This window comes from Peristeroidobacter agariperforans, assembly GCF_004138335.1.
Classification (GTDB): Bacteria; Pseudomonadota; Gammaproteobacteria; order Steroidobacterales; family Steroidobacteraceae; genus Steroidobacter; species Steroidobacter agariperforans.
This window is the reverse complement of sequence record NZ_RYFW01000003.1, coordinates 747,511-805,181: the sequence shown is the minus strand read 5'-3', so window position 1 is coordinate 805,181 and position 57,671 is coordinate 747,511. Positions and strand designations below refer to the sequence as shown.

Genomic DNA, 57,671 nt, shown 5'->3' with positions numbered 1-57,671 from the left:
GCAATGAATAATTTTGAAATACCACGCCCCGATCCGGCGCTGGCCCGCTGACGGGCCGGCCCTGGAACAGCACCTCGCCTGCATCCGGCTGGATCAGGCCGGCGATGGTCGAGATCAACGTGGTTTTGCCGCTGCCTGAAAAGCCGACGATGGCGACGAACTCGCCCTCTGCGATGCTCAAGTTAACGTCACTGAGCACCTCGGCCTGTTGCTCCCCCGAGCCGTAGTTCTTTGCTACGCCTTTGAGTTGCAGAAATGACATGGCGACCTCCTTAGCGACGCACACCGAAGTCGAGCAGGCTCTGCAGCGTGTGCATGACGCGATCGAGCAGGAAGCCGATGATCCCGATGGTGAGCACCGCGACCATCAACCGCGCCAGCGAATCGGAGCTGCCGTTCTGAAACTCATCCCACACGAATTTTCCTAGACCAGGATTCTGCGCCAGCATCTCGGCCGCGATCAGCACCATCCAGCCCACTCCCAGCGACAGCCGCATGCCGGTGAAGATCAACGGCAATGACGACGGCAGCACGAGTTTGAACAGCTTGGTGGTCCACTTCAGCTGCAGCACGCGCGCGACGTTGAGCAGATCGCGATCGATCGAGTTCACGCCGACGCCGGTATTGATCAATGTCGGCCACAGCGAGCACAGGGTTACCGTGATCGACGAGATCAGGAACGACTTTTCGAACATCGGGTCCGCGGTCACATAGACTGCACTGACGATGATCGTCACCAATGGCAGCCAGGCGAGCGGCGAGACGGGCTTGAAGATCTGGATCAACAGGTTCAACGACGCGTTGATCGTCGTGCTCAGCCCGCAAAGGATGCCGAGCGGCACCGCCACCAGCGTCGCTAGCAGAAATCCGGTGAACACCGTCTTCAGGCTGGTCAGGATCTGATCGATGTACGTCGGCTTGCCCGTGTACTTCACCGGTTTTATCTCGGCATTTGGATCTTTCGCCAGCCTGGCGGCGTTGCGCTTCTCCTGCCGCTCGTAGAACGCCGCAGCCTTCTCACGTTCCGCTTGGTGATCCAGCCACAGGCTGTGCGCCTGCTTCGCGACCGCGATCGGACCTGGGATCTGGCCGAGGCTGGTTTGGATGCGACTGGCCGCCTGGCTCCAGGCGAACAGGAATATGGCAATCGCGAGCATCGGAATGCCCACTTGCCGCCACAGGCGTTCGAGCCACAGCGATTGCTTTGCTCTCACCTTCGCAGCTGGCGGAGGCGGAACTGTCTTCGCCTCGCTCGCAGAAGATGGTGGCTCCCGCGGGATGACCATGGGCGACGCAGACATCAGGTGGCTCCCTGCTTGGTCACAATGTTGCCGCTCGCAACCGCCTGGCCCTGCTTCAGCCCGATGGTGAGCTTCTGCAGATAATCATTGGGCTTGCGACCGTCGTACTCGACGCCATCGATGAATTCCCTGGTCGGCGGACGGTAGCCATCGCTATTCCAGGGAAAGTCATCCTGCTTCGCCTTCTTTTCTTCGATCAGCAGGCGCGCCGCCCGCAGATAGGGCTCGGTGAGGTACACCTTCTTCGCCATTTCGTGATACCACTGATCCGTCTGGCTCAGCGGGATCTGCCCCCAGCGGCGCATTTGCGTCAGAAACCACACCGCATCGCTGTAGTACGGATACGTTGCGTAGTAACGGAAGAACACATTGAAGTCAGGCACGCTGCGCTTGTCGCCGCGTCCAAACTCGAATGTGCCTGTCATGCTGTTGGCGATCACGCGGTAATCGGCGCCAACGTACTCCGGACGCGACAGGATCTGCGCCGCTTCCTTGCGATTCGCACCGTCGTTTGCATCGAGCCACTGACCGGCGCGGATCAGCGCCTTGAGCATCGCGAGATGGGTATTCGGATGTTTCTCCGCCCAGGCACGCGTGACACCGAACACTTTCTCCGGATTGTTCTTCCAGATTTCCAGGTCGGTAACGATCGGAACGCCGACGCCTTTGAAGATGGCTTGCTGATTCCACGGCTCACCGACGCAATAGCCATGGACCGTGCCCGCCTCCAGGGCCGCCGGCATTTGCGGCGGCGGCGTCACGGAAAGAAATACATCGGCCTTGATCTGGCCCGACACATCGGTCGGCGAATAGAACCCCGGGTGCAGTCCGCCGGCCGCAAGCCAGTAGCGCAGCTCGTAGTTGTGCGTGGACACAGGAAATACCATCGCCATCTTGAATGGCTTGCCCGACGCCCTGAATGCATCGACGGCAGGCTTGAGTGCGTCCGCCTTGATGGGATGAACCGGCTTGCCCTGCGCGTCAGTGGGCAAACGCGGCTTCATCAGATTCCAGACCTCGTTCGATACGGTGGTCGCGTTGCCATTCAGATCCATGCTGAACGAGGTGACGATGTCGGCTTTCGTACCGAACCCGACCGCCGCACCGAGCGGCTGTCCGGCGAGCATGTGCGCGCCATCGAGCTCGCCGGTGATGACTCGGTCCAGAATGACCTTCCAGTTCGCCTGCGGTTCGAGCGTTACATACAGCCCTTCATCCTCGAAGAAGCCTTTCTCATACGCGATGGCGAGCGGCGCCATATCGGTGAGCTTGATGAAGCCGATCTTCAGCTGCTCCTTCTCCAGCTCGAGCTCCGCTGCTGTCGCGTGCGCCGCACTCAACGCAGCGGCGGCGATCGCGCAAGCTCGAAGTATCTTTTTCAGCATGGGCTCCGTCACTCCGAAAGATTCAGGCCAAAAAAAAACGCCGCCGACTTCAGTGCACGCGCGTGGCGTGCAGTGGAGTCGGCGGCGTTGCCTGGCAAGCCCGCTGTTGGGCCGGCCGATGCGGGGCGACGAATCGTCCCGTTGTTTCTCAGGATTGCAACGACCGTGCCAGCGCCACACTCGAGCGCATGTTCCCGAAAAGTCAGCGACTTGCGAATCCGGAGCAAACAAACTTCCGACGCCGCTGGGCCGCGACGGAGCAAACATTCACAACAGTTGCACGATGGGCGTGCAGCCGATCAGGGATTGGCGTTGAGTTTCAGATAGGCAGGCAGATCGTCCGAATCGAAGCGCACGCCGTCGAAGAGCGCGTCGAGCTTGGTATCTGCAGAGGGAATATTTGTTGTTTCGCCCAGGGCCAGGCGATACAGATCCGGCCGATACGTCGCCCGCACTTGCGCGACATGCTCGGGGTCGAAAGCAACCTGTCCCCAGCGCACCATCTGCGAGTAGAACCACAGTGCATGACTCACCCAGGGGAACGTCGCGGCCTGCGACGCAGACAAGTAGAACTGCGACAAGTGCTCCGCCTCACTGCCCCGTTGCAGGTACAGGCGATTCGACAGGCCACGCAACAGAATCTCCGCCGGTGCACCGACGAAGCGCGGCTCAGCCAGCAAACGCGCCAGCTCCAGGTGGTTCTCGGGGCGCTCACACCAGAGCGCGGACTTATATAAGGAGCGCACCAGCGCCCGCAGACGATCCGGATGTCGCTGGGTCCATTCGAGCCGGCACCCCAACACCTTCTCCGGACTCAACGGCCAGATAGCAGTTGTCGGCAAAGCGATACAACCGACACCCACAGAGACGGCAAGACTGTTCCAGGGCTCGCCGACGCAGAAGCCATCGATCTGCCCTTCGCGCATGGCGTCGACGAGCAAGGGCGGCGGTATCACCACCAGCCTGACATCGCGATCCGGATCGATGCCCGAAGCGGCCAGCCAGTAGCGCAGCTCATAATTATGTGCGGAGAACGGATAGACCATCGCGAACGTGAACGACTGCTTGTTCGCCCGCTCCCGCGCACGCACGACATTTCGGAGTGCTTCACCGAGCGCACGCGGACCGGCCGACAGCGCCGCGCCTTCCGCAACCATCAAGTCCCACACGCGCAAAGATACGGTAATCGCATTGCCGCCGAGACCCAGCGACAGGGGCGCGGCCATCGGCACTTTGAGATGTCCGACGCCGAGTGTCGACGCGATGGCCATTGGCCCGAGCATGTGGGCAGCATCGAAGTGACCGACGACGACGCGGTCGCGAATGTTCGCCCAGGACGTTTCGCGCACCAGCCGCAGGTCCAGGCCTTCTTCCGCGGCGAAACCCTTCTCGACCGCGACCGCCAGCGGCGCGCAATCCATCAAGGGAATGAAACCGACGACCGTGGTCACGTCATTCATTTCAACAAACTCGACGCAGTCACGACGCTTTGCGCCACCTCGCTGAGCCGGCGGTTCTCGTTCATCGCCGCCTTTCGCAGCAGCGCATAAGCCGCCTCCTCGCTCATACCTCGCTGTTTCATCAGGATGCCTTTGGCCCGATCCACGATCTTGCGTTCATCCAGCGCCTGGCGCGCACTGTCGAGCTCTTCGCGCAGCTTGTTGAAGGCGTGGAAACGACTGATCGCCATGTCGAGCACGGCCTTCACGCGCTCCTTCTTCAAACCGTCGACCACATAGGAGCCGACGCCGGCATCGACGGCCGCGGCGATCATGTCCGTGTCGGAGCGATCGACGAACATGGCGATGGGCCGGCGCACGACGCGCGAGACCTGGAACATCTGCTCCAGCACGTCGCGGTTGGGATTCTCCAGGTCGATGACGATGACTTCCGGATCGATGTCGACGATCCGGCGCATGAGGTTGTGCATCTCACGCAGCACCGTCACGTTGTGATAGCCCCCCTCGCGCAAGCCTTCTTCAAGAATGCTGGCACGCATGACGTTCTGATCGACGATCAGAACGCGCAGAGAGGGCTCGGTTTTGGACCTGGCTTCGGGCATCGAATCATAAGGAGTGCAATGCCTGTGCCACTCCGACAACCCTTGCACTATGAGGAGGCGCGGCGCAATTCGCACCACTTTAAGTGCGCTCTGCGCAGCGCACGCACCACATCTGCGCAAACCGGTGCTCGCGACGGCGGCAAACGCAGCCCAAGTGCAGCCGGAACATCGTGGCATAGCGCTTGCAACATCGAGCACATCTTGGCTGCTCCAACGACGGGGCAGCACCAGTGACTGCCGGTAACCACCTCCGCTGATTGCGGCCTGTCGCAGTTCGCTGTCCCAACCACCCGTCTTCGAACGAGCTGTGCCTGTCCGCAGGCCTCACTCATGGGTGCAAGATGTCTGTGAAGAAGCTGGTCGTCATTGGCAATGGCATGGTCGGGCAACGTCTGCTCGAGCGGCTCGCGGCCGAAACCCCGTCGCACGAAATCACCGTGCTCTGCGAGGAGCCGCGTGCTGCCTACGATCGTGTGCAACTCACGAGCTTCTTCAGCGGCAAGAGTGCCGCCGATCTGTCGCTGGTCAGCGAAGACTTCTTCGAGCGCAATGACATCGCGCTGCATTTGAACGACAAGGCCCTCGGCATCGATCGCGAAGCGCGATGCGTGCGCACTGCGCAAGGTCGAACCTTGCCCTACGATCAGTTGGTGCTGGCTACGGGCTCCTATCCTTTCGTACCGCCCATTCCTGGCCGAGAACGGCCGAACTGCTTCGTCTATCGCACGATCGAAGATCTCGAAGCGATCCGCTCGGCGGCGGCACAAAGCAAAGTCGGCGTGGTCATCGGCGGCGGTCTGCTCGGACTCGAAGCGGCCAAGGCGCTGCGCGATCTTGGCCTGAAGACCCACGTCGTAGAATTCGCGCCACGCTTGATGGCCGTTCAGGTCGACGATGTCGGCGGTCGCGTGTTGCGGCAGAAGATCTCCGAGATGGATGTCGGCATTCACACTGGCAAGAGCACGACGGAAATCGTCGACGGCGAGCAGTGCAAGCACCGCTTGAACTTCGCCGACGGCAGCTCGCTCGAAGCGGATGTCGTGGTGTTCTCCGCCGGTATTCGGCCGCGCGATGAGCTTGCTCGCGCTTGCGGCCTGAACGTCGGCGCTCGCGGCGGTATCGTCATCGATCACGATTGCCGCACGTCCGATCCGGACATCTTCGCGATCGGCGAGTGCGCACTCTGGAACGGACAGCTGTTTGGCCTGGTCGCTCCTGGTTACCAGATGGCCAACGTCTGCGCGTCCCGCTTGCAGGAAACGGCAGAGCCGGCGTTCACCGGCGCGGATATGAGCACGAAGCTCAAGCTCATGGGCGTAGACGTGGCCTCGCTGGGCGATCCGCACTGCTCGAGCCCGGGCTCGCGCGCGTACGCTTTCGTCGATGAGCGCAAGCAGGTCTATAAGAAGCTGGTAGTGAACGAAGACGGCACGCGCTTGCTCGGCGGCATCCTCATCGGTGACGCCGACGACTACGGTGTTCTGCTCAATATGATGCTCGAGGGCACCGCCTTGCCGTCGAGTCCCGAAGAATTGATCGTGCCGAACTTCGGCGGCTCCGAACAGCCGAAGAAGGCCGGCGTTGCCGGACTGCCCGCGACCGCGCAGATCTGCTCCTGTAACAACGTCAGCAAAGGCGCGATCTGCTCCGCCATCGAGGCCGGCGCCACAACCATTGGCGCGTTGAAGTCGTGCACCAAGGCCGCAACTTCCTGCGGCGGTTGCGCAGCGCTGGTCACGCAGGTTCTGAAAGCGGAACTGGCGAGCCGCGGCGTCGCGGTCAACAACAATCTATGCGAGCACTTCCGCTACTCGCGCCAGCAACTGTTTCACCTGGTGCGCGTCGGCCAGCTGAAATCGTTCGAGGAAGTGCTGAAGAAGCACGGCCGCGGCACGGGCTGCGACATCTGCAAGCCCACCGTCGCGTCCATCCTCGCGTCGTGCTGGAACGAGTTCGTACTGAAGCGCGACAAGGCCACGCTCCAGGACACGAACGACTACTATCTCGCGAACATGCAGAAGGACGGCACCTACTCCGTCGTCCCGCGGATCGCCGGCGGGGAGATCACACCGGAGAAGCTCATCGTCATCGGCGAGGTGGCTAAGAGGTATGGCCTGTACACCAAGATCACCGGCGGTCAGCGCATCGATCTGTTCGGTGCGCAGGTCCACGAGTTGCCGCTGATCTGGCGCGAGCTCATCGATGCCGGCTTCGAGTCCGGACACGCTTACGGCAAGTCGGTGCGTACCGTGAAATCGTGCGTGGGTTCCACCTGGTGTCGCTATGGCGTGCAGGACAGCGTCGGCTATGCCATCGACATCGAGAACCGGTACAAGGGCCTGCGCTCCCCTCACAAGCTCAAGTTCGCAGTTTCCGGCTGCACCCGCGAATGCGCCGAGGCGCAAAGCAAAGACGTCGGCATCATCGCCACCGAAAAGGGTTGGAATCTCTATGTGTGCGGCAACGGCGGCATGAAGCCCCGTCACGCCGACCTGCTCGCCGGCGATCTCGATCGCGAGACGCTGATCCGCTACATCGATCGCTTCCTGATGTTCTACATCCGCACCGCCGACCGCCTGCAGCGTACGTCGGTGTGGCTGGACAACCTCGAAGGCGGCCTCGACTACCTCAAGCAGGTCGTCATCGAAGACAAGCTCGGCATCGCGGCCGAGCTGGAAGCCGACATGGCGCGCATCGTCAACACTTATGAATGTGAATGGAAGAAGGCCGTGGAGGATCCGCAGACTTTGAAGCGCTTCCGTCATTTCGTGAACAGCGACCGCACCGACGACAACGTCGTGTTCGTGCAGGAGCGCGGACAGATCCGCCCGGCGACCAACGAAGAACGCGCGCAGCGCCAGCGGGAGGCTGTATGAAGCACACTCACACCTGGAGCAGCGCCTGCTCGTTCGACGACCTGCTGCCCGACAGCGGCGTGGCCGCGTTGATCGACGGGCGGCAGATTGCGATCTTTCGAGTCGGCGACGCCATCTATGCGCTGGACAACTACGATCCGCACAGCGAGGCCAACGTGCTCTCGCGCGGCCTGGTCGGCGATCTGAACGGTGAGCCCGTCGTCGCCTCCCCGGTTTACAAACATCACTTCAATCTGGCAACCGGCCGCTGCGTCGAAGACGCCGACTACTCGGTGCGCGCGTGGCCGACGCGAGTCACCGACGGCAAGATCTGGATCAAGAGCCAGCCGCTGCGTAAGACCAGTCGTCGCAAGCTGGTCGTCATCGGCAATGGCATGGCGGGCATGAAGGTGGTCGAAGAGCTGCTCGGCATCTCCGGCCAGCCTTACGACGTAACCGTGTTCGGCGCCGAACCGGTTCCCAACTACAACCGCATCCTGCTCTCGCCCATGCTGGCAGGCGAGAAACGCTTCGACGACATCGTGCTGAACCCGATCGAGTGGTACCGGGACAATGGCGTCACCTTGCACCTGGGCGATCCGGCCGTCGCGATCGACCGGATTCGCCGTCGCGTGCGTTCACAGAACGGCACCGAAGCCGAGTACGATCGGCTGTTGATCGCGACCGGCTCCAATCCCATCATCCTGCCCGTCCCTGGCAAGGACCTGCCCGGTGTCGTGACGTTCCGCGATCTGCAGGACGTGAACACGATGCTCGAAGCCGCGCGCACGCATAAGAAGGCCGTTGTCATTGGCGGCGGATTGTTGGGCCTGGAAGCAGCCAACGCGCTGCTCAAGCAAGGCATGCAGGTCACCGTCGTGCACCTGCTGGAAACATTAATGGAACGGCAGCTCGATCCCGTTGCCGCTCAGCTCTTGAAACAATCCCTCGAGAAGCGCGGCCTGCGGTTCCACATGCCGGCGAAGACCACGGCCATCCTGGGCACCGATCGGGTCCGGGGCGTTCAGTTCGCGGATGAAACCATCATCGAGACGGATCTGGTCGTCATGGCCGCCGGCATTCGACCGAACACGGATCTGGCTCGTGCCGCCGGCTTGCGATGCGACCGTGGCGTGTTGGTCAACGATACGATGCAAACGTTCGACCCGTGCGTGTACGCCGTCGGCGAGTGCGTCCAGCACAGGAACAACACGTATGGTCTGGTCGCGCCGCTCTATGAGCAGGCGAGCGTCTGTGCGACCCATCTCTCCGAGCATGGCGTCGGTCGCTACCGAGGATCGATGCTGTCTACGCACCTCAAAGTCACCGGCATCGATCTGTTCTCCGCCGGCGATTTCCTCGGCGGTCCGGGCAGCGAGGCGCTCGTCCTGCGCGATGCAAAGCGCGGCATCTACAAGCGCATCGTGCTCGAGGACAACAAGGTGCGCGGTGCGGTGTTGTACGGCGACACTCGCGATGGCGCCTGGTATTGCGAGCTGATGAATGAAGGCCGCGATGTCGGTGCGTTGCGCGACAAGTTGATATTCGGCGAAGCGGTAGCCAGACGACAGTGAGCATCAGGACGACGTGCCCCTATTGCGGTGTCGGTTGTGGCGTGATTGCGCAAGCCGACACCGGGCGCGGCACGATCAAGATCAGCGGCGATGCGGCTCATCCCTCCAACTACGGAAGACTTTGTTCCAAAGGATCGGCGCTAGGTCAGACGCTTGGAACCGAGGGCCGGCTGCTCCATCCGGAAATCAACGGCCAGCGCGTGAGCATGGACGCCGCGCTCGGCCACGTTGCCGCCGGGTTCAAGCGCATCGTCGCGGAGCACGGGCCTGACGCCGTCGCGCTGTACGTCTCGGGTCAGTTGCTGACCGAGGACTACTACGTCGCCAACAAGCTGATGAAAGGTTTCATCGGCTCGGCGAACATCGATACCAACTCCCGACTGTGTATGTCCTCGGCCGTCGCCGGCCACAAGCGAGCCTTCGGCGAGGACGTCGTGCCTGTGTGCTACGAGGATCTGGAGCAGGCGGATCTGATCGTGCTCGTCGGCTCGAACACTGCCTGGTGTCATCCGGTGCTGTTTCAGCGCATCACGCAAGCGAAACAGCAGCGGCCGGACATGAAAATCGTGGTCGTCGATCCGCGGCGGACCATGACTTGCGAAATCGCAGATATGCACCTCCCGGTGCGCAGTGGCAGCGATGTCTGGCTGTTCAACGGACTGCTCGCCTATCTGCACGAGCAGGGCCATATCGCGAACGAATTCCTCGCCAGCCATACGGAAGGGTTCGATGAAGCGCTGCGCGTTGCCCGGGAATCGGCCGGCGACTTGAAACAGGTTGCCACTGCCTGCGGCATCGATACGGAACGATTGCTGCAGTTCTATCGCATGTTTGCCGACCACCCGCGGGTGATCACGGCGTTTTCGATGGGCGTGAACCAGTCTTCCGCGGGCACGGACAAGGTCAACAGCATCATCAATTGCCATTTGCTGACGGGCCGTATCGGCCAGCCCGGCGCCGGCCCGTTCTCCATCACCGGCCAGCCGAACGCCATGGGCGGCCGTGAAGTTGGCGGCCTTGCGAACATGCTCGCCGCCCACATGGACCTGGAAGACGCGAGTCACCGCGAACTGGTGCAGGGCTTCTGGCGCAGCCCACGCATCGCCGAGCGCGGCGGACTCAAAGCAGTCGAGCTCTTCGACGCTATTCACGCCGGCAAGGTAAAGGCCGTGTGGATCATGGCGACCAATCCGGTCGTGAGCCTGCCTGATGCCGACAAGGTCAAAGAGGCGCTGCGCCGCTGCGAGCTCGTTGTGGTGTCCGATTGTTTCTCCGGCACCGACACCAATGCGCTCGCGCACGTGTTACTGCCGGCGGCCGGCTGGGGTGAAAAGGACGGCACCGTCACCAACTCGGAGCGGCGCATCTCACGGCAGCGAGCATTCCAGCCGCTGAGCGGCGAAGCGCGGCCGGACTGGTGGTTGATGTGCGAAGTCGCGCGACGCATGGGCTTCAACGACGGCTTCAACTACGACAATGCGCACGAGATCTTCCTCGAGCACGCCGCTCTGTCCACGTATGGAAACGACGGCGAGCGCGCCTTCGACATCGGTGGCCTGGCGAAGATCACTTCAGCCGAGTATGACGACCTGGCGCCCATTCAATGGCCAGTCCCTGAGCGCAATCATCCCGGCACCGCGCGCCTGCTGGAGTCGGGACGCTTCTATCGTCGCAATCATCGCGCTCGCTTTGTGCCGACTGCGCCCCGAGCGCCCGCGCATAAGGCCGACGCAGAGTTCCCTTGGGTTTTGAACACCGGTCGCATCCGCGATCAGTGGCACACGATGAGCCGCACCGGTCGCGCGCCACAACTGAGCTCGCATTTGCCCGAGCCGTATATCGACATGCATGCGCAGGATGCATTGCTGTCAGCAGTGAGCGATGGGCAGCTCGCACGGGTTGAAACCCAGTGGGGCGCGCTAGTGGCGCGAGTGAAGACCAGCGGTGAAATGCCGCGTGGCTCGATCTTCGTGCCCATTCATTGGAACGGGGCCTATGCTTCGGACGCGCGCGTGGGCGCATTGGTCAACCCGGTCGTCGATCCGGTCTCCGGCGAGCCGGAGTTCAAACACACGCCGGCGCGTGTCATGCCGTTTCCCGTCAACTGGCATGGATTCATCCTGACGCGCACGCCACTCGCAACGTTGGATGCGACGTGGTGGACAGCGATTCAAGGCGCGCAGTTCATGCGATATGAGATTGCCGGGCGCGGCCGTCCGCCCAGCGTCGACTGGGCGCACCAAGCACTGCAAGTGAATCATTCCGACGCGGACTGGGTGGAATTCTCCGATCCCGCCTGCGGCGTATATCGGGGCGCGCTGTTGGTCGACGAGCGCATCGAGGGTTGTGTGTTCATTTCCCCGCGCACCGACCTGCCCTCGCGCACCTGGCTGTCCAACCTGTTCGCGAAGAAGCGCATCGGCAATGCGGATCGGGCGTCGCTGCTCAACGGCGGACCGACGGCAGCGTCGGAAGATCCGGGCCCGATGGTGTGCTCGTGCTTTGGCGTGGGGCGCAACACGCTGTGCAAGGCTATCGCCCAGGATCAGTTGAAGACGCCGCAGGACGTGGGTCGGAAATTGAAAGCAGGCACGAACTGTGGCTCGTGCCTGCCGGAGATCAGAATGCTGTTGGCGAAATGAGAACTACTGGAACAGCCCTTTGGAGGATTTGCCGCCCTGGCGCAGCACCCCGACGACGATGCCTTCGATGATCAGCGACTGCTCTTTCAGGTCGACGCGAATGGGCTCGAACTCTTCGTTCTCGGGCAACAGCCAGACGATCTTGCCGTCCTGCTTGTAACGCTTCACCGTCACTTCATTGTCCAGGCGCGCCACCACGACCTGGCGATTGCGCACTTCCGGCGTGCGATGCACGGCGACGAGGTCGCCATCCATGATACCGATGTCTTTCATACTCTGGCCGCGCACCTTGAGCAGGTAATGCGCGCGCGGCTGAAAGATCTTCGGGTCGATCTGATAACGGCCTTCGATGTGCTCCTCCGCGAGCATGGGCCTGCCGGCTGCAACTCGACCAATCAGCGGCAGACCCATTTGCTCACGAAGAGAGTCTTTCAATTGAATCCCGCGCGAGGCGCCCGGGATGATGTCCAGCACGCCCTTTTTCTGGAGCGCACGCAGATGTTCCTCGGCGGCGTTGGCCGATTTGAAACCCATCGCGCTCGCGATTTCGGCCCGCGTGGGCGGCATGCCGTTATCCCGCAGGGATTCCTGGATCAGTTTGACGATCTCGCGTTGCCGGGGCGTCAGTTCGGACACACGTCACCTGTATGGATAACCACCATTTGAGTATTTATACAGGAGTCGCTCGTAAGTCCGCAAGCCCGCAGCAGGTATCCACCGAGGGCCGCCGACCGCCAGGCATTTGACAGAGGTATTTGACGATATCTGGCCGCGCCCGCCGCTAGTCCGCCGCCGCGAGCCGCTGATCGGCATGCCCGGCAGACGGCCGCGCCGCCTCTTATATTCCCGCCGCATCAGGATGGGACCTAGACCTACATGAGACGAACTCCCAAACAGTCGGCGGGCTTCACGCTGCTCGAGTTGATGACCGCACTTTCGGTGGCGGGCGTGTTACTCGCCATCGGCGTACCGGCCTTCACTGACATCACCCGAAATAACCGCCTGACCACGGCGGCGAACGACCTGCTGCGCTCGACCCAAGTAGCGCGCACTGAAAGCATCAAACGCCAGGTGCCCGTGGTTGTCTGCGCATCCAGCGATTCCACCGCGGCGACGCCGACGTGCAACGATGGGGCGTTCTCGCAGTGGATCGTGTTCGTGGACACTGATGCCGACTGGAGTCCCGATGTCGGCGAGCCCGTGCTCGAACGGCACCCTCCCCTGGATCCGACGATCACCGTTCGCAACGACCTCAACGGCATCATCAGTTACGGCGCCAACGGCTTTGCCACGCCGCCCGTGTCCGGGGGCAAACTGGCCACCGATCGCATCGTGCTCTGCGACGCGCGCGGCAATGAACTGGTCGGGACCGACAGCTCCGCCGCCCGAGCCCTGGTCGTCGAGGCCACCGGCCGAGTCCGCATCACGAAGAAACGCACCGAAGTCGCCGAGGCGATCACGGGCGCCGGCGCTGGAGGCTGCCCGTAATGAACGCGCACCGTTTCCAGAGCGGCTTCACCATCGTCGAGGTCCTGGTCGCGCTCGTAGTACTGGCCGTCGGCATGCTCGGCATGGCGGGGCTGTATGTGACGACGCTGCGCTCCAGCGGCAGCGCGCTCTCCCGCATGCAGGCAGTGAATCTCGCCGCCGACATGGCCGACCGTATTCGCGCCAATCGCCTTGCCCGCGTGGCCTACCAAACAGGAACAACCACACCGGCGAAGCAGACGTGCGTCAACAGCGGCACCTGCACCCAGGAGCAGATGGCGGAAAACGACCTGTTCGTGTGGCAGCAGCAGATCGACGACGTGCTGCCAGGTGACAACCAGCGGGGCGAGATCGTTTACACCGCAGCCACGGTTACGGCGGCGGGCCCCGTTCCGGACAACTACGTCATCACGGTGCACTGGCAGGAGACTGCGGGCGGCGGCAACCAGGACACTGATGCCGACGGCGACAGCGATCTCCGCTACGTCCTGACGATGCAGGTCGACCCATGATCAAGCTCACGAGCACTAGCCGCACGCTCTCATCGACCCGTTCACGCGGACTTCAGCGGGGCGTGAGCTTGATCGAGCTCATGGTCGCCCTGGTGATCAGCCTCGTGTTGATTGGCGGCGCAATCCAGGTGTTCAGCTTCAGCCGCCGCAACTACGAGGTCAACGAAAGCGTCGTTCGGTTGCAGGAGACTGCGCGTTATGCACTGTCGGTGCTCGAACCGGACATCCGCATGGCCAACTCGTGGGGTCTCTCCAAGGGCGCCGATTTCGTGGTGCCTGCGCCCGGATTGCCCGGAAGCAATTGCGGCGCGGATTTCGCCCGCGTCGTGTCAGCGACGCTCGAGGCAAGCAACAATGCATATTCATTCGGCTGTGCCGCTGCCGACGGCGGCGCCGTCGCCAGCGCCGACACGCTGGTCGTAAGGCGCGCCTCGGCGGTTCCTTCGACGGTAACCAGCGGCAAGCTGCTGGTGTGCTCCACCCGCTCTTCGATTCAGCTCGTCCAAGACAGCACCCCGTGTATCGCCAACCCCATCGGTCAGGTGAACGATCTGATCGTCAACGCGTACTACATCAGTCGTAACGCAAGTTATCTCACCGACCTGCCGACCTTGCACCGCTTTGGCCTGGTGAACCCGAGCACGTTGGCCGATGTGGCAATCGTGCCGGGTGTCGAGGACATGCAGATCCAGTTCGGTATCGATCCCACCGGCAATCGGGGCATCGCTCAAGGCTACGTCAACCCTGATGCAGTCCCTGCGGGTGCGCAGATCGTTTCAGTTCGTCTGTGGCTGTTGGTGCGCGCCGAAACCGAGGAGACGGGCTACACCAACCAAGAGACTTACGAGTACGGCGATCGCGACGACGCCAACGGCACGACCGACGATCTGAACGCCACTGGCGCCGCGAAGGCAGCCTACAAGCCGAATGATGGTTTCAGACGCTTGCTGGTCTCCAGGACCATCCTGATCCGCAACGCCATGGGAATCTGACAATGACACGCACGTCCTTCGGATCTCGAACTTCTCATCGCCAGGCGGGCGCCGCACTGGTCGTCGGGCTCTTGCTGCTGCTGGTACTCACCATACTGGCCATCTCCGGCGTCAACTCCACCAGCCTGAACATGATCATGGCCGGCAACACCCAGTTCGCGCAGAACGCGTTCCAGTCGGCCGAAAGCGGCATCGAATTCTCGCTCGCCGCGAACAAATTCAATCCCGATCCGAACCTCGCTCCGGAGACGCAGACCGACAACTGCTTCACCGCCGTCAGCGAAGTGAAGCTCTGCGGCATGCCGCAGCCGGCATTGCCCGGCTCGAGCCTGAAAAGCTACTCCACCTATCACTTCGAGATCGACAGCAAGGGCTGCGCCAAGCGCGAGGCGAGCGCGAGGAATATGCAGGCCCTCGCCGTCATCGCCCCAGCCGACGCCACGGTCTCCCCCGTCGCAAACTGCCCTGCCGGCAGCGGCGGATTGGGAACGAAGCTCGAATAGCAAACATCGGGAACACGCTCATGTACCAAACATTCACTCGATCGATCGCCGCTCTTCCACGCGTCGCGGCTCTCGTGCTGCTGGCGACGGCCTGCGTCGCACCGCAGGCTCGAGCACAGTCCACCAAGCCGGCGCCGACCATACTGCTGGAAAACTCCATCGAGACCTACACCGAGGCCGTAATGCTGCCGACGGGCCAGCCGGGCAACCTTACGTTTCGTAACTGCGCCGAGCCCTGCAAGCTGCGTTCTCTCGAGGTGAGCGGGGAATCGAAGTTCTTCGTCGGCCGCAGCAGCGTCACGCTCGCCGAATTCAACGCCTATATCCGCAGCACCGGCCAGCAGTTCCTGATGGTGTTCTATAAGGCCGACCGGCCCACCGTCACCCGGCTGATGGTCTACGGAAAGTTGCAATAGCGATCGTTCGGAACAGCACAGCTCTTCATCACCAAGCTTGCCGAAAAACATCCTATGAACCGCTCCATCCAATGGACTTCGAGTCACCTGCGCCGCTGGGTGCGTGTGTTGACTTGCGGCTGCGTCACCGCCGCCGCGATGACGGGCACGGCGCGAGCCGACGACTCCGAGATATATATCAACCAGTCGGTCGTGGCGCCGAACATCATGCTCATCCTCGACACCTCGGGAAGCATGAATAGCACGGTCTCGACGCAACAGCCTTTCGACCCGAGCCGCAAGTACGTGACCGAAGCGACCGGAGCTTGCAACACCATCGCCGGCAGGGTGTTCTACGCCACGAGCGGTGATCGCTCTCCGCCCACCTGTGATTCCACCAATTACGTCCCGACGACGAACCAGAAATGCCAGAACGCGGAGACGCCACTGACGAACGTCGGCTCGTACCAGACCGATCGATTCACGCAATGGCGCGGAGGGACCAACTCCAGCTGGCAAAGCATCAGCAACGGCAGCCAGCAACCGATCGATTGCAGGAGCGACAGCGCGCCCTATCCCAGAGCCGGCGTTACAGGCCCGGCGGGTACGCCGTCCTACACCAATAACTATGGCAGCTCATACTGGGATGACTACCAAGGCACGCGGGCCACGCTCTACTCAGCCGACTACGTCGCCTACTACAACCAGTTCCGAAACTACGTTTCCTACGGCACGCGGCTGTCGGTGATGCAGCAAGCGGCGCGCTCGCTGCTCACCGCGGTGACGAATGTCAACGTCGGCCTGATGCGTTACAGCACCAACGTCCAATACACCGTAGACGACGGCACCAGGAACGGCAAAGACGTGATCAACGGCGGCGGCATGGTGCTCGCACCGGTAGCGCCTATCGCAGATAATCGCGCACAACTGATCGAAGCCATCGACAAGTTCGTTCCCCACGGCAACACGCCGTTATCGGAAACGCTCTACGAGGCGCACCAGTACTTCGCCGGCAAAGAGGTCTATTTCGGCGTCAACTCCGAAGGTTGTACGGAAGCGGACCCGGACGATTGCGACACCCCGGCCACCAAGCTGCCCAGCGTGGCGTCGTCCCGCGTCGGCGGCACCGCCGACAGCCCGAACTACGCCAGCCCGGCGAATCAAGCCTGTCAAAAGAACTACATCGTCTATCTGACCGACGGTGAGCCGACCCAGGACGCCAAAGCAAACAGCTTGATCGCAGCGCTGCTGACCGCCTCCCCGGGCACCGTCAAAGGCACAGGATGTCCGACCGACGCTGGCAGCGGACAATGTCTCGGCGCCTTGTCGGAATACATGTTCAATAAGGATCTGATCTCCGGCGTAGGTGACACTCAGAATGTCACGACCTACTACATCGGCTTTGGCGACGCATTCGGCGGCGACAGCAACCCGGCGTTCACCTATCTGAACGACGCCGCGCTGCGCGGCGGCGGCAAGGCCTACAAGGCTGGCGACCTGAGCGGCCTGACGGCCGTATTCAGCAACATCTTCGATACGATCTCCGAGAACAGCGCCACGCTGACCGCGCCGACCGTCGCCGTCAACGCATTCAATCGCACGCAGACGCTGAACGACCTGTACATCTCGGTATTCCAGCCGTCGGCCGGCATTCACTGGCCCGGCAACATCAAGAAGTACAAGATCAATCCAGCCGACGATAAAACGCTCTGGGCGCGCGGCGACACCGCTGCACTCGGCGAAAAAGGCATGTTCCTCGACAGCACCAGCGACTATTGGTCGACGACCAACTCGGACGGCTCCAAAGTGGGGTTCGGCGGCGCTGGCCGCCAGATTCCTGCGCCGGCCAGTCGCAACGTCTATACACACATTGGCGCTAATCCAACCGCGGCGGGAGGCGTGCTCCTCACGAACGACGCTAATGCCGTGCACATCGATAACGATCTGATCACGGACGCAACCCTCGGCACCAATGCGACCGCGCCGCTGCGCGACACGCTGATCGATTGGGCTCGCGGCGCCGACGTAGACGATCTGGACAAGGACAAGGTCACGGACGAACAGCGCTACGACATGGGCGATCCGATGCACTCGCAGCCGGCGGTAGTCATCTACGGCGGCACGAAGGCCGCCAAAAATCAGGACGACGCGGTGGTATTCACCGCGACCAACGACGGTTACGTGCACGCCTTCGAAACCACGACGGGCAATGAATTGTGGTCGTTCATTCCCCAGGAAATGCTGCCCGGCCTCAAGGGGCTGTACCAGAACGAGAACAGCATTACCAAGAACTACGCGATCGACGGCGACCTGCGAGTATTGAAGTACGACGTCAATGGCGACGGCATCGTCACTCCCTCCGAGAACGATCGCGTCCTGTTGTTCTTCAGCACCGGCCGCAATCCGACCGTCAGCCGCTACTACGCGCTCGACATCACGGAAAAGACCGCGCCGCGCTTCCTGTGGGCGATAGGCGATACGGTCCTGCCGGGGCTGGCGCAGGCCTGGTCGCGCGGGACCGTCAGTCGCGTCAACATCAGTGGAGCCGACCAGAATTCGCAGAAGCTGGTGTTGATCTTTGGCGGCGGCTACGACCCCATCGAAGAGGGCGGCACGTACGTCTCGACGAACGCTACCGGCAATCGCGTGTACATCGTGGATGCCCTGCGCGGCACGCTGCTCTGGTCGGCCGGAAAAGCAGATACCGACCTCAACCTCGCGCGCATGACACATTCGATCCCCTCGCCGATCAACGTGGTGGATCTGGATGGCGACAGCTTTGCCGACCGACTGTATGTCGGCGACATGGCCGCGCAGCTGTGGCGCTTCGATATCTTCAATGGCCAGACCAAGGACAAGCTCGTGACCGGTGGCGTCATCGCTTCGCTCGGCGCCAAGGATGCAGCCACGCAGAACGCCGCCAGCACGCGACGGTTCTACAACTCGCCGGATTCCTCGCTGATGCAGGGAACCGGCGGTCGTCCGTTCATCAACATCGCAATCGGCTCGGGCTATCGAGGCCACCCGCTGGCGACCACCAACGAGGATCGCTTCTACTCGGTCCGCGACTATCAGCCGTTCGCGAAGCTGGAACAGACCGCTTACACCAACTACGACATCGTCCTCGATACGGAGCTCGACGACATTACGACCAACTTCAAGCCGACGCTCGCCGCGAACTCGCCGGGCTGGAAGCTGCAGCTCAACTACCCGTCGTATCAAGGCGAGAAGGTGCTGTCCTCCTCCAGCACGCTGCAGAACGTGATCTTCTTTACCTCGTACACCCCGAGCGCCAGCGCGACGAGCAACACGTGTTCCGTTGCCGTCGGCTCGAACCGGGTGTACGCCATCAAGGCGCTCGACGGCTCGCCCCTGCCCCGCCGCGACTCCGGGACCAATCCGAATCCCGGCCCGAACGATCCGCCGCCGCCTCCGCTGGGCGCCGAGGACCGCTACGACGGGCTCGACCAGCAGGGCATTGCCCCGGAAGTCACGGTGCTGTTCCCGGAGCAGGACAAGATCACCTGCTTGTCCGGCGTCGAAGTGCTCAGTGTTTGCCGGGATTTCAACAGCCGCATCAAGACCTACTGGCGCCAGACCAATGCGAACTAAAACCTGGGTGTCCGCACAACGCGGCATAACTCTGATCGAGCTGCTGACGGTGGTGGCGATCGTGGCGCTGCTCGGCACGATTGCCATGAGCAGCTATCGCAGCAGCGTGCTTCGCGCCAACCGAGCGGAGGGAACGACGACCTTGCTGAGGGTTCAGGCCGCGCAAGAGAAGTTCTATCTGAACGAGCAGGCGTACACGAACAATCTGACCCAGCTGGGAATCCCCGCGTCCACCGAACGCGGCCTCTACCAGATCCAGGTGTCGAATGTGACTGCCACCGGATATACGGTGACTGCGACTGCTGCCGGCGGGCAAACCGGGGACACCGAGTGCTCGACACTCACTATCGATTCCACCGGCAGGCGCACGCCGAGTCCGGCGACGACCCGGTGCTGGCGATAATCTCGTCAGGCGATCCGGCTTGCGTCAGACGATCCGGCTTGGTGCATACAAGGCGCGACGGGTGAAACTGTCGCGTCTTCACGACGAAAGCACGGATGTGCTTTATCGAGTTGACCCAATCTTGTATCCTCCGCGCTCGGCCAAGCTGGCAGCTTTTACAACAAAAGAAGCTAGATAGCCTGATGCACGGGAACCAGCCATTACTCTCGTGTATTAGAAGGCCGTGAAAATTTGTCGCTCTGGTCCTTTTTTATCCGACCCGAAGGGGAAAGAACTCATGAAGAACACCATCTCCACCTCGCTGAAGGCAGGTATTGCTGCGTTGGCGCTCGTTGCTGCCAGCGGTTGCGTCTCGCAGAAAGCCGTTGATGAAATCAAGGCCACTGCCGACAAGGCCGTGCAGGACGCTGCTGCTGCCAAGGCTGCCGCTGACTCGGCTGCCAGCGCTGCTCAGTCCGCTCGTTCCGCTGCTGACAGCGCGCAGAGCGCTGCCAACCAGGCGCTGCAGGCCGCTCAGGCCAGCCAGGCCTGCTGTGACGCTACGAACGAGAAGATCGATCGCATGTTCAAGAAGTCGCAGTCGAAGTAATTCGACTCGAGTTCGACCGAACAGACGCCGCGGAGCAATCCGCGGCGTTTTTGTTTGTGACGTAAAAAAGGCCGTGGATCGCTCCACGGCCTTTTGCAAATGTGGCGGACCCCACAGCCTTGGCCTGGACTAACTCGGTGGTTTAGGTGACCTCGGCCGCGGGATCCGCGTGCGCAGTTTAGCAGTGCGACCCGCTGCGCGTGGGAGCGGTGCTAGTTACCGCCGTCGATGACCTGAACGGTCGATGCGGGATGAAGCATCACCGGCTCGGGGATACCGCTGGCGCTTTCGAACGTGCGCTCGGCCTTCGCCCAATCGATGACCACGGAACGGTCCTGAGTCGCGCCCACCAGCAGCTTGGTGATGTTGGTGAGGCTGTGCGCCTCGGCGCTGTCCGTGCCTTCCAGCGGCGTGTGCACTTCCATGAAAAGCTCATCGCCGCGCCAGCCCATCTTGTATGGCTGATCGACCAGACGTACCGGCGTATTCACCGGCACCATGGGATAGAGCTCTTTAATGTCTTCCGGGAACATGCGCACGCACCCGTGGGTGACTTGCATGCCCACGCCCGAAGGCCGATTCGTGCCGTGGATCAGGTACGCGCCGCCCGGAATGCCCAGACGCATCGCGTACTCACCCAGAGGATTATCCGGGCCCGGCGGCACCGCTTTGGGCAGCGGACGTCCGTCTGCCGCATGTTCCTTGCGCACCGACTCCGGTGGATACCAGATCGGCTTCTCGCGCTTATTCACGATGCGCGTGAGACCCAGCGGCGTGTGCCAATCCATGCGTCCGACACTGATCGGATAAGTGCGAACCACGGCCGCTTCGTCCGCCTTGTGAGGCGGAAAATAAAACAAGCGATGTTCGGAGAGGCTGACCACGATGCCTTCGCGGGGCCCGTCAGGAAGAATGTAACGCGACGGAATCACCACCTCGGTGCCCGCCCCCGGCACCCAGGCATTGACGCCCGGATTGGCTGCCACGATCTCCTCGTAGCCCACGCCATAGCGGCGGCCGATGTCGAGCAGCGTGTCTTCGTGCGCGGCTACCACCTTCTGCACTTCGCCGATGACGGTGTCCTTGCCGACCGGCAAGGTATAGGTCGCTGCGAATGCGTTCGTGGTCGCTGCCAATAGCAGCGCGGCGCGGATCAGAGAACGGATCTTCATGATGGGCAAAAAGTGTAGCAGTTGCGCGCGGTCGAGAGTGTGAGCTGGGCGACTTCCCTGCCAAAGTCAAACAGACCTGTCAACTTCTTAATTATGGGGCTGCGAGCGATTTCAAGCCACAGCCGACGCCTGCTCCTTCAGCAGGTTGCTGATCTGGGTCGGCACGCCCTTGCGCGCTTCGACCAGACCGACGCGGATGGCGTTCGCAAACGACACGGTGTCGGCGCTGCCGTGGCTCTTGATCACCACACCGGTCAGACCCACCATGCTCGCGCCGTTGTACGTTCGCGGATCGAATTCTTTGCGCAGCGACCTCAGCACCGGCCACGAGGCCAGCGCACCCACATAGCGCAGCGGGTTGCGCGTGTATTCGGTCTTCAACGCGCCGACCAGCATGTTGGCCAGCCCTTCCATGGTCTTGAGCGCGACATTGCCGGTGAACCCGTCGGTGACCACGACGTCCGCTTCGCCGGAGAAAATATCGTCGCCTTCCACGAAGCCGATGTAATTCAGCTTGCTCGCGGCCAGCAAACGGGCCGCGTCCTGCACGACGCTATCGCCCTTGGTTTCTTCTTCGCCGATATTGAGAATGCCGATTCGCGGACGCTCGATGCCGTGCATATCGGCCGCGACCACCGAACCCATCACCGCGAATTGAAACAAATGCTCGGCGCTGCATTGAGAGTTCGCACCGAGGTCGAGCATGTGCGTGTGGCCGTGACGGGCACGGATGCGCGAGATGATCGCGGGCCGGTCGATCCCTTCGATGGTCTTGAGAACGAAGCGCGCCGTGGCCATGAGCGCACCGGTGTTGCCGGCGCTCACGCAAGCATCCGCCTCTCCTGATTTCACCAGGTCGATGGCGACGCGCATGGACGAGTCTTTCTTCTTCCGCAGGGCCTCCTGCGGTTTCTCGTCCATGGTCACAACCTGGGACGCTTCGCGCAGCTGAATACGCGACAGCAACGGCGCAGCCGCGCCGTTCAACAAGGTCTGAACAGGTTCTTTCAGGCCGACCAGCGTGATTCGCAGGTCGGCATCCTTCTGCAGAGCCGAGAGCGCCGCAGGCACGGTGACCGAGGGGCCGTGATCGCCCCCCATGGCGTCCACCGCGATGGTTACCGGCCGGTTGCTCAGATACGGTACTCGGAGCTAACGACGGCGGGTTATTCGTCGCTATCGGACTTTTCTTTGGTCGCGATCACTTTCTTGCCGCGATAGAAGCCATCCGGCGAGATGCGATGACGGGAATGGGTTTCACCGGAGGTCGGATCGACCGACAGCGCCGGGCGCTCGAGGCCGTCGTGCGAGCGGTGCATGCCGCGCTTGGACGGGGTCTTTCGGCTTTTCTGAACAGGCATGACTGATCTCCAAACTATCCAATACCGACATCGAGACGCTCACTGCTTGCGCAGCAGGTCCCGCAAATTCTGGAACGGCTGATGGGTGGTCGCTCCGGCCGCGTCATCCGCGTCCTCGGCGTCGTCCTCACGTTCCTCTGTCGATGCAATCTCTCCGGGCGCCACCTCGGCGCCGCAGTCCTCGCTCTCGTGCATCGGCACCAGCGGCAAGGCAAGCAGCGCCTGCTCTTCCGCCAACCAGGCCAGATCGAGCCGCGAGGCTTTGACGACCACCGGCTCGTAGCCACCCGGCTCGTCGCTGCGCTCGGCATCGACGAGTATCACCTGGAAGGTGTCGTCGAGCTCGATATCCACCGGCCGCATGCAGCGCTGGCAGGTCAGCACGACCGTGCCCTGCAGCTCGCCGGCCACGGCGGGCTTGCCCTCGAACTCACTGAACTGGAATTCTGCCTCGATCGACGAACCTTCCAGGCCGCCAGCTTCGCGCACGCGCGGCAGCTCGGCAGCGGAAAATCGTCGTGCAATCGTTCTTCCCGCCCGCGCGCAGACCTCTGCATCGACGATATTGTCTGCGGGGACGGCCGGGGGTCGCGGCATGGGGCGCGTATACTAGCGGCGACCCCCCATGGTGTCAAAAAAAGAAAGGCGTAAATGTTTGTTTTCTCACAGCTTGTAATCCAGCCTGCGGCTGGGTGCCTAGACGCCGCCCTGGTGCGGCCCCAGGATCGCCCATGAGCCCCCCGGCAGCCCCCTCCAACGGCCTGAGGCTGGTGCTCGCATCCACCTCCACCTATCGACGCCAACTGCTGGATCGGCTGGGAATTCCGTTCACGGTCGCGGCATCCAATGTCGATGAGGAGCCGCTCCCCGGCGAGTCGGCCGTGGACCTTGTTCAGCGCCTGGCCCGGGCCAAGGCCGAGGCGGTCGCCCGCCGGCACACCAACAGCCTGATCATCGGCTCGGACCAGCTGGCGCTGTGTGGCCGGGATGTCCTTGGCAAACCGGGGTCGGGGGAGCGCGCCGTGGCCCAGCTGAAGTCGCTCAGCAGCCAGCGGGTGGTGTTCCACACTGCCGTGCACGTCATCAATACCAACGGGCCCAGCAACGAAGGCCATGTCGACCTGACGACCGTGCATTTCCGCCAGCTCAACGAGGACGAGATCAAACGCTATGTCATGCGGGACAAGCCATACGACTGCGCGGGCGGTTTCAAGGTGGAATCCTTGGGCGTGGCCCTGTTCAACCGCATCGAGTCGCAGGATCCGACGGCGCTGATCGGCCTGCCGCTGATCTGGCTGGCCGGCGCGTTGCGCCGAAACGGCTTCGATCTGCCTTAAGTCAGCCGTTGGCGGCTGGCAAGAACAAACCCCGACCCCTAACGGCTGAACTCCTCCTTGAGCTTGTCGATCACCGCCTGCCAGTCAGGCGGTGGCGGCGCGCTCACGGTGAAGGGCTTTGCGCCCTTGCGCTCGAAGCTCAGCGACTGCGCGTGCAGGAACATGCGCTGCAAGCCAAACGGCTTCAGCTTCGCATCCCGCTCGCGGTCGCCGTATTTCTCGTCGCCCGCGATCGGATACCCGGCATGCGCCGCGTGCACACGTATTTGATGCGTGCGGCCCGTACCCAGAGAGATATCCAACAGCGTCGCCAGCTTGCCGAAATGCTGGATCGGCTTGAAGGTCGTGATCGCCTGCTGGCCGTCCGCATGCACGCGCACCACTCGCTCGCCGCCCTGCTTCAGATTGGTCTTCAACGGCAGATCGATGGTCTTGGAGCCGAACGGCCAGCGCCCGACGACCAGCGCGAGATAGCGCTTTTCCATGTCGCGCTCTCTTAATAGAGCGTGCAGCTCGCGAAGCACGGCCCGGCGCTTGGCGATCATGAGCACGCCGCTGGTATCCCGATCCAGCCGGTGCACCAGTTCGAGCTCCTTCAGCTCGGGATGCGCGGCACGCAGCGCCTCGATCACGCCCGCGCTCAACCCGCTCCCACCGTGAACGGCCACGCCGGCCGGCTTATTAACGACGATCAGGTCGCGATCCTCATGAATGATGGCGCCCGCGACGAATTCGCGCAGTGACCGCGAAGGCGCGCTGCGTTCGGCCGCCCGCTGCTCCTCGGTCTTTCGCTGCAGGGGAGGCAATCGAACCCGATCGCCCTCGGCGAGCCGCGTTTCGGGCTTCGCGCGCTTGCCGTTCACCCGCACCTCGCCCGTGCGCAAGATCCGATAAATCAAGCTCCGCGGCACGTCCTTGAGGATGCGGCTGAGGAAGTTGTCGATGCGTTGTCCGGCATCGCCCTCCCCAGCCTCCACATAGCTAACGCCAACCCCTTGACCGGCCCTAGTTGATGACTGGGAGGGAGAATTTGTGTCGGGTGATTTCGGGGGGGCGGTGCGAGGCATGCGGGGCAGACTTGAGAAGCGCTCGTAACTTATTGATTGACCATTGATTGGACGATAGCCCTGTGATATGTTCCGCGACGATTTCAGGTTCGTGCGCGTCCAGACACAGATCTTAGACACCGATCAGTCGAGCGACGCTCGCGCACCGATACGCGGCACTCTAGTGGCTTCGCTCCGAAGGGCGCCGCATCTTAGTTGGTTCTGCTCAGACCTGTCAGGGTCGCAGACCATCGCTCGGCCGCGCGAACGGCGATGCCGGAATGACGCACCTCGTATTCCGGGTCGACGCAGCGCCTACGAGCGGGACGCCAAAGCGACAGGATAAAAAACGCGCCGGATCTTCCCGGTATTACACCAGGGGTCCGCGCAGGCAACATCGGATGAAGACATTCCCCGATCGCTCCTCCCTGCCTTTATGGCTCGCGCCCGCCGTGCGTGCTCGCCCGGCCCTTGAATCCTTAGAAGGGCCTCATGAAGAGAATGTTAGTCAACGCGACTCAGGAAGAGGAGTTGCGCGTAGCACTGGTTGATGGACAACGAATATACGACCTGGATGTAGAAGTCCCGTCACGGGAACAGAAAAAAGCCAACGTTTATAAAGGACGCATCACCCGCGTCGAGCCCAGCCTGGAAGCCTGCTTTGTCGACTACGGCGCGGAGCGCCATGGCTTTCTGCCGCTGAAGGAAGTCTCGAAGGAATATTTCAAGGACGGCCAGTCGCCGGGCGGCCGCGGCAACATCCGCGACCTGTTGAACGAAGGCCAGGAAGTCATCGTCCAGGTCGAAAAAGAAGAACGCGGCAACAAAGGCGCCGCGCTCACCACTTTCATCAGCCTCGCCGGCCGCTTCCTGGTGCTGATGCCGAACAACGCCCGCGCCGGTGGCGTGTCGCGTCGAATCGAAGGTGAAGATCGCGAGCAGCTGCGCGAAGCCCTCGACCAGGTACAAATTCCCGACGGCATGGGCGCCATCGTGCGCACCGCCGGCGTCGGCCGCTCCGCCGAAGAGCTGCAATGGGATTTGGATAACCTGAAGGAAGTCTGGAATGCAGTGGCCGGGGCCGCCGAAGGCAAAGCCGCGCCGTTCCTGATTTACCAGGAATCCAAAGCCATCATTCGCGCGCTGCGCGACTACCTGTCCGATGACATCGGCGAGATCCTGATCGACAACCAGGAGATCTACACCGAAGCGCAGCAGTACATGCAGCGCTTCATGCCTGCCGGCCTGCGCAAGCTGAAGTTCTACGAAGACAGCGTACCGCTGTTCACGCGCTTCCAGATCGAGAACCAGATCGAGTCGGCGCACTCTCACAAGGTCAACCTGCCCTCGGGCGGCTCCATCGTCATCGACCCGACCGAAGCGCTGGTGTCCATCGACATCAACTCCGCGCGTGCGACCCGCGGCGGCGATATCGAAACCACCGCGCTCAACACCAACCTCGAAGCCGCAGATGAAATTGCGCGTCAGCTGCGCCTGCGCGACCTCGGCGGCCTGATCGTCATCGACTTCATCGATATGGAGTCGCAGAAGAATCAGCGCGCCGTCGAAGATCGCCTGCGCGACGCCGTGAAACAGGATCGCGCCCGCATCCAGATCGGCCGGATCTCGCGTTTCGGCTTGCTGGAGCTGTCGCGGCAGCGTCTGCGTCCGTCGATCGGCGAGTCCGCGAGCATCAACTGCCCCCGCTGCAACGGCATGGGCTCGATTCGCAGTGTCGACTCGCTGGCCCTGGCCCTGCTGCGCTTGATCGGCGAAGAAGCGCGCAAGGACCGCACCGTCAAAGTCATTGCCCAGCTGCCGGTGGAAGTCGCCACGTATCTCATGAACGAGAAACGCGAGTGGCTCAACAACATCGAGCACAAGAGCGCCGTGCAAGTGGTGATGGTGCCGAACAAGTACATGGAGACGCCCGCGTACGAAATCCGTCGCGTGCGCGATGACGAAGCGGGTCTGCCGGAGAATTCGGCAATCAGTCATCAGATTCCAGTCGCTCCGCAGCCCTCCGCCGAAGAGGTCGCCAAGCGCGAAGAGCGCGCCGCCGCGGCTCAACCGGCAGTCGTGACTTCGACGGTTCCGTCGATTCCCCCGCCGCCGACCATCGCGATGGAAACAACCATTGCCCCACCGCCGAAGCCCGAGCCGGTCGAGCAGATCGGCATCTTCGTGAAGCTGTGGCGCTTCTTCTTTGGCACGGGCACGGGCACGGGCGCGGCGCCCGCGCCTGCGCCGGAACCGGTGCGTCGTGATAGCTCGCGCGCTCGCTCCGACGGCGGGCATCGCCGCGATCGTGATCGTCATGGTCGTGACCGTGGCGGTGATCGCGATCGTCAGGGCCGTGGCTCGCGTGATCGTGACCGAGATCGCGGCGGCAAGCAGGAACAGCGCTCTGACAAGCCGGCGCAAGAAGCTCGTCGCGACGGTCATCAACAGCGCCAGGATCGCAAGCCGCACGGCGCCGAAGGCGGCCGCAGCGAAGGTCGGCAACAGCAGCAACAACAACGTCAGCAACAGCCTCAGCGCGCGCCCGCCCCTCCGGCAGCCGCTGCATCGGCTGAAGGTGCAGCTCCGGCAGCAGCCGGCGCCGCTCCGGGTGGTGATGCTCAGCGCTCTGGCGAGCGTGGAGAGAGAGGTGAACGCGGTGAACGCGGCGAGCGCGGCGGACGCGGTCGTCGTGGCCGTCGTCGTCGCGGTCGTGGTCGCGGTGGCGATGACGTTGGCGGCGGCCAGGGTGGCGGCGAAGGCCAAGCCCAGGGCAGCGGCCACGGTGACGAAGGCCACACCCAGGACAGCGGGTCGGGTGACCATGCTCCGTCCGCGCCTCGTGAATCGAGTTCGGGCGGTAGCAGCGACTTCAGCAGCGGCACACCCAGCCGCTCCGAATCGCAGCCGCGCTCCGAGCCCCCTCGTGCCGAAGCCCCGCGTTCCGAAGCTGCGCACGAGCATGCGCCTCGTTCGGAGGCGCCTCGCGAACACGCACCTCGCTCTGAGGCGCCTCGTTCCGAAGCTCCTCGCGAACACGCGCCTCGTGAGCATTCGAGCGAGTCATCCCCTGCTCCCGAACCAAAGCCTCGCGAGTCCGAGTCTCACGCGCCGGCCGCAGCGTCGAGCGGTAGTGAGAAATACACTGTGTGGAGCTCATCGCCGTCGAGCAGCAGCAGCTCGTGGGGCGGTTCGGGCGGCACGCGTCGCGACGAATAATCGAGCGTCGTTCGATTAGAAGGCTGGCGGGAGACCGCCAGCCTTTTTTATTGGCCGGCGCTTTTGATTTGTATTAGCGGCGCATCGTGCGCAGCTCGGCCAACAGGCCCTGCGCGGCTTCTTCCAGCAGATCCAACACTTCCTCGAAGCCCTGTGCGCCACCGTAGTATGGATCGGGCACGAAGCGGGATGGCGCGTGCGGCGCGTATTCCATCATCAAACGAATACGCTCGTGATGAATCGCCGGCGCGCGACGGCGCAGCTCCTGCAGATTCTCCTCATCCATCGCCAGAATGAGATCGTAGCGATCGAAATCTTCGGCCGAGACCATGCGCGCGCGTAGCGACGTAAGATCGATGCCCCGGCGCCGGGCCGCTTCGATCGAGCGCCGGTCCGGCGGAGCGCCGATGTGATAATCGTGCGTGCCCGCGGAATCGATTTCGATCTGCAGGTCCGGTGCGTGGGTCGCCAATACATGGCGAAACACGCCTTCCGCGGATGGCGACCGGCAAATGTTTCCCATGCAAATAAACAGGATGCGCTTGACGCTGCGTGTTCCCATGATCATGCGGCCCGGTGTGGCCCTCGACGGTGGCGCTACGGTACGAACCATTGTAATCGCGTCCATACCCGGGTACGAATGTCGCCATTCAGCGCTTTGCTGATGGCGTGCAGCGCCGGCGCCCTAGTCGGAAATGCGAATGGGCGTTCATGGGGTGCGTGCGTACAAGAGCAGTGACATCGGCCGAGGACGGCCATACCACGGCCACTCATGCCGAAGTCAGCGCATTACTTCGCGGAGGGCGATCGCGTTCGCGCAGCGCGCCGCCCTGAATTTCCCGACGGTACGGTCCTGAAACTGATGGACCTGGGTTATCTACTGATCCGCTGGGACAGCGATGTGCTCGAGACCGCCCATCACTCCGAGCTCACCAGGGTGAGCGACGGGCGCCCCGGATCCTGATATCAGCTTGCGCCGAGCACCGCGCGCACTCGGATGAGATCGCTCTCGGTGTCCACGCCCGTGGGCGGCGGCACAGCAGCCACAGCGACGACCAGCTTCATTCCAGCTTGTAACGCCCGCAGTTGCTCCAGCTTCTCTGTGAGCTCGAGTTCCGCTGGCGACAACGCCGTGACTCGCTGTAAAGCTTCGACGCGATAGGCATAGATGCCCAAGTGACGCTGTGCGCCCGCGAAGCTCACCTGGCTCGTCAATCCTTGCAGCGCTCCGTCGCGATTCCATGGAATCGGCGCACGGCTGAAATACAGCGCGGCGCCGTCCTGGTCCGTCACGACCTTTACGACATTGGGATCGAGGAATTCGTGCAGGCTGTTGATCGGCGTCGACAGCGTCGCGATGTGGGCATCGGCGTGCCGTTCGAGCAGACCCGCCACCTGCCCCACCAACGCCGGCGGCAACAAAGGTTCGTCGCCTTGCACGTTCACGACGATGGTTCGTTTATCCCAGCCGCGCTGACTGGCAACTTCGGCGATACGATCGGTCCCTGAAAGATGGTCGGCGCGGGTCATCACCGCGATCGACTTTTGCGTACCAGGATCGATGGCCGCAGCGGCAATGCGCTCGTCATCCGTGGCGACGAGCACTTCGTCAGCCCCGCTCTGTGCCGCAGCCGAGATCACCCACTGAATCATCGGCCGGCCGCCGATATCGAGCAGCGGCTTCGCCGGCAAGCGCGCCGACGCGTAGCGCGCCGGAATGACGACTTTGAATGTCACATCAATCCTTCAGCAACGGATCCATCGGCTCGAGCGTGCGAGCCTCGTCTTCGAGCATGACGGGTATGCCGTCGCGAATCGGATAAGCAAGCCGATCGGCACGGCAGATCAGCAGCTGCTGCGCCTTCGCATACTGCAAAGGGCCCTTGCAGAGCGGACAGGCGAGAATGTCGAGCAATTTGGAGTCCATGGACGCTCCATTGAAATTAGTGAGCCGCCAGAAGGCGATCGAGCAAACGATCGATGGCCTGCGCATCCGCCTCGCCGATCGCGACATCCAGGCGCACGGCCCAGCAATTCGCGAGGCGCGAGGCATCCGCGCCGGGCGGGCATTTTACTGCATCCTTCTCGGTCATTAGCACTGGCGCGCCATCCGGAAACGCAATGTCCGCTTCGGTCAGCCGGGCGTGGTCGGGTAAAGGATGCGCATCCACGGTCAGACCGAGCCCGGTCAGCGCGTCGAAAAACGCTTTTGGATTGCCGATGCCGGCAATGGCGTGCACGCGAGATCCCACGAAACTCTGCAAATCCCGGCGCTCGCCGGTCCCGAGAGATACCGCCTCGCCGAGCACGGGTGTGGTCACGATTGCGTTGGGAAGCGCAGTGGATGACGGCGACTGTGCGCGTCGGGTGAGCACCTTCAGAGCCACGCTATCCAGACGACTCGGCGGCTCGCGCAGCGGCCCGGCCGGCAGCAGCCGGCGATTCCCCAGGCCGCGCCGCTCGTCGATGACCGCGATCTCGATGTCGCGCGCCAGGCGATAGTGCTGCAAACCGTCATCGCAGAGAATCACTTGAGCGCCGCGCTCGATGGCTCGCTTCGCGGCGGCCACTCGATCTGGCCCCGCCACGACCAATGCACCCGTGCGTCGCGCCAGGAGCACAGCTTCATCGCCGACTTCATCGGCCGAAGTTTCGCTCGTCACATCGCGAGGCCACTGCGCAGACGTGCCGCCGTAACCCCGCAGAACGATGCCAACCTGCACACCGCGAGCCCGCAGCCGCTCAGCAAGCCAGATCGTCATGGGAGTCTTGCCAGTGCCCCCGACTGTGATGTTTCCAACAACGATCACCGGGCGTGACACGCGGAACGATTGAGACCAGCCGCGTCGATAAGCCGCACGGCGAACACCAGCGACGGCACCGAACAACCAGGATAGCGGCAGGAGCAGCGCCGAGAACCACTGTGCGTGGCGCTCGTACCAAACTCGCTGGAGGAAGGCGTCCATCAACAACGCCCCATCACCCGTCGCCACCGAAGGTTGTGACGTTTACGCAGTGATGGCTGCAAAAGGCTCGAGACCTGGCGACGCGCCACGCTCATGCATTGAACTGCATCGCATGCAGCATCGCGTACTGTCCTTGTTTCGCGATCAGCTCGGCGTGCGTGCCGCTTTCGATGATCCGGCCGGCTTCCATGACCAGAATGCGGCTGGCTTTCTCCACCGTCGAGAGCCGATGCGCGATCACCAGCGTCGTGCGGTTGTGCATGAGCTCTTCGAGCGCCGCCTGAATGAAGCGCTCCGACTCGGTATCCAGCGCCGATGTGGCCTCGTCGAGAATCAGGATCGGCGCATTCTTCAACAACGCGCGCGCAATCGAAATTCGCTGCCGTTGCCCACCCGACAACAGCACACCGCGATCGCCGACCATCGTATCGAGCCCCGCCGGCAGCTCGCGAACGAAGTCCATGACCAGCGCGGCTCGAGCGGCCCGCTCGATCTGCTCATCGGACGCTTTGCGACCGAAGGCGATATTGGCGCGAATCGTATCGTTGAACAGCACGACGTCCTGGCTGACGACCGCAATCTGCTCGCGCAGACTCTGCAATTGATACTCGTGCAACTCGTGGCCGTCGACTCGAATCGTGCCCGAATCCGGCTCGTAGAAACGCGGCAACAAATTCACCAGCGTCGACTTGCCGCTGCCCGAGCGGCCGACGATGGCGACCACCTCGCCCGCCGCGACTTTCAGACTCACGTCGTGCAGGGCCGCGCCCTTGCCGACCGGGTACGTGAAGGAAATATCCTGGTACTCGATATCGCCGCGCACCCGCTCCGCAACCAGATTGCCGCCTTCGGGCTCGGCTGTCTCATCGATCAACTGGAAAATACTCTGCCCCGCCGCGATACCCTGCTGCAACGGTCCGGACACACCCACCAGCGAGCGCAGCGGTTGCGCGATGCCGACCAGAGCAACGAAGAACGCCAGCAGGTCGCCCATGCTCATGCGCTGATTGATCGCATCCGAAATCGCGATGGACAGCACGATGGCCGAGCCGGTCGCCGTCACCATCTGCACCACCGGATTCGACAAGCCCTTGGTGAGCACCAGGCGCATGTGCGAACGGCGGTTGTGCTCGTTCACGCCTTCGAACTGCGCAGCCTGATAGTTCTCGGCGTTGTAGACCTTGATGACCCGCGGCGCTTCCAATGTTTCTTTGGAGACGCGCGTGATATCGCCCATCGAGTCCTGGATGCGGTGGCTGTAGCGACGGAATTTCTTGTTGATGATGCCGATCAGCCACGCCACCAGCGGGCCCATGATCAACGCAATCGCCGCCAGGCGCGCATTGAAATAAAACAGCGCCACGATGGAGCCGATGATGGTCAGCGCCTCGCGCAGCGTGATCAATATCGAATCGGTCGACGCCTGGCCGATCTGCTCGGTGTTGTAGGTGAGCTTGGTCAGCAGCACGTTGCTCGAGTTGCGGTCGAAGTAACTCACGGGCAGATGCACGATGCGCTCGAACACCTGGCCGCGCAGCCGCTTGACGATGTGCCTGCCGACATAGCCCATGCAATAGGTCTGAGTGAAATCGCCGAGGCCACGCAACAGGAACAAACCGATCAGTGCCAGCGGCAGCCAGACGATGGTGCGCGGATCGCGATTCTCGAAGGTGCCGTCGCCGAACACTTTGGCGAACGCGGTGAAGCTGACCATGCTGATCGAGAACACGATCGCGCCCACCATGCCGAGCGCAAACATGCCGCGATGAGGTCGCAGATAGCCGATCAGGCGCTTGTAGGTCTGCCAGGCGTCATCCGGCATGGAACCCTTGGAGGCGCGCTCGGATCGTGACATGGGGACAGAGACGTTCTTGTTGTCGTCGCTATTGGCCTGCGGCCGAGCTGCTCTGGTCGTTGACTGTTGCAATGCTGATAGCCTTGAATCCGAGGCGCCCGAGCACGTCCATGGCCGTCACCACCGACTGATGCGTGCTGCGCGCATCGGCCCGGATCGTGACCGGCAGGTCGCGCCGCTCGCCGGCAAGCTTGGAAACCGCAGCCGACAAGGTTGCGGGGCTGGTGTTGATCAACACCTGGCCATTGACACGATACTCGCCGGTGGCGGTCACGGCCACCTCGATCGGATCCTTTTTCTGGTCGGCCGCCGGCTCGTTGCTGGCCTGGGGCAGCTGCAGCTTGATGCGGGACTCGTCGACGAACGTGGTCGACACCATGAAAAAAATCAGCAGCAGCAACACCACGTCGATCAGCGACGTGAGGTTCATTTCCGGTTCTTCGTGGTCCTTCTGTCGCAGGTTCATGCGGCTTCCCGCGACTGGCCTTCCAGGGCCTCGACCAGCTTGATGGCCTCTTTTTCCATCTGCACCACCAGCGTCTGCACGCGGCCGCGCAGGTATTTATAGGCCAGCAGCGCCGGAATGGCGACCGTCAGGCCCGCAGCGGTGGTGATCAGCGCCTCGGCGATGCCGCCGGCCAGGCTGGCCGGATTGCCGATGCCTGCGGTGGTGATGGCATTGAAGGTGCGGATCATGCCGAACACCGTGCCGAGCAGACCCATCAGCGGCGACAGCGAGGCGATGGTGCCGACCGTGCCGATGAACCGATCCAGCTCGTGCACCACGTGCCGGCCGGTGTCCTCGATGGCCTCGCGGATCACGACGCGATCGCGATTGCGATTGGCCAGGCCCGCGGCCAGGATCTTGCCCAGCGGCGAGTTCTGCTGAAGCGCCGCGATGTGCTTGTCCTGAATCTGCCCCTGCTCCACCCAGCGCCACACCTTCTCCGTGAGATCCGAGGGCAGCACTCGCTTGGATTGCAGAGTCCAGAGACGTTCCAGAAAAATGGCTGCGGTCACGATGGAGGCGAGGATGATGGGCCCCATCATGATGCCGCCGGCTTTCACGATTTCGAACATGACAGTGTTTGCTGTGACCGTGTATAGGGAGCCGGGTTATTCGCCGCAGTCTAGCAGCTTTCGCAGAAGCAGCATCACTGCCGGGTCCAGTACCTTCGCTGTGTGTGACGCTGCTCGCGAACTTGCACATTCGCTGCATCCATCTGCGGCTCGAAAACGACGCTGATTGCGCCGCTCGCGCCGGTGTCGTAACAGCGCGCGCCCGCTGCTCGCCAGCGCGCCACCACGTCCGGACGCGGGAAATTCCAGCGATTACGATAACCAGTGGAAAAAATCGTCACATCCGGTCGCACGGCGGCGACGAATAGCGTACTCGACGAAGTGTCGCTGCCATGATGGGGCGCAACCACGACCGTTGCGTGAGGCAGTCCCCGTTCCAGTAGCTGACGCTCGGCGTCGGCCTCGATGTCGCCGGTCAGCAGCGCGGAGCCCGCGCGTCCGCGGATCAGCAACACACAGGAAGCGTCGTTGCCACTTTCAGGGAATGTCTGCTCTCCGGCAGGCCCGTCCGGATGAAGGACAGTGAACCACACGCCGTCCCACTGCCACTGCTGCCCGCGCTCGCAGCCCGTGCTGCCCGGCGGCGCCTTGATCACCGAAGGTCCAACAGCAAGCGCGCGGACCGGCAGTCCGGCCAGCAGATCGGACAAGCCGCCGCTGTGGTCCTGGTCGCCATGACTCACCATCAGCAAGTCGACGCTGCGCACATCGCGATAGCGCAGAAACGGCAGCACAGCCAGTTCCGCAGCGCTGCGGCCAGATTGATACGACGGCCCGGTGTCGTACACCAATGTGTGTGAATGCGTCCGCACGACCGCAGCCAGGCCCTGCCCCACATCGAGCACGGTCAGCTCGAACGTACCGGGCGTTGGCGTCGGTGCGCGATAGAACATTATCGGCAAGCACAGCAGTACGCCGGTCAGGCGCAACGGCCAGATCGCCGGCAACATCAGTAACAAGACGCCGGCGACCAGCGCGACAAAGATGGGCAACGACGGCTGCGGCGCGTGCCACACCGCTAACGGCTGCTGAGCAAGCCATTCCAGCACCGGCCATCCAGCATCCAGCAGCAGTAAAGGAAGCTTGAGCAGCAACGCACCCAGCGACGGATGGATCATCGCGGCCAGGGTCCCGACCAGCACGCCCGGTACGATGAGCAGCGTGAATGCCGGAATCGCCAGCACATTAGCGACCGGCGCCACCAGCGACAAATTGCCGAACGACAGCAACAACACCGGGAGCAAGCCAATCGTCACTGCCCATTGCACACGGCTGAAGCTCGCAATCATGCCTGCGCGCATCAACCGCCCCGCGGTCGCCATGAGAATGACCAGCACCGCGACGAACGACAGCCAGGCGCCCACCGCCAGCGTCGCGAACGGATCGAGCAGCAGAATGACGAGCAGCGCCAGGCTCAGCGACCGGCCGATGGCCAGCGGCCGCCGCCACCATCGCAGACCGAAATAAATACACAGCATGACCAGCGTACGCTGCGTGGGAACGGACATTCCTGCGAGCACCGAATAGATCGCTGCGGCCGCCAGGCCGGCGAGCACTTGACCGTGCATGGCCGTCAAGCCCAGCGGCTGCGCTCGACGCCAACGGACGATGCCACCGCCGGCCCAGGCCGCGAGCATCGCGACCATACCGATGTGCAGACCGGAGATCGCCATCAAATGAGTCGTCCCGGTCGCAGCGAAGACGCGCCACTGCTGCGCTTTCATCGCGCTGGTATCGCCAATCGCGAGTCCCTGCAGCACACCGAGCATCGGATGATCGCCAACCGCGGCGGCAATGCGGGAACCTATCCAAGCGCGCGCTCGAGCGATGACATATCGGCGTGTGGCGACTTGCAATCGTCGGTTGTCGTCATCATCTCGGACGTAGCCGACCGCGCCGAACCCCTCACGAAACAAATGACCTTCGTAATCGAATCCACCCGGGTTGGCGAACCCATTGCGACGCTTCAAACGAACCGTGAGCTGCCACTGTTCGCCCGGCTGCGGAATCGATGGCGCGCGATACCAGGTCAAGCGCAGACGTTTTGGAACTTTGGCTGCCGCATCCACCACATCGAACGCGAACTGCGGATCGACTTTCGCGTCCGGCAACGAAGCGATGAAGCCACGCACAGTCAGATCCCGACCTTCGAGCGCGGGCGACAAATCATCCGCCAGCCGCGCAGCTGCATGACCCCAAGCCCACACGATGCCCAGCAGAGCCGCAATCGACGCCGTAGCAATACTAAAATCGCGTGCCTTGCGCGCTGCGCAGTGTCTCCCTACGAGCAACACCGCGAGTGCAAGCACGATGCAAACGAGCCATGCAAGCGCCGGCAAGTGCGGCAAACCATGAATCAGGCAATGGCCTATCAGAAATCCAAGAGCGACCGCACCCATCGCGCCTCCTTGCGCATGCACAAATCCGTCGCGGCTGGCCGGCGCGACTGAGATAATCCGTGTCCGCGCCCACCCCGGCTCACTGAATGCCCCGACAATTCTTCAAACCGCTCAGCCGCCAGCGCCATCGCTGGAAAGATCGCTGGTTCATGCGGCCGTTCCGCCTGCTGCTCGAGCATCCGGTGTACTGGAGCTTGAACCGGCGCAACGTGACCCGCGCGTTCGCGCTCGGTTTGCTGGTCGCCTTCGTGCCCATCCCGGTGCACTTCCTGCTCGCCACGATCCTGGCGCTGTCGTTGCGCTTGAATGTGCCCGCGGCGATCTTCGGCACATTCCTGGCCAATCCGCTCACCATGGTGCCCATGTATATGGCGGCCTACTGGGTCGGCTCCCAAGTGCTCGGCGTCACCGCTCATCCCATCGCCTTCGCCATGACCTGGGAGTGGCTGACCACACAGCTGCTGCCGATCTGGAAGCCGTTCCTGCTGGGATGCCTGGTGCTGGGCGTGACCGCGGCCGTGTGCGGCTACGTGCTACTCGGCGGCGCCTGGCATCTGAGCCTGGTGCTCAAATATCACGAGCGCAAAGGCGCGAATAACCTGAAAGCGTCGGCGAAAGCCGAAAAATAGGCTAGGAAATGAATTTCATCCGTGCAGCTGGCCGTCGCTCAACGTGAGCGAGCGTTGCAGCTGTGCGGCCAGTTCCGGCGCGTGGGTCACGATGATCAGCGCCGTGCCCAGTTCTCGATTCAATTCCAACATCAGCTCGAACACCTGGCGCGCGTTCGCCCCGTCGAGATTGCCCGTGGGCTCGTCCGCCAACACGATCGGTGGACGCGTCACTAGCGCGCGAGCCACGGCGGCACGCTGACGCTCTCCACCCGACAACTGTCCGGGCCGATGTTCGAGACGCGAGCGCAACCCGACGCGCTCCAACAACTGACGTGCCTGCGTGCGCGCCTCTTCCACTGGCACGCGACGGATGAGCAACGGCATCGCGACGTTCTCCAACGCCGTGAACTCGGGCAACAGATGATGGAACTGATACACGAAACCCAGCGCCCGATTGCGCAGATCGCCGCGCTCCTTGTCAGAAAGCAGGCTGATTTCCTGACCCGCGATCTTGACCGTGCCCGAGGTCGGCAGATCCAAGCCGCCCAACAGCTGCAGCAGCGTGGTCTTGCCCGACCCCGACGCACCGACGATGGCGACACGCTCGCCCGGATGAATCGTGAAATCGATGCCTTTCAGCACTTCCACGCGGGCGTCGCCCTGCTGAAAATGCTTGGTCAGGTTGTTACAAGCCAGAACCGGATCGGACATGAAGTTCTCTTTGTTCTCAATCGTGCCGCAGTGACTGCGCAGGTTGCGTCCGTGCCGCGCGCCACGCCGGATACAACGTCGACAGCGAGCACAGCAGGAAGGTCGTCACACTGATCTTGATCACATCCGGCCACAGCACCGTCGCCGGCAGGTCGCTGATGTAATAAACCTTCGCGTCCAGGAAATGCACGCCGAGCACCGCTTCGAGGCCGTGGATCAATGTTTCCAGGTTGACCGAAATCAGCACGCCGAGCGCGACGCCCGCGACCGTGCCGATGAAGCCGATCGCCGTCCCTTGCGTCATGAAGATGGTCAGAATGCCGCGCGGCGACGCGCCGATGGTGCGAAGAATCGCAATATCGGTGCGCTTGTCCTTCACGACCATGACTAGCGTCGACACGATGTTGAACGCCGCGACCGCGACCACGAGCAGCAGGATCAGGAACATCGCCGACTTCGTGAGCTGGATGGAGCGAAAGAAGTTCGCGTGCTTGCGAGTCCAGTCATCGATGTAGTAACCGCCACCGAGCGATAGCGCCAGCTCGCGCACCAGGTGAGGCGCGAGAAACATGTCCGTAAGCTTCAGGCGCAAGCCGGTCACATCGTCGCCCATGCGATACAGGCGCGCCGCGTCGTTCAGATTGATATAGGCGAGATTGCGATCGAACTCGTACATCGCGGCATTGAAGATGCCGACCACCTTGAACGCACGATGGAGCGGCATGACGCCCAGGGGCGTCGTCCTGCGCAGCGGCGTGACCACCACGACCCGATCGCCCAAGGACACATTCAACGTCTTCGCCAGCTCCACGCCGAGCACGATGCCGAAGTCGCCGGCCTTGAGCTCTTCGAACGACCCTTGCGCCATCTTTTCGGTGATCGATGTGACTTTGCGCTCGTAGTGGGGCAACACGCCAGTGACCATTGCACCGCTGCTCTTGGGGCCTGCCATCAGTAAAGCCTGCGCCTCGATGTAGGGCGCGGACGCCACCACTTCTGGGTGCTCGCCGATCTTCGCCGCAGTCCCCTGCCAGTCAGGCAGACCCGAGCCGAACGCGCTGATCGCAGCGTGCGATGTGAGACTCAGAATGCGATCGCGCACCTCACGCTCGAAGCCGTTCATCACCGACAGCACGACGATGAGCACCGCCACGCCGATGGCGATGCCGAGCATGGAGATGGTCGAGATGAAAGAAACGAACCGGTTGCCGCGATTCGAACGCAGGTAGCGGCGGCCGATCAGGAACTCGTAACGCTTACTCATAGCGCAACGCTTCCGCAGGCTCGGTGGCCGCGCCCCGCAGCGACGGATAGATCGTCGCCAGCACCGTGAGCACCAAAGCCGTGAGCGTGATGCCCATGACCTGCGGCCATTGCACCTCCGAGGGCATATCGGAGATCACGAACACGGTCGGATCGAACACCTTCGCGCCGAACAAACGCTCGAGGAACGGCACGATCGTAGAAACATTGAACGCCAGCAGCAGTCCGACGAGCAGGCCCAGCAGCGCGCCGAACCAGCCGATCAATACGCCTTGCGTCATGAATACGCCAACGACGGCGCGCGGCGTCATGCCGACGGTGCGCAAAATCGCGATGTCGGTGCGCTTCTCGTTCACGACCATGACCAGCGCCGCAATGATGTTGAATGCAGCGACAGCGACGATGAGCATCAGGATCAACGTCATCATGGTCTTCTCGATACGCACCGCGCGGAAGTAGCTGGCGTTCTCGATCGACCAGTCGCTCACTTTGAACTCGCCGCCGAGTGCCTCGTTGATCTGCGGTGTGCGCACGGGCGCGGCGAAGATGTCGTCGAACTTCAAGCGCAGTCCATTGGGCAGGCCATGCGTTCCCGCAAGCCCCGACGCATCCTGCAAATGAATCAGGGCGAGCACGTTGTCCTGCTCCTGAGCGCCCGCCTCGAACACGCCGCTGACAATGAAGTTCTGAATGCGAGGCCTGAGATCGATGCCGCTCACCACGCCCTCGCCCTGGGCCGACATCGCTGGCACGAGCACTGTGATCTCATCGCCCACCCGGGCATCGAGTGCGTAAGCGAGACCGGCGCCCAGGATGATGTGCTGCTCACCCGCGATCAGATCGGTGAAGCTGCCGACCTGCATGTGCGCGCCTATGTCGGAAACCTGCGACTCGATCTGCGGATCGACCCCGCGGATCAGCGCCGCTCGCATGTCCGCGCCTCGCCCAAGCATGCCTTGCAGATCGATATAAGGAGCGACGCCGACGACGCCCTCTTCCTTGCGGACCCGATCCGCGAGCGCCGGCCAGTCCTGCAGTTGTTCAGGTTCGCCGGACAGGGTGGCATGGGAGGCCAGGCTCAGCAGGCGCCCCCGCATCTCGCCTTCCAGCCCGTTCATGACCGAAATCACGGTGATCAGCGCCGCCACCCCGACGCAGATGCCCAGCATCGAAACCCAACTGATGAATGAGACGAAGAAGCCTTGGCTGCGGCTGCGCACGTAGCGCAGCCCGATGTAAAGCGGCAGGGGGTGGAACATGTCACTCCTTTCGGGCGGGCAAGGCTACCCTGGCCCGGCCGTTATGGAAACTGGCCCCGGAAATGTGAACTGCGACAACAAATTGGGGTGTCGCGCTTGGCCCTTATGTAAGCCCTGCAGTACAGTCGCCGCCGGTCCTCGGTTGCGCCGGCTGACGGCGCACAGCAGGACCGGATTGTCGTCCCAGGAGGGTGTCATGAGCTTTCAGATTCGCCCGAAACTGCGCTCCAAGCTGCCGCTGCTCGCGGCCCTGGCCGTGTCTGCGGCCGCTACGGCTGTACAGGCCGATGAGCTGACCACCCCGCCCGCTCCCTCCGCTGGCCAGCAGACCAATGTGCCGGCCCGTGGCACGTCCATGGAAAAGGTCGAAGCCCAGTTCGGCGCCCCCAGCGAGCGCCTCCCGGCCGTCGGCGAACCGCCGATCACGCGCTGGAAATACCCTGGCTTCGAGGTCTATTTCGAGCATCAGCTGGTCATCCACACGGTCGTCTCGGCCAGCTGACCGGCCCCCAGCCGCTCACCGCCAACCGCTCTCTGGTAGAGTCTTTGCCCCTTCGGGGACGCCGCGAGGCGTCGACCCGAGTGTCCGCTATTTGGAACTGACACCCGCGCCCATATTTCAGGCGAGCGATGACCGACTCCGACCGTCCGATTCTTCCCAGCCGTACACAACTGCAAGTTCGTTGGGGCCAGCTCTACGGCTCCGCAACTGCCCTGTGGTTAGCCGAGGCCGCGCGCAAATCCTCCCAACCGATGCTGGTGATCGCGCACGACGCGCGCGCCGCCAGTCGCATCGAGGATGAGCTGCGCTTTTTCTGCGAGCCAGGGACGCCGATCGAAACGTTTGCGGGCTGGGAAACGCTGCCCTACGACCTGTTCTCGCCGCACCCGGACATCGTTTCGCAACGACTGCGATTGCTCTCGTCCCTGCCCCGGCTGACCAAGGGCATCGTTATCGTCGATCTGGAAACCATGCTGCAGCGGTTGCCGCCGCAGGCATACATCGATGCGCACGCGTTCGATCTGCGGACCGGCGAAACGTTCGATGTCGCCGCGTTCCGCGACCGCCTGGCCGGCGCCGGCTATGTCTCGAGCTCACAAGTGATGGCGCCTGGCGAATTCGCGGTGCGCGGCTCGATCGTCGACCTGTATCCGATGGGCAGCGACTCGCCCTATCGCCTCGACATGTTCGATGACGAGGTCGAGTCGATTCGTAAGTTCGATCCCGAAACTCAGCGCTCCGGCGACAAAGTGCCGGCGCTGCGTTTGTTACCCGCTCGCGAATTTCCGCTGACCGCCGAGGGCATTCAGAACTTCAAGCGCCGCTTCCGCAATCGCTTCCCAGGCGATCTCACGCGCATGTCGATCTATCGCGATATCGCCGAAGGCGCGCCGCCCCCGGGCATCGAATATTACTTGCCGCTGTTCTTCGACAAGACGGCGACTCTGCTCGACTACCTGCCCCCGAACACCATCATCGCCGTCGAGCGCGAGATCGACTCGATGGCGACGCAGGCGTTCACCGAGGTCGAGAACCGTTACGAGCAACGCGGCCACGACGTGGATCGACCGATCCTCCTGCCGCGTGAAGTGTTCATGCCGGTCGCCGAGTTCATGCAGCGCATGACCTCGTATCGACGCATCGAGCTGTCGCGCGTCGAGCTGGATCCGCTGACGCAAACATTGCCCTACCAGAACTTTGCTACTCGTGTGCCGCCGAGCCTGCGTGTCGATCAGCGCAGTGAAGAGCCCGCGCGCGAGCTGGTGAATTTCGTCAGCGCGTTCCAAGGACGCGTATTGCTGGCGGCCGAATCCGCTGGTCGACGCGAGATGCTGATCGACCTGCTGTCCAAGAGCCACCTGAAGCCGCAACTGGTCGAGAGCTGGTCGGCCTTCGAGGCCGGCGACGATCGGCTCGCGATCACGGTGTCGCCGATTTCGACCGGTCTGCAGCTCGATGACCCGCCGCTTGCGCTGATCGCAGAGGAACAGTTGTTTGGTGAGCGCGCTCGGCAGGAGCGCCGTCGACGCCGGCCGGAGCGCGATCCGGAAAAGATCATTCGCGATCTCACCGATCTGCACCCTGGCTCGCCGGTGGTGCACGAGGAGTACGGCGTCGGCCGTTTCGTCGGCCTGGCGACGCTGGATGTCGGCGGCCTCACCAGCGAGTTCCTGGTGCTGGAATATGCCGAAGGCGACAAGTTATATGTTCCGGTGCAGGCGCTGGACCTGGTCAGCCGCTACACCGGCGCACCGGCCGAACATGCACCGCTGCACAAGCTCGGCGGCGATGCCTGGGAAAAGGCGCGCAAGAAAGCTGCGCAGCGCATTCGCGATACGGCAGCCGAGCTGCTGGATTTGTATTCGCGGCGCGCCGCGCGTCAGGGCGAACAATTGCTCGCGCCTGAAGACGATCTGCGTGCGTTCGAAGCTGCATTCAAGTTCGAAGAGACACCCGACCAGGCGGCCGCCATTCGTTCGGTGGTCGACGATCTCGGCAGCGGACGCCCCATGGATCGAGTCGTCTGTGGCGACGTGGGCTTCGGCAAGACTGAAGTAGCGCTGCGTGCGGCGTTCGTCGCCGTGCAGGCGGGCAAGCAGGTCGTGGTGCTCGTGCCCACCACGCTGCTCGCTCAACAGCACTACCAGACATTCGCCGACCGCTTCGCCGATTGGCCGGTGCGCGTCGAATCGTTGTCGCGCTTCCGTACGACCAAGGAAGTGAATCAGGTCATGGAGAGCCTCGAGTCCGGTCAGACGGACATCGTCGTCGGCACGCATCGTCTGTTGCAGTCGGGCGTGAAGTTCGCGCGGCTCGGCCTGCTCATCATCGACGAAGAGCACCGCTTCGGCGTCAAAGACAAGGAGAAGCTCAAACAGCTGCGCGCCGAAGTCGATGTGTTGACGCTCACGGCAACGCCGATTCCGCGTACGCTGAACATGGCCATGGGTGGCCTGCGCGAGTTGTCGCTGATCACGACCCCGCCGGTATCGCGACTGTCGATCAAGACGTTTGTTTCGCAGTGGGACACGGCGACGATCCGCGAGGCCTGCCTTCGCGAAATCCGCCGCGGCGGTCAGATCTATTTCCTGCACAACAGCGTCGACACCATCGAGAAGACAGCTCGCACATTGGCCGAGCTCGTTCCGGAAGCGCGCATTGCCATCGGCCATGGCCAGATGCGCGAGCGCGAGCTGGAACAAGTGATGCTGGATTTCTATCACCAGCGTTCCAACCTGCTGGTGTGTACGACCATCGTGGAGAGCGGCATCGACGTGCCGTCCGCCAACACCATCATCATCGATCGCGCCGATAAGCTCGGTCTCGCACAGCTGCACCAGCTGCGTGGACGCGTCGGTCGCTCGCATCACCAGGCTTACGCGTATTTGATGACACCGCCGCGCAATTTAATGACGGCCGATGCGGTGAAACGTCTGGAGGCGATCGAATCGCTCGAAGATCTGGGTGCAGGCTTCACGCTCGCGACTCACGACCTCGAGATTCGCGGCGCCGGCGAATTGCTCGGCGAGGAGCAGAGCGGCCAGATCCAGGAGATTGGTTACGCGCTCTACATGGAAATGCTGGAGCGCGCGGTCAATGCGCTCAAGTCCGGCAAGGTGCCGCAGCTCGATCAGCCGATGCACCAGGGACCGGAAGTCGATCTGCACGCGCCGTCGCTGTTGCCGGATGAATATCTGCCCGACGTGCATTTGCGCCTCGTGCTGTACAAGCGCATTGCCGCCGCCAAGACGAGCGAGGAGTTGCGAGAGCTGCAGGTGGAGATGATCGACCGCTTCGGCCTGCTGCCGCCGCCGGCGAAGAACTTGTTCCGGATCGCCGAGTTCAAACAAGCGGCGCGCACGCTCGGCTTGCGCAAGATCGACATCGGCCCGGGCGGCGGCTCGGTGACGTTCGAAAGCGACACCAAGGTCGAGCCGGGTACGCTGATCCGCTATGTTCAGCGCAACTCCCGCACCCATCGACTCGAAGGCGGCAACAAGCTGAAGTTCACGATGAACCTCGAGCAGGAAGAGCTGCGCTTCAACCAAGCCGAACAATTACTCGCCGAACTCAGCAAGGCGACGCCCACCGCCGCCGAGCTGGCAGCGGAGAAAGCGCGCGAGAAGACGATCGCCGCCGCCGCGAGCAAGGCCAATCCGCCACCGAAGGCTCCGGCGCCGAAGCCGACCGTGAGCTACAAACCCACCTCGGGCAAGCGATTCAAACGCTGAGCAACTGGTAAACTCATCGCATGAGCCATTCAGCTTTCTTCACTCGCATGGGTGCCCGCCAGCGCAAGCTGGGCGTGGCGGTGTTGCTTGCGGCATTCATGTCTGTGAGCTCCGCCGTTGCCCAACAAGCGGCGCCGATTCAGTCCTACGACGTCGAGCTGCTGATCTTTCGCAATCTCGGCGGGCGGGAGACGCCGGAAAGCTGGGGCATCGAAGCGACCGATTCGGGCCAGCAGATGGATATTCCTGACGACGAGTCTGAACCGGCAACAGCGCCAACGACCGCGGCGCCGCCGGTCGCAAGCTACCCTGCCCTGCCTGCCGCAAAGATGAAGTTGACTGCCATCGAGGAAACATTGCGTCGCAGCCGTGCTTATCAGCCGCTGGCGCATATCGGCTGGACGCAACCGGGTTACGCGCGGAACGCGGCTAAATATCTGTCGGTGAGCTCTCTGGTGCCGGCGTCGTCGGGATTGCAGGGCCAGATCGCGTTGTCACGCGGCCGTTATCTGCATCTCACATTGGATCTGGTGCTGGATGGCGCGGCGACGGGCGATGGCTCCAGCTATGTGCTGCGACAGACGCGTCGCATGCGGAGCAACGAACGTCATTACATCGACAGCCCGAAGTTTGGCGTGATCGCGATCATCACGCCGAGCACTGAATGATCAGTCAGCCTCGCGGCTGACGACGCGATTGCGCCCCAGCTCCTTGGCGTCTTTCAGCGCCTTCAGCGCCATTTCATAAACTCGTTCAGGCGCCGCATCGTGCGGCGGCACCAGCGACACCACACCGCAGCTCGCTGTCACGTAGCGCGAAACGTTCGAACGCGGATGATGAATGGCCAGGTCGCGCACTCGCCCGAGCACCGCTTCAGCAAGCTTCGACGCCTGGGCCAGATCCAGCCCCGTCGTCACGGCCGCAATCTGGTCCTCATCGAACCGGCCGCACAAGTCGCTCGCGCGGCGGAAGCAGCCGCTGATGACTCGCGAGATGCGCTTGAAGGATTGATCGGAGCCGTTCTTGCCGAACGTCTCTTTGTAGGTGAGGTAACAATCCAGGTCGAAGACCAGGAAGCTCAGGCGCCGCGACTCGCGCTGGGCGAGGCCCCAGTCGCGCTTCACCAATTCATCGAAGTACGTCCGGCGCAGCAGGCCGGTGAGCTTGTCGTCTCGCAGATAGGCGAGCATGGTCTGCGTGCTCAGCGCCGGGTCGGTCTTCTCGGTCGACTCGCGCAGCCGCAGGCGATCGCCGCCCTCGCGGTGGAAACCTGCGAAGTGCGTCACATTACCGTTGGCATCGCGCAGCGGCTGAATGTTCACTTCGTTCCAGAACATCGTGCCGTCCTTGCGGTAATTGCGCAGCGTGGTCTGCACCGACACACCCTGCCGCAGCGCCGTCCGGATCTTCTCCAGCCCTTCCTGTTCATGGTCCTCGCCCTGCAGGAAACGCAGGTTGCGGCCACGCATGTAATTGGCGTCGTAACCGGTGAGCTTCTCCATGGCGGCGTTCACGAAGATCACAGGGCGATCGGCAGCCCGGGCATCGCAAATGACCACGCCATCCGGGGCGGATTCCACCAGGCTCTGCAGCAGTGTTGCGTCGACGCTCATATGTTATGAATTCAACCGGAGATCGGGCCGTTCCATACAACCCTTGACCGCCCCCTCGCAGGTTTGCCAGTCCATCGAAGCGTGCAGCGCCTCCCGGGTCAATCCCGGCTTGCCGTGCAGGCGGGCCATGCGAACTTGACTTAAAGGATCCCCGCTCCCCCGCAAAGAATCGATGACCTGGAGCACACCTTGGCGATCGTTACACACCGAAAGCACGTCACAACCGGCCGCCAGGGCTGCTTTGGCCCGTGCCGGCATGTCGCCGATGGCCTTGGCGCCGGCCATCGAGAGGTCGTCGGTGAAGATGGTGCCGTCGAAACCGAGCCGGCCGCGCAGCTCGCTTTGCAGCCAGCGCCGTGAGAATCCGGCCGGCTTATCGTCCACCTCGCTGAAGATCACGTGGGCCGCCATGATGGACGCCACGCCGTTGTCGATCAGCCGGCGATACGGGGTGAGGTCCTCATCCATATCGGCCAGCGGGCGACGGTCCACCGGCATGGCCACGTGCGAGTCCGGCACCACGAAACCATGGCCGGGATAGTGCTTGGCGCAGGCCGACATACCCGCCTCCCGCATGCCGCCCATGAACGCGATGGCCAGCTCCGAGACCACGCGGGGATCGCGATGGAAAGCGCGATCGCCGATCACGCTGCTGGCGCCGTAATCCAGATCCACGCACGGCGCGAAACTCATATCGATGCCGACTGCGCGCAGCTCTGCGGCCATCAGCCAGCCGCATTGGCGCGACAGCAAACGGCCCGCGACCGGATCCAAGTCATATTGCCGGCCGATGACTCGCATCGACGGCAGCACGGTAAAACCCTGGCGAAACCGCTGCACGCGCCCGCCCTCGTGATCGACCGTCACCAGCAACGGCGGCGAGCGCACGGCGCGAATCTCGGCGACCAGCTGCTGGAGCTGCTCGACGCTCTCGAAATTGCGTGTGAACAGGATCACGGCACCCACCAGCGGATGCGCCAGCAGCTCGCGATCTTCCTGGGTCAGGGACTTGCCCTGCACGTCCATCATCACCGGGCCGAGCGTCATATGGGTACGTCTATGGCTTCACGAATAATGCTGCCGATTCCACGTGGGCCGTATGCGGGAACATGTCCATTACGCCCGCGGCCTGCAGCTTATAACCATGCTCATGCACGAGAATACCTGCGTCGCGCGCGAGGCTGCCCGGATGACAGGAAATATACAGCACGGTGTCGGCACCAGACTTAGCGACCACCGGCAGCACTTCTTTAGCGCCGGCGCGTGGCGGATCGAGCAGGATCTTGTCGAACTTGCCCGCCCAGGGCGCCGGTGACTGGGCTGAGCCGATGCTTTCGTCGGCCAGATTCGCCGTGAAAAACTGCACATTTCCCAAGCCGTTTCGCAAGGCGTTATCACGGGCCCGAGCGACCAGACCAGCCTCGCCCTCCACGCCCACGACCTGTCCGGCGCGCCGCGCCAGAGGCAGCGAGAAATTACCGAGGCCGCAGAACAGATCGAGCACGCGGTCCCCCGGCTTCAGCGCCAGCAGCTCGACGGCCCGGTCGAGCATCTGCAGGTTCAACGGACCGTTCACCTGAATGAAGTCGGTGGGCAGGAATTGCAAAGTGAGCTCGAAGGACGGCAGCCGATATTCCAGCGGCTCGACATCCTCCATCGGCGCTATGGTCTCGTAGCCGCCGGGCTGCAGGAACATCTGCACCGAGTGCTCGCGACCGAAGCGGCGTAACAGCTCCCGGTCGGCCTCCGTCAAAGGTTCGAGCACGCGCACGACCAGCGCGACCGCATTGTCGGCGACTGCGACTTCGATCTGCGGAACGCGATTGCGAATGCTGAGCGCAGTCACCAACTCGGACAGCGGCACGAGCAGTTGATCGATTGGCGCCTGCAGAACTTCGCAGCGCTGCAGGTCAGTGATGTACGGCGTGCTTCGCTCGCGAAAGCCAACGACCGTGCGATTCTTCTTCGGCACCCAGCGCGCCGCGAGCCGTGCGCGACGACGATAGTTCCAACTGGCCGCTTGCAGCGGCGGCAGCGTCTCCTGCGGCGTTACCCTGCCGATGCGGCTCAACGAATCCATCAGCTGCTTTTGTTTGAATTGCAGCTGCTGCTCGCCGGACAAGTGCTGCAGCACGCAGCCGCCGCACATACCGAAATGAGTGCAACGAGGCTCGATGCGATCCGGCGACGGCTCGAGCACTCTGAGCAGGCGGCCTTCATCGAAATTGCGGCCGCGTTTGATCCGCTGCCACTCCACCAGCTCGCCCGGCAACGCATCGTCGATGAATACCGTCTTGCCCTCGACGTGCGCGACGCCGCGGCCTTCGTGCGACAGATCGGTGATCTTCGCTGTCTCGGGCTGAGCAGACGCGCGGTTTCTGGCTTTCGCGTTCACGGACACGGCCCTTGCGAAATCACATCCGGCGGCGGCCCCCAGGCGGCCAGGAATTCCTGGAAATGCGGCTTGGCCTGCGCCGCGAGCACATCGCGCACGCGCGCCACTTCGCCGTGATATTCATCGCGCATCATCCGACCGCGCATCAGCTCGAAACGCAAATAGATCAGGAAAGTATTCAACACGTCGGTTTCACAGTAGTTGCGGATGACATCGAGCTGGCCGTCGAGATACGCATCCCAGACTTTGTCGCCGCTCATGCCCAGCTTGCCCGGCAATCCCAGGAGCATCGCGGCCGCCTGCAGGCTCACGCGCGCCCGACCCTGGAAGCTCGACAGCACATCCATCAGATCCAGATGCCGCGAGTGATAGCGGTTCAGATAGTTGTTGAAGCGGAACGATTGATCTTCTTCGCCCGACTCCCAATAGCGCGGCGCGACGATGCCATGCCGAAGCGCGCGATAGTGCAGCACCGGCAGGTCGAAGCCGCCGCCGTTCCAGGACACCAGGTCCGGCGTGAACTTGTCGATGCCGTCATAAAAGCGCTGGATGATCTCTGCTTCCGACGCGTTCGGATCGCCGAGCGACCAGACCTTGAATGTGTCACGCGTGCGCAGTGCGACGGAGATCGCGACCACGCGCTGCTGCTCATAGGAAAGAAACTCGCTGCCGGACTCCTCACGCCGCTTGGCTTGCATGACATAGCCGACCTGCTTGTCGCTCAGGTCGCCCAGATCGTAGATGCGCCGGCCGAGCTCGACGTCGGGAATGGTTTCTATATCGAAAACGAAAACAGCCATGGATGACGTCTCAGGTGTTGGTCGTTGGGGGATGGTGGTCGACGAGCTGACAACCGCCAACGACTGACGGCCAACGACTTGCCGTCATCTCCCGGCGCGGGCCTGCAGCATCAGGCGCTTCATCTCCGAGACCGCCGTCGCCAGGCCATGGATCACGGCATGCGCGACGATGGCGTGCCCGATGTTCAATTCGACGATCTCGGGAATGGCAGCGATCGGCTGCACGTTGTGATAGTGCAGGCCGTGCCCGGCATGCACCGTGAGCCCGAGCTTGGCCGCGTAACGGGCGGCGACCTCGATGCGATTGAGCTCTTTCGCGCGCTGCTCGCCGAGCGCTTCGGCATAAGCGCCGGTGTGCAACTCCACCACGGGTGCGCCGACACGTACCGCAGCTTCCAACTGCGTGGGCTCGGGGTCGATGAACAGAGAGACACGGATGCCCGCCTCTTTCAGCTGGGAACAGATCTTTTTCAACGAGTCCTGCTGACCGAGCACGTCGAGACCGCCTTCGGTCGTGACTTCGGTCCGCTTCTCCGGCACCAGGCACACATCGGGTGGCCGCACTGCCAGTGCTATCCGCACCATTTCATCGGTCGCCGCCATTTCCAGGTTCAGCCGCGTCTGCAGCGCGTCCTTGCACATACGGACATCCCGGTCCTGAATATGCCGACGGTCTTCGCGCAAATGAATGGTGATGCTGTCCGCCCCCGCCTGCTCGGCAATCAAGGCCGCAAACAGCGGATCAGGATAGGTAGTGCGGCGCGCCTGACGGAGCGTCGCTACGTGATCGACATTTACACCGAGGTGAAGCATTCGAGAATGCTGTCATTTTCCCTTTCTCAACGCCAGCATCACGTGGCGGGTGCGCAACTCGCGGCCATCGAGGCAGCGGTCCAAAGCGGCGCGCAGCAAACGTCGGGCATCGGCACAAACTGCCGGATCCGACAGCTCCTCGCGTCCGAGCGACAGCAACGTTGCGCCGGAATAAACCACGGTGCTCTCGGCAATGCCTTCGACGCGCACCGGGCCCTGTTCCATCCGGTAATGATAGGAAGCACCCGGATCGAGCTGCGTGCCGTCTTGAGCATCCCGCTCCAACGCGAGGCCATAGCCGATGGCTTCGAGCAGGCGCTTTTCGAACAAGCGCAGCGGACGGATCGCATCCTCGAGCTTCAACTGATCCATCGTCTGGGCATACAGCGCGAAGACCTCGGGATGGCTGTCATGCCTTGCGAACAGCTTCAGCAGCAGCTCGTTCAAGTAGAAGCCATGCACCAGACGGTCCGCCGGCAACGGCGTCATCGCGCCATCGAACTCCGCGCCGGTGAGCTGCCCCGCCTCGCCCCGGCCGCTCCATGACACGAGCAAGCGGTTGAACGGCTGCAGGATGGGCAGCAGCGACGCGCCGGCTTTGGCGCCGCCGCGTGCGCCGCGCGCGAACACGGAGACTCGCCCGTGATCTCTAGTAAATAACTCCAGAATCCGGCTCGTATCCCGATACGGCCGGTGGTGCAGCACATAGGCGGGCTGCAGTTGAATGCGGCGAGCGTCGCTCACGCTGCCTCACATCTCATATCCCAGCTGCTTCAGTGCCATCTCGTTGTCCGACCAGTTCTCCTTGACCTTCACCCACAGCTCCAGGTGTACGGGCCGGCCGAACAGATTGGACATTTCGATGCGCGCCGAGCGGCCGACTTCCTTCAATTGCGCGCCACCCTGGCCGATCACGATGGCCTTCTGACCGGTGCGCTCGACCCAGATCACGGCGTTGACCAGCAGCCGGCCGTCTTCTTCCTTGAATTGCTCCAAGGCAACGGTCAGTCCGTACGGCAGCTCCTGCCGCAGGCGCAATGTGAGCTTCTCGCGCACGATCTCGGCGGCCTGGAATTCCGGGCTGCGATCGGTCACCTGATCGGGCGGAAAATGCGGCGGCGACAGCGGCAAGTGTTTCGCGATGATCGACGGCAGCTGTTCGAGATTGCTGTTTTTCAGCGCTGACAGCGGCACCACTTCGACGAACTCGGCGCGACGATTGAGCTCCTGGATGAACGGCAGCAGGCGCTCGCGCGGCGTCACCTTGTCGACCTTGCTCAACACCAGAATGATCGGACGCTTCTGCTGTTTGAGCGCCTCGAGCACGCGCTGATCCTCTTCACTCCAGCTCAAGGACTCGACCACGAACAGGTTGATGTCCGCATCTGCCAGCGATGACAGCGCGGCGCGGTTCATGTGTCGGTTCATCGCGCGACGCGCCGAGGAATGAATGCCCGGCGTGTCGACGAAAATGATCTGCTCTTCCGGCCGCGTCAGGATGCCGAGAATGCGATGACGCGTGGTCTGCGGCTTGGGGCTGACGATGCTGACCTTGCGGTGGAGCAAAGCGTTCAGCAGCGTCGACTTGCCCACGTTGGGCCGGCCGACGATGGCGGCGAAACCGCAGCGATAGTTGGTCGGGACATCGTCGCCGGCATCGGCCTCATCGGCGCCGTCGTCGATATCCTCGAATTCAGGGGGATCCTCATGCATCGCGCTTACTCATCGATCGAAGGTCATCAGGGCCGAGGGGTGATTCCCTGGCTCTCGTGAAATGCTGCCAACAACAGTTGCGCGGCGGCCTGCTCGGCCCGGCGCCGGCTGGCGCCGCTCGCCGATACTTTCAGGCCCAGCGAGCTGACCGCGCAGCGCACCTGGAAAACTTGATTGTGCGCCTCGCCGGAGATGGATTCGACTGCGTATGAAGGCAAGGGCAATCCGCGTGCCTGCAGCGCCTCCTGCAGACGCGTCTTGGGGTCTTTGAGCTCGGCCGCGCTCGGCAGCCGGTCCAGCCTTGGCACGAACAAGCGCTCGATCACTCCGGCCGCGGCCTCGAAGCCACCGTCGAGATAGACCGCGCCGAACAGCGCCTCGAGGGCGTCGGCCAGGATGGATTTGCGTCGGAAACCTCCGGACTTCAGCTCACCCGACCCGAGCCGCAGCTGGCTGCCCAGATCGATCTCGGCGGCGATGACGGCCAGCGCCTCGCCGCTCACCAGGCTGGCGCGGAAGCGGGACAGGTCGCCTTCGTCGGCGGTCGCGAACTCATGGAACACCAGCTTGGCGACGACGCAGTTGAGGACCGCGTCGCCGAGAAACTCCAGGCGCTCGTTGTGCGAGCCGCCGGCGCTGCGATGGGTAAGCGCCGACTCGAGCAGGGCCGGGTCGCGGCACTCGTATCCAAGCTTGTCACGCAGCCATTGGGAAGCAGTCTTCAAGTCCCCGCCATCGCTCCGCTGCCAGTGGTGATCGTCTTGTCGAAGTCGACGACCAGCGAAATGTTCGAGACAAAAGGCGCCTCGGCACGATACCAGGCGCGCATGGTGTAGCCGCTGCCCGCACGCTTGATCTCAATGTCCTTGGGATCGAGGCTCTTGATGTCTTCGACGATCCAGCGACGGCCCATGGCGTCACGCAATGCCTGCGGGGATCCGCCGCTCTCTTGGGCGGCCTGGTTCATCGCCCGGATGACAGCCATGTACTCCATGTACAGAGGAAACAGCCGGATGCCCCCGTACAGGCCAAAGCCGAGGATGGCGACGATGATCACGATGCCGAGGAATGTGGCGCCACGCTGACGAGAACGCATGCACGGAACTCCGTTAAACAGGCCGGGTACAGGCCAGCATGGCGCGAAAGATACTCCAATCAGTGGATTGGAGCGCCGATCCGGTCCCAAATTGGCGCGTTCGGCAGGTCCCAGTTGAGCCAGATCCGGACCGCTTTACCCACCAGGTTGCGCTCCGGCACGAAGCCGACATCGAAGAACCGGCTGTCCTTGCTGTTGTCCCGGTTGTCGCCCATGAAAAAGTAATGGCCGGCCGGCACGATCTCGTCGTAGTCCCGGCCCTCGCCGTCATACCGATCCCGCATGTACAGCACGCTGTGATCGACGTTGCCGAGGTGCTCGGTCGCCCTCATCGCCCGGGTGCCGTGTTCGTTGTAGGGCCCGTTCAATTCGGTCGGTACGCGCTCGCCGTTGATATACAGGTTCTCGCCGCGCACCACGATGTGGTCGCCCGGCAGCCCGACCAGCCGCTTGATGTAGTTGGTCGCCGGATCTCGCGGCAGGCGGAACACGATGACGTCGCCCCGCTGCGGATCGCCGATCGAGACGACCTTGGTATTGATCACCGGCAGGCGCAAACCGTAGGAAAACTTGTTGACGAAGATGAAGTCGCCGTCCAGCAGCGTCGGCATCATCGAGTCGGACGGAATGCGGAACGGCTCGAACAGGAACGAGCGGATCAGCAGCACGATCAGGATGACGGGAAAGAACGAGCGCGCGTATTCGACCATGAGCGGCTCGCGAATGTTTTCCGGCGCCACGCCTTTGGCGCTGGCCGCAGCCACCCGCTTCGGTTTGAAGGCCAGCGAGTCGATACCCCAGATCAGGCCGGTCAGCAACGTTGCCGCGACCAGGATGAACGAGAAGTCGAAGATCATGCTTTGTCCACTTATTCTTTCTTGGCCTTGCCAACTTGCAGGACAGCCAGGAACGCTTCCTGCGGGATTTCGACCGAGCCCACCTGCTTCATGCGCTTCTTGCCTTCTTTCTGCTTCTCCAGCAGCTTGCGCTTGCGCGAGATATCGCCGCCGTAGCACTTGGCGAGCACGTTCTTGCGCAGCGCTTTCACAGTGGCACGCGCCACCACGTGACTGCCGATCGCCGCTTGCACGGCGATCTCGAACTGCTGCCGGGGAATCAGCTCTTGCATCTTGTCGACCAGCTCGCGACCGCGATGATAAGCGTTATCCCGATGCACGATCAGTGACAACGCATCGACGCGGTCGCCATTGATCAGCACGTCGAGCTTCACCAGCGGCGCGGTCTCGAAGCGGTTGAATTCGTAGTCGAACGACGCGTAGCCGCGGCTCACCGACTTCAAGCGATCGAAGAAGTCCAGCACCACTTCGGCCATCGGCATTTCGTATTGCAAAGACACCTGGTTGCCGACGTACAGCATCTTGGTCTGACGGCCGCGCTTCTCCGTGCACAACGTGATCACCGCGCCGACGTACTCCGGCGGCAACAGAATGTTTGCTGTGATGATGGGCTCACGCAGATCCTGGATATCGTTGCTCGGCGGCAGCTTCGAAGGATTGTCGACATTGATGATCGTACCGTCGGTTTTCAGAATCTCGTACACCACCGTGGGCGCGCTGGTGATGAGCTCCAGGTTGTACTCGCGCTCCAATCGTTCCTGCACGATATCCATGTGCAGCAGGCCCAGGAAGCCGATGCGGAAACCGAAGCCGAGCGCCGTCGAGACTTCCGGCTCGTAGTGCAGGGCCGAGTCATTGAGCTTGAGTTTGGCGAGCGCGTCTCTGAAGTTTTCGTAATCGTCGGACTGCACCGGAAACAAACCGGCGAACACGCGCGGCTGCACCTGCTTGAAACCGGCCAGCGGCTCGCTCGCGGGCCGATTGTCGAGGGTGATGGTGTCGCCCACCGGCGCGCCGTTGATCTCTTTGATGCCGGCGATGACGAAGCCGACTTCACCGGTCTCGAGCGTCTCGCTCGGTCGGGACTTGGGCGTGAAGCGGCCGAGCTTGTCGACGGTGTGCGCGCGGCCCGTCGACCACATGCGAATCTTCTGGCCCATGCGCAAGGAGCCGTTCATCACGCGCACCAGCGATACGACGCCGACGTAATTGTCGAACCACGAGTCGATGATCAGCGCCTGCAGCGGCGCGTCCGGATCGCCCTTCGGCGGCGGCACCCGCGCGATCAGCTGCTCCAGCAGCTCGGGCACGTTCTCGCCGGTCTTGGCGCTGACGCGGACCGCGTCCTCCGCCTCGATGCCGATGATTTCTTCGATCTCCTTGATGACCCGATCCGGCTCGGCTGACGGCAGATCGATCTTGTTGAGCACCGGCACCACTTCGAGGCCCTGCTCGATGGCCGTGTAGCAGTTCGCGACGCTCTGCGCTTCCACGCCCTGCGCCGCGTCCACGACCAGCAGCGCCCCTTCGCAGGCAGCCAGCGAGCGCGACACTTCGTAGGAGAAGTCCACGTGGCCCGGCGTATCGATCATGTTGAGCTGATACGTCTGGCCGTCGCGCGCCTTGTAGCGCAGCGACACGCTTTGCGCCTTGATGGTGATGCCGCGCTCCCGCTCCAGATCCATGGAGTCGAGCACCTGCGCCTCCATCTCGCGCTGTTCCAGACCGCCGGTCAACTGGATGAAGCGGTCGGCGAGCGTGGACTTGCCGTGATCGATATGGGCAATGATCGAGAAGTTGCGGATCAGCTTCATCTGCAAGGGCTTGTAATTGCGGGCCGGGGGACTGGCCGGCGGCCGCGGATTATAGCGGGGGTTGGCGGCCGGCGGTTGGCCGTTCGTGAGCAGCCGCCTAGCGGGCGATCTGCCGGACCCGCTCCCGGTCCAGGCGGTAGTTGCAGACGAAGTCGCCGTCGGCCAGCAGGACTGGCACCCGATGGCCGTATTTACGGGCCAGGGCCGGGTCGCCGTCGACATCGACCACGCTGACCCGGGCAGCCTCGGCCGGGCTCAATTCCTCGGCCAGCTCTGTCAGCAATTGCTCGCACAGGCTGCACTCGGCGCGGCTGAGCACCGTCCAAGTGGTCACTGCTGGGGCGGAACCGGCGTCGCGGGCGTGGGGGCGGTCTTGGCCTCGTCCTTGGTGACGCTGGAGGCGATCGCTTCCAGGGTGACCGGGGGCACTTCGCCTACAGCCGTGACCTGATGGCCATCCAGTGCCCTCGAGAACGCAAAGGCCGCTCCGACCTTGGCCAGGCCCCTCATGGGCTGCGCCTGCGGATCGGACGGCTCGATGAAGACCGACACCGACGCCAGGCCATCCGAATACACCAGGTGCTGCACCGGAACGTTGGAGCCGGCGATCAGTTGAATGCGCCACGCCGTCAGCCGGAAGCCCGCGGGCAGGCGAATCACGCCCCACCCTCCGACCTGACCCGCAGCCAGCTGCGGCTGCACGTCCTGCCGGATCCAGCGAAAACCTTCGCCGGAAATCGATGGCTTGAGACTGTCGGCGGGAATACGGTCGCGGAAGTTCAGCTCCGCGAACAGGATCTGCTCGATGACATTGCCTTCGCGATCGCACAGCTGCGACTTCAGCGGCATCGCCGTTTCATCGTCCAGCCACAGGCGATAGCCATAGCGGAACTGGTCGCGCGGGGTGACATTGATCACCTGCGTGCGCCGGCCCAGGGCCTTGGTGAACGGGCCGCGCTCGATGTTGTAGTGAGCTTCGAGCTCCTCGTTGTACGCCGGCACGGCGGCTAGCAGCGTACTGTCGTCGGTGCGCTTCTCCACCAGCACCGTGCGACGGTCCGGCAGATAGCAAACGACTTCGCTCTGATTGCGGATGATCTCGCGGCCGCTGCCGTCGAGCGACACCAGCCGCTCGGTCACCTTGCCCTTGTCGACCCGGTGATAGATGCGCATCGCTTCCCGGCGGGAATCGCGCATGTGGAAGAAACGGCCTTCGTAATTGCGGGTGGCGAGCGCCTCCGACATGCGCTCGAGCCACTGGCGGGCTTCGCGATCACCGGCATTCGCCGTGGACGCCACCGTCAGCAAGGCGGCGATCAGCGTGACAGGCCATCGAATCATCATAGAGACAGTGGCGCGCTGTGATGCCATCAACGTTCCGCGGAGCCTTCGTCGCCGATGGAAATCTTGATCTCGCCTTCGCCGGACTCGAGGGCTTGCGCTTCCTGGTCATCGGCCAGCACACCGCTCAACACCGAGCGACGGCCGAGCGGCGATGAATATTCGCTGTGCGCGACCACGTAGTTGGTCAGGCGCGTTGCCGGAATGAAGGGGGACTGGGTCGTCGAGGTCGGCACCACATAGCTCGACTCGGCATCCGATGCGACCACCGGCTCGTTCGCCGCAGGCTGATTCGCCGCGACCAGCGGAGTGCTCACCGCACCGAGATCGGACTGACCGGTCGGCTGCATCGTCAGCACGGCAACCGCAGCCACACCGGCGGCAATGGCCATGCCGGCTGCGGG

54 protein-coding genes (2 of these 54 only partly in view) are annotated in these 57,671 nt (G+C 62.9%); 18 read left to right on the top strand and 36 right to left on the bottom strand.

The window, feature by feature from the left end:
- The 5 genes from EK373_RS25620 to EK373_RS25600 form a co-directional block, all read right to left on the bottom strand.
- Positions 1-262: the start of an ABC transporter ATP-binding protein gene (locus EK373_RS25620; RefSeq protein ID WP_129647285.1), read on the bottom strand. 1,415 nt of this gene lie to the left of the window's left edge; only the first 262 of its 1,677 coding nucleotides appear in the window; its start codon is at positions 260-262; its stop codon lies beyond the left edge, outside the window.
- A 10-nt stretch (positions 263-272) separates the two neighbouring features.
- On the bottom strand, positions 273-1,157 hold the full coding sequence (locus tag EK373_RS25615; RefSeq protein WP_407676220.1) for an ABC transporter permease: 885 nt from the start codon (positions 1,155-1,157) through the stop codon (positions 273-275).
- Between the two features lie 143 nt (positions 1,158-1,300).
- A complete protein-coding gene (locus EK373_RS25610) occupies positions 1,301-2,686 on the bottom strand; it encodes a CmpA/NrtA family ABC transporter substrate-binding protein (RefSeq protein WP_129647283.1) in 1,386 nt (461 codons plus the stop codon).
- A 299-nt stretch (positions 2,687-2,985) separates the two neighbouring features.
- A complete protein-coding gene (locus tag EK373_RS25605; protein WP_129647281.1) occupies positions 2,986-4,146 on the bottom strand; it encodes a CmpA/NrtA family ABC transporter substrate-binding protein in 1,161 nt (386 codons plus the stop codon).
- Positions 4,143-4,748, bottom strand: a complete 606-nt coding sequence (locus tag EK373_RS25600; protein ID WP_129647279.1) for an ANTAR domain-containing response regulator — start codon at positions 4,746-4,748, stop codon at positions 4,143-4,145. The genes EK373_RS25605 and EK373_RS25600 overlap by 4 nt, the downstream gene beginning before the upstream one ends.
- Positions 4,749-5,089: 341 nt before the next feature.
- Here EK373_RS25600 and nirB point away from each other — a divergent pair, with 341 nt between their 5' ends.
- The 3 genes from nirB to EK373_RS25585 are packed head-to-tail and all read left to right on the top strand — an operon-like array spanning position 5,090 to position 11,819.
- Positions 5,090-7,624, top strand: a complete 2,535-nt coding sequence (gene nirB / locus EK373_RS25595) for a nitrite reductase large subunit NirB (RefSeq protein WP_129647277.1) — start codon at positions 5,090-5,092, stop codon at positions 7,622-7,624.
- Positions 7,621-9,177, top strand: a complete 1,557-nt coding sequence (gene nirD / locus EK373_RS25590; RefSeq protein ID WP_129647274.1) for a nitrite reductase small subunit NirD — start codon at positions 7,621-7,623, stop codon at positions 9,175-9,177. Before nirB ends, nirD begins: the two co-directional genes overlap by 4 nt.
- On the top strand, positions 9,147-11,819 hold the full coding sequence (locus EK373_RS25585) for a molybdopterin-dependent oxidoreductase (protein ID WP_129647272.1): 2,673 nt from the start codon (positions 9,147-9,149) through the stop codon (positions 11,817-11,819). The genes nirD and EK373_RS25585 overlap by 31 nt, the downstream gene beginning before the upstream one ends.
- A gap of 3 nt (positions 11,820-11,822) precedes the next feature.
- Here EK373_RS25585 and lexA read toward each other — a convergent pair whose 3' ends face one another.
- On the bottom strand, positions 11,823-12,455 hold the full coding sequence (gene lexA / locus EK373_RS25580; protein WP_129647270.1) for a transcriptional repressor LexA: 633 nt from the start codon (positions 12,453-12,455) through the stop codon (positions 11,823-11,825).
- Between the two features lie 240 nt (positions 12,456-12,695).
- On the opposite strand from lexA, the gene EK373_RS25575 reads away from it, so the two are divergent.
- From EK373_RS25575 to EK373_RS25540, 8 genes are all read left to right on the top strand, one after another.
- Complete coding sequence (locus EK373_RS25575; RefSeq protein WP_129647268.1) at positions 12,696-13,307, top strand: GspH/FimT family pseudopilin; 612 nt, start codon at positions 12,696-12,698, stop codon at positions 13,305-13,307.
- Positions 13,307-13,819, top strand: coding sequence for a type IV pilus modification protein PilV (pilV, locus tag EK373_RS25570; RefSeq protein ID WP_129647266.1), 513 nt, complete (start codon positions 13,307-13,309; stop codon positions 13,817-13,819). Before EK373_RS25575 ends, pilV begins: the two co-directional genes overlap by 1 nt.
- Positions 13,816-14,811, top strand: a complete 996-nt coding sequence (locus EK373_RS25565; RefSeq protein ID WP_129647264.1) for a PilW family protein — start codon at positions 13,816-13,818, stop codon at positions 14,809-14,811. The genes pilV and EK373_RS25565 overlap by 4 nt, the downstream gene beginning before the upstream one ends.
- A gap of 2 nt (positions 14,812-14,813) precedes the next feature.
- Complete coding sequence (locus EK373_RS25560) at positions 14,814-15,314, top strand: pilus assembly PilX N-terminal domain-containing protein (RefSeq protein WP_129647262.1); 501 nt, start codon at positions 14,814-14,816, stop codon at positions 15,312-15,314.
- Between the two features lie 20 nt (positions 15,315-15,334).
- The gene (locus EK373_RS25555; RefSeq protein ID WP_129647259.1) at positions 15,335-15,730 is read left to right on the top strand and encodes a hypothetical protein; all 396 of its coding nucleotides are present in this window, start codon (positions 15,335-15,337) and stop codon (positions 15,728-15,730) included.
- 54 nt (positions 15,731-15,784) lie between these two features.
- On the top strand, positions 15,785-19,321 hold the full coding sequence (locus tag EK373_RS25550) for a pilus assembly protein (RefSeq protein WP_129647257.1): 3,537 nt from the start codon (positions 15,785-15,787) through the stop codon (positions 19,319-19,321).
- A complete protein-coding gene (locus tag EK373_RS25545; RefSeq protein ID WP_129647255.1) occupies positions 19,311-19,724 on the top strand; it encodes a type IV pilin protein in 414 nt (137 codons plus the stop codon). The genes EK373_RS25550 and EK373_RS25545 overlap by 11 nt, the downstream gene beginning before the upstream one ends.
- 277 nt (positions 19,725-20,001) lie before the next feature.
- Positions 20,002-20,313: an alanine-zipper protein gene (locus EK373_RS25540; RefSeq protein WP_129647253.1), complete on the top strand. Its 312-nt coding sequence runs from the start codon at positions 20,002-20,004 to the stop codon at positions 20,311-20,313.
- A 212-nt stretch (positions 20,314-20,525) separates the two neighbouring features.
- Here EK373_RS25540 and EK373_RS25535 read toward each other — a convergent pair whose 3' ends face one another.
- From EK373_RS25535 to EK373_RS25520, 4 genes are all read right to left on the bottom strand, one after another.
- Positions 20,526-21,485: a L,D-transpeptidase family protein gene (locus EK373_RS25535; protein WP_129647251.1), complete on the bottom strand. Its 960-nt coding sequence runs from the start codon at positions 21,483-21,485 to the stop codon at positions 20,526-20,528.
- Between the two features lie 111 nt (positions 21,486-21,596).
- Entirely contained in the window at positions 21,597-22,622 is a 1,026-nt protein-coding gene (gene plsX, locus EK373_RS25530) for a phosphate acyltransferase PlsX (protein ID WP_407676219.1), read from the bottom strand.
- Between the two features lie 29 nt (positions 22,623-22,651).
- The gene (gene rpmF, locus EK373_RS25525; protein ID WP_129647247.1) at positions 22,652-22,846 is read right to left on the bottom strand and encodes a 50S ribosomal protein L32; all 195 of its coding nucleotides are present in this window, start codon (positions 22,844-22,846) and stop codon (positions 22,652-22,654) included.
- A gap of 39 nt (positions 22,847-22,885) precedes the next feature.
- Positions 22,886-23,335 carry a YceD family protein gene (locus EK373_RS25520; protein WP_157994533.1) on the bottom strand — a complete coding sequence of 150 codons (450 nt, stop codon included), beginning with the start codon at positions 23,333-23,335 and terminating at the stop codon, positions 22,886-22,888.
- Between the two features lie 242 nt (positions 23,336-23,577).
- Here EK373_RS25520 and EK373_RS25515 point away from each other — a divergent pair, with 242 nt between their 5' ends.
- Positions 23,578-24,183, top strand: coding sequence for a Maf family protein (locus tag EK373_RS25515; RefSeq protein WP_129647243.1), 606 nt, complete (start codon positions 23,578-23,580; stop codon positions 24,181-24,183).
- A gap of 38 nt (positions 24,184-24,221) precedes the next feature.
- Here EK373_RS25515 and EK373_RS25510 read toward each other — a convergent pair whose 3' ends face one another.
- Positions 24,222-25,250: an RluA family pseudouridine synthase gene (locus tag EK373_RS25510; protein ID WP_129647241.1), complete on the bottom strand. Its 1,029-nt coding sequence runs from the start codon at positions 25,248-25,250 to the stop codon at positions 24,222-24,224.
- Between the two features lie 471 nt (positions 25,251-25,721).
- Here EK373_RS25510 and rne point away from each other — a divergent pair, with 471 nt between their 5' ends.
- Positions 25,722-28,448 carry a ribonuclease E gene (gene rne / locus EK373_RS25505; protein WP_129647239.1) on the top strand — a complete coding sequence of 909 codons (2,727 nt, stop codon included), beginning with the start codon at positions 25,722-25,724 and terminating at the stop codon, positions 28,446-28,448.
- Positions 28,449-28,521: 73 nt separating this feature from the next.
- Here the strand turns inward: rne and EK373_RS25500 are convergent, their stop codons facing one another.
- Positions 28,522-29,010 (bottom strand): low molecular weight protein-tyrosine-phosphatase, encoded by a 489-nt coding sequence (locus EK373_RS25500; protein WP_129647372.1) that lies wholly within the window; start codon positions 29,008-29,010, stop codon positions 28,522-28,524.
- Positions 29,011-29,220: 210 nt separating this feature from the next.
- Here EK373_RS25500 and EK373_RS25495 point away from each other — a divergent pair, with 210 nt between their 5' ends.
- Positions 29,221-29,412, top strand: coding sequence for a hypothetical protein (locus tag EK373_RS25495; RefSeq protein WP_129647237.1), 192 nt, complete (start codon positions 29,221-29,223; stop codon positions 29,410-29,412).
- A 2-nt stretch (positions 29,413-29,414) separates the two neighbouring features.
- On the opposite strand, the gene kdsB is transcribed toward EK373_RS25495, so the two are convergent.
- The 7 genes from kdsB to EK373_RS25460 all read right to left on the bottom strand — a co-directional run bounded on the left by kdsB (position 29,415) and on the right by EK373_RS25460 (position 36,748).
- Positions 29,415-30,185 carry a 3-deoxy-manno-octulosonate cytidylyltransferase gene (gene kdsB / locus EK373_RS25490; protein ID WP_129647234.1) on the bottom strand — a complete coding sequence of 257 codons (771 nt, stop codon included), beginning with the start codon at positions 30,183-30,185 and terminating at the stop codon, positions 29,415-29,417.
- 1 nt (position 30,186) lies between these two features.
- The gene (locus EK373_RS25485; RefSeq protein ID WP_116813761.1) at positions 30,187-30,375 is read right to left on the bottom strand and encodes a Trm112 family protein; all 189 of its coding nucleotides are present in this window, start codon (positions 30,373-30,375) and stop codon (positions 30,187-30,189) included.
- Positions 30,376-30,391: 16 nt separating this feature from the next.
- Positions 30,392-31,414, bottom strand: a complete 1,023-nt coding sequence (gene lpxK, locus EK373_RS25480) for a tetraacyldisaccharide 4'-kinase (RefSeq protein WP_129647232.1) — start codon at positions 31,412-31,414, stop codon at positions 30,392-30,394.
- Between the two features lie 91 nt (positions 31,415-31,505).
- A complete protein-coding gene (gene msbA, locus EK373_RS25475) occupies positions 31,506-33,269 on the bottom strand; it encodes a lipid A export permease/ATP-binding protein MsbA (protein ID WP_198683635.1) in 1,764 nt (587 codons plus the stop codon).
- Positions 33,270-33,297: 28 nt separating this feature from the next.
- Complete coding sequence (locus tag EK373_RS25470; protein ID WP_129647230.1) at positions 33,298-33,735, bottom strand: ExbD/TolR family protein; 438 nt, start codon at positions 33,733-33,735, stop codon at positions 33,298-33,300.
- Positions 33,732-34,349 carry a MotA/TolQ/ExbB proton channel family protein gene (locus EK373_RS25465; protein ID WP_129647228.1) on the bottom strand — a complete coding sequence of 206 codons (618 nt, stop codon included), beginning with the start codon at positions 34,347-34,349 and terminating at the stop codon, positions 33,732-33,734. Before EK373_RS25465 ends, EK373_RS25470 begins: the two co-directional genes overlap by 4 nt.
- A gap of 74 nt (positions 34,350-34,423) precedes the next feature.
- Positions 34,424-36,748, bottom strand: coding sequence for a DNA internalization-related competence protein ComEC/Rec2 (locus tag EK373_RS25460; protein ID WP_129647226.1), 2,325 nt, complete (start codon positions 36,746-36,748; stop codon positions 34,424-34,426).
- A gap of 86 nt (positions 36,749-36,834) precedes the next feature.
- Between EK373_RS25460 and EK373_RS25455 the strand changes: the two genes are divergently transcribed.
- Complete coding sequence (locus EK373_RS25455; RefSeq protein WP_129647224.1) at positions 36,835-37,377, top strand: DUF2062 domain-containing protein; 543 nt, start codon at positions 36,835-36,837, stop codon at positions 37,375-37,377.
- A gap of 15 nt (positions 37,378-37,392) precedes the next feature.
- On the opposite strand, the gene lolD is transcribed toward EK373_RS25455, so the two are convergent.
- The 3 genes from lolD to EK373_RS25440 are packed head-to-tail and all read right to left on the bottom strand — an operon-like array spanning position 37,393 to position 40,592.
- Entirely contained in the window at positions 37,393-38,070 is a 678-nt protein-coding gene (gene lolD / locus EK373_RS25450; protein WP_129647222.1) for a lipoprotein-releasing ABC transporter ATP-binding protein LolD, read from the bottom strand.
- 16 nt (positions 38,071-38,086) lie between these two features.
- Entirely contained in the window at positions 38,087-39,334 is a 1,248-nt protein-coding gene (locus EK373_RS25445) for a lipoprotein-releasing ABC transporter permease subunit (protein WP_129647220.1), read from the bottom strand.
- Complete coding sequence (locus EK373_RS25440; RefSeq protein ID WP_129647218.1) at positions 39,327-40,592, bottom strand: lipoprotein-releasing ABC transporter permease subunit; 1,266 nt, start codon at positions 40,590-40,592, stop codon at positions 39,327-39,329. The genes EK373_RS25445 and EK373_RS25440 overlap by 8 nt, the downstream gene beginning before the upstream one ends.
- Before the next feature lie 196 nt (positions 40,593-40,788).
- On the opposite strand from EK373_RS25440, the gene EK373_RS25435 reads away from it, so the two are divergent.
- The 3 genes from EK373_RS25435 to EK373_RS25425 all read left to right on the top strand — a co-directional run bounded on the left by EK373_RS25435 (position 40,789) and on the right by EK373_RS25425 (position 45,493).
- A complete protein-coding gene (locus EK373_RS25435) occupies positions 40,789-41,094 on the top strand; it encodes a hypothetical protein (protein ID WP_129647216.1) in 306 nt (101 codons plus the stop codon).
- A 128-nt stretch (positions 41,095-41,222) separates the two neighbouring features.
- Positions 41,223-44,825, top strand: coding sequence for a transcription-repair coupling factor (gene mfd / locus EK373_RS25430; RefSeq protein ID WP_129647214.1), 3,603 nt, complete (start codon positions 41,223-41,225; stop codon positions 44,823-44,825).
- Between the two features lie 20 nt (positions 44,826-44,845).
- The gene (locus EK373_RS25425; protein WP_129647212.1) at positions 44,846-45,493 is read left to right on the top strand and encodes a CsiV family protein; all 648 of its coding nucleotides are present in this window, start codon (positions 44,846-44,848) and stop codon (positions 45,491-45,493) included.
- On the opposite strand, the gene EK373_RS25420 is transcribed toward EK373_RS25425, so the two are convergent.
- The 14 genes from EK373_RS25420 to EK373_RS25355 form a co-directional block, all read right to left on the bottom strand.
- Complete coding sequence (locus EK373_RS25420; RefSeq protein ID WP_129647210.1) at positions 45,494-46,438, bottom strand: GGDEF domain-containing protein; 945 nt, start codon at positions 46,436-46,438, stop codon at positions 45,494-45,496.
- 3 nt (positions 46,439-46,441) lie between these two features.
- Positions 46,442-47,485: a beta-N-acetylhexosaminidase gene (nagZ, locus tag EK373_RS25415; RefSeq protein WP_129647208.1), complete on the bottom strand. Its 1,044-nt coding sequence runs from the start codon at positions 47,483-47,485 to the stop codon at positions 46,442-46,444.
- Positions 47,486-47,495: 10 nt separating this feature from the next.
- Positions 47,496-48,833 carry a 23S rRNA (uracil(1939)-C(5))-methyltransferase RlmD gene (gene rlmD / locus EK373_RS25410; protein WP_129647206.1) on the bottom strand — a complete coding sequence of 446 codons (1,338 nt, stop codon included), beginning with the start codon at positions 48,831-48,833 and terminating at the stop codon, positions 47,496-47,498.
- A complete protein-coding gene (locus EK373_RS25405) occupies positions 48,830-49,633 on the bottom strand; it encodes a 3'-5' exonuclease (protein WP_129647204.1) in 804 nt (267 codons plus the stop codon). The genes rlmD and EK373_RS25405 overlap by 4 nt, the downstream gene beginning before the upstream one ends.
- Positions 49,634-49,717: 84 nt before the next feature.
- Positions 49,718-50,446, bottom strand: a complete 729-nt coding sequence (gene pdxJ, locus EK373_RS25400; protein ID WP_129647202.1) for a pyridoxine 5'-phosphate synthase — start codon at positions 50,444-50,446, stop codon at positions 49,718-49,720.
- Between the two features lie 12 nt (positions 50,447-50,458).
- Entirely contained in the window at positions 50,459-51,190 is a 732-nt protein-coding gene (gene recO, locus EK373_RS25395; protein ID WP_129647200.1) for a DNA repair protein RecO, read from the bottom strand.
- A gap of 6 nt (positions 51,191-51,196) precedes the next feature.
- Positions 51,197-52,159, bottom strand: coding sequence for a GTPase Era (gene era / locus EK373_RS25390; protein WP_129647198.1), 963 nt, complete (start codon positions 52,157-52,159; stop codon positions 51,197-51,199).
- Positions 52,160-52,185: 26 nt separating this feature from the next.
- The gene (rnc, locus tag EK373_RS25385; RefSeq protein ID WP_129647196.1) at positions 52,186-52,884 is read right to left on the bottom strand and encodes a ribonuclease III; all 699 of its coding nucleotides are present in this window, start codon (positions 52,882-52,884) and stop codon (positions 52,186-52,188) included.
- Complete coding sequence (locus EK373_RS25380) at positions 52,881-53,255, bottom strand: DUF4845 domain-containing protein (RefSeq protein ID WP_129647194.1); 375 nt, start codon at positions 53,253-53,255, stop codon at positions 52,881-52,883. Before EK373_RS25380 ends, rnc begins: the two co-directional genes overlap by 4 nt.
- A 59-nt stretch (positions 53,256-53,314) precedes the next feature.
- Positions 53,315-54,112, bottom strand: a complete 798-nt coding sequence (gene lepB, locus EK373_RS25375; RefSeq protein ID WP_129647192.1) for a signal peptidase I — start codon at positions 54,110-54,112, stop codon at positions 53,315-53,317.
- 11 nt (positions 54,113-54,123) lie between these two features.
- Positions 54,124-55,926, bottom strand: a complete 1,803-nt coding sequence (gene lepA / locus EK373_RS25370) for a translation elongation factor 4 (RefSeq protein ID WP_129647190.1) — start codon at positions 55,924-55,926, stop codon at positions 54,124-54,126.
- 97 nt (positions 55,927-56,023) lie between these two features.
- The gene (locus EK373_RS25365) at positions 56,024-56,260 is read right to left on the bottom strand and encodes a glutaredoxin family protein (protein WP_129647188.1); all 237 of its coding nucleotides are present in this window, start codon (positions 56,258-56,260) and stop codon (positions 56,024-56,026) included.
- Positions 56,257-57,270 carry a MucB/RseB C-terminal domain-containing protein gene (locus EK373_RS25360; RefSeq protein WP_232831217.1) on the bottom strand — a complete coding sequence of 338 codons (1,014 nt, stop codon included), beginning with the start codon at positions 57,268-57,270 and terminating at the stop codon, positions 56,257-56,259. The genes EK373_RS25365 and EK373_RS25360 overlap by 4 nt, the downstream gene beginning before the upstream one ends.
- Positions 57,271-57,296: 26 nt before the next feature.
- Positions 57,297-57,671: the 3' portion of a sigma-E factor negative regulatory protein gene (locus EK373_RS25355; protein WP_129647184.1), read on the bottom strand. 345 nt of this gene lie beyond the right edge of the window; only the last 375 of its 720 coding nucleotides appear in the window; its start codon lies beyond the right edge, outside the window; the stop codon is at positions 57,297-57,299.

Coding starts and splice junctions, on each gene's coding strand:
- nirD (WP_129647274.1), top strand. CDS start 7,621: ATGAAGCACACTCACACCTGGAGCAGCGCCTGCTCGTTCGACGACCTG.
- nagZ (WP_129647208.1), bottom strand. CDS start 47,485: ATGACGCTCGGCCCGGTGATGATGGACGTGCAGGGCAAGTCCCTGACC.
- EK373_RS25535 (WP_129647251.1), bottom strand. CDS start 21,485: ATGAAGATCCGTTCTCTGATCCGCGCCGCGCTGCTATTGGCAGCGACC.
- EK373_RS25455 (WP_129647224.1), top strand. CDS start 36,835: ATGCCCCGACAATTCTTCAAACCGCTCAGCCGCCAGCGCCATCGCTGG.
- msbA (WP_198683635.1), bottom strand. CDS start 33,269: ATGTCACGATCCGAGCGCGCCTCCAAGGGTTCCATGCCGGATGACGCC.
- era (WP_129647198.1), bottom strand. CDS start 52,159: ATGCATGAGGATCCCCCTGAATTCGAGGATATCGACGACGGCGCCGAT.
- lepB (WP_129647192.1), bottom strand. CDS start 54,112: ATGATCTTCGACTTCTCGTTCATCCTGGTCGCGGCAACGTTGCTGACC.
- EK373_RS25510 (WP_129647241.1), bottom strand. CDS start 25,250: ATGCCTCGCACCGCCCCCCCGAAATCACCCGACACAAATTCTCCCTCC.
- EK373_RS25460 (WP_129647226.1), bottom strand. CDS start 36,748: ATGGGTGCGGTCGCTCTTGGATTTCTGATAGGCCATTGCCTGATTCAT.
- EK373_RS25440 (WP_129647218.1), bottom strand. CDS start 40,592: ATGTTCCACCCCCTGCCGCTTTACATCGGGCTGCGCTACGTGCGCAGC.
- EK373_RS25540 (WP_129647253.1), top strand. CDS start 20,002: ATGAAGAACACCATCTCCACCTCGCTGAAGGCAGGTATTGCTGCGTTG.
- pdxJ (WP_129647202.1), bottom strand. CDS start 50,446: ATGCTTCACCTCGGTGTAAATGTCGATCACGTAGCGACGCTCCGTCAG.
- EK373_RS25495 (WP_129647237.1), top strand. CDS start 29,221: ATGCCGAAGTCAGCGCATTACTTCGCGGAGGGCGATCGCGTTCGCGCA.
- lolD (WP_129647222.1), bottom strand. CDS start 38,070: ATGTCCGATCCGGTTCTGGCTTGTAACAACCTGACCAAGCATTTTCAG.
- EK373_RS25610 (WP_129647283.1), bottom strand. CDS start 2,686: ATGCTGAAAAAGATACTTCGAGCTTGCGCGATCGCCGCCGCTGCGTTG.
- EK373_RS25555 (WP_129647259.1), top strand. CDS start 15,335: ATGTACCAAACATTCACTCGATCGATCGCCGCTCTTCCACGCGTCGCG.
- nirB (WP_129647277.1), top strand. CDS start 5,090: ATGTCTGTGAAGAAGCTGGTCGTCATTGGCAATGGCATGGTCGGGCAA.
- EK373_RS25380 (WP_129647194.1), bottom strand. CDS start 53,255: ATGCGTTCTCGTCAGCGTGGCGCCACATTCCTCGGCATCGTGATCATC.
- EK373_RS25360 (WP_232831217.1), bottom strand. CDS start 57,270: ATGATGATTCGATGGCCTGTCACGCTGATCGCCGCCTTGCTGACGGTG.
- EK373_RS25615 (WP_407676220.1), bottom strand. CDS start 1,157: ATGCTCGCGATTGCCATATTCCTGTTCGCCTGGAGCCAGGCGGCCAGT.
- EK373_RS25405 (WP_129647204.1), bottom strand. CDS start 49,633: ATGGCTGTTTTCGTTTTCGATATAGAAACCATTCCCGACGTCGAGCTC.
- rpmF (WP_129647247.1), bottom strand. CDS start 22,846: ATGCCTGTTCAGAAAAGCCGAAAGACCCCGTCCAAGCGCGGCATGCAC.
- EK373_RS25470 (WP_129647230.1), bottom strand. CDS start 33,735: ATGAACCTGCGACAGAAGGACCACGAAGAACCGGAAATGAACCTCACG.
- lepA (WP_129647190.1), bottom strand. CDS start 55,926: ATGAAGCTGATCCGCAACTTCTCGATCATTGCCCATATCGATCACGGC.
- EK373_RS25575 (WP_129647268.1), top strand. CDS start 12,696: ATGAGACGAACTCCCAAACAGTCGGCGGGCTTCACGCTGCTCGAGTTG.
- EK373_RS25550 (WP_129647257.1), top strand. CDS start 15,785: ATGAACCGCTCCATCCAATGGACTTCGAGTCACCTGCGCCGCTGGGTG.
- EK373_RS25435 (WP_129647216.1), top strand. CDS start 40,789: ATGAGCTTTCAGATTCGCCCGAAACTGCGCTCCAAGCTGCCGCTGCTC.
- EK373_RS25600 (WP_129647279.1), bottom strand. CDS start 4,748: ATGCCCGAAGCCAGGTCCAAAACCGAGCCCTCTCTGCGCGTTCTGATC.
- pilV (WP_129647266.1), top strand. CDS start 13,307: ATGAACGCGCACCGTTTCCAGAGCGGCTTCACCATCGTCGAGGTCCTG.
- EK373_RS25605 (WP_129647281.1), bottom strand. CDS start 4,146: ATGAATGACGTGACCACGGTCGTCGGTTTCATTCCCTTGATGGATTGC.
- EK373_RS25485 (WP_116813761.1), bottom strand. CDS start 30,375: ATGGACTCCAAATTGCTCGACATTCTCGCCTGTCCGCTCTGCAAGGGC.
- EK373_RS25425 (WP_129647212.1), top strand. CDS start 44,846: ATGAGCCATTCAGCTTTCTTCACTCGCATGGGTGCCCGCCAGCGCAAG.
- EK373_RS25420 (WP_129647210.1), bottom strand. CDS start 46,438: ATGAGCGTCGACGCAACACTGCTGCAGAGCCTGGTGGAATCCGCCCCG.
- EK373_RS25500 (WP_129647372.1), bottom strand. CDS start 29,010: ATGGGAACACGCAGCGTCAAGCGCATCCTGTTTATTTGCATGGGAAAC.
- EK373_RS25445 (WP_129647220.1), bottom strand. CDS start 39,334: ATGAGTAAGCGTTACGAGTTCCTGATCGGCCGCCGCTACCTGCGTTCG.
- lpxK (WP_129647232.1), bottom strand. CDS start 31,414: ATGGACGCCTTCCTCCAGCGAGTTTGGTACGAGCGCCACGCACAGTGG.
- EK373_RS25560 (WP_129647262.1), top strand. CDS start 14,814: ATGACACGCACGTCCTTCGGATCTCGAACTTCTCATCGCCAGGCGGGC.
- mfd (WP_129647214.1), top strand. CDS start 41,223: ATGACCGACTCCGACCGTCCGATTCTTCCCAGCCGTACACAACTGCAA.
- EK373_RS25465 (WP_129647228.1), bottom strand. CDS start 34,349: ATGTTCGAAATCGTGAAAGCCGGCGGCATCATGATGGGGCCCATCATC.
- EK373_RS25515 (WP_129647243.1), top strand. CDS start 23,578: ATGAGCCCCCCGGCAGCCCCCTCCAACGGCCTGAGGCTGGTGCTCGCA.
- EK373_RS25545 (WP_129647255.1), top strand. CDS start 19,311: ATGCGAACTAAAACCTGGGTGTCCGCACAACGCGGCATAACTCTGATC.
- EK373_RS25565 (WP_129647264.1), top strand. CDS start 13,816: ATGATCAAGCTCACGAGCACTAGCCGCACGCTCTCATCGACCCGTTCA.
- rne (WP_129647239.1), top strand. CDS start 25,722: ATGAAGAGAATGTTAGTCAACGCGACTCAGGAAGAGGAGTTGCGCGTA.